The organism is Pseudomonas bananamidigenes (assembly GCF_001679645.1).
Classification (GTDB): domain Bacteria; phylum Pseudomonadota; class Gammaproteobacteria; order Pseudomonadales; family Pseudomonadaceae; genus Aquipseudomonas; species Aquipseudomonas bananamidigenes.
Genome location: NZ_LRUN01000039.1, coordinates 1 through 56,738, shown reverse-complemented (window position 1 = coordinate 56,738; position 56,738 = coordinate 1). Strand labels below are relative to the sequence as shown.

Below are 56,738 nucleotides of genomic sequence, written 5' to 3'. Positions count from 1 at the left end.
GTACAGACCACGATCCGCCGCCGAGATCAGCAACCGGCAATCACTGCCCGCCTCGGGCACCATGGTCGCCAGGCCGATGCTGATGGTCAGGCTGGAACCTTCGGTCGGTGCATTGTGCGGGATCTTCAGTGCGGCGACGGTCTGGCGCAGCTTCTCCGCCACCAGCCGCGCCCCGCCCGGCGAGGTGTTGGGCAGCACCAGCGCAAACTCCTCACCGCCATAACGTGCCGGCAGGTCGGACGGTCGGGCACTGGCCTCGCGGATCGCCGTGGCGACCTTGCGCAAGGCTTCGTCGCCTTCGACATGACCGAAGGTGTCGTTGTAGGACTTGAAGTAATCAACGTCGATCATCAGCAACGACAACTGGCTCTGGTCCCGCAGCGAGCGGCGCCATTCCAGTTCCAGGTATTCATCGAAGTGCCGGCGGTTGGACAGCCCGGTCAGGCCGTCGGAGTTCATCAGACGTTGCAGTACGAGATTGGTGTCGAGCAACTGCTGCTGGCTGACCCGCAAGGCGCGATACGCCGCGTCCCGTTGCAGCAGGGTCATATAGGAGCGCGAGTGGTAACGGATGCGCGCAACCAGTTCGATGTTGTCCGGCAGTTTCACCAGGTAATCGTTGGCCCCGGCGGAGAACGCGGCGCTCTTGATCAGCGGGTCTTCCTTGGTCGACAGGACGATAATCGGGATGTCCTTGGTCGCCGGATGATTGCGGTACTCACGCACCAGCGTAAGGCCGTCGAGACCGGGCATCACCAGATCCTGCAGGATCACCGTCGGTTTGATCCGCACCGCATGGGCAACAGCCTGCTGTGGGTCGGAGCAGAAGTGAAAGTCGATGTTCTCTTCATTCGACAGCCCGCGGCGCACGGCTTCGCCGATCATCGCCTGATCGTCCACCAACAACACCATGGCGGCGTTCTCGTCGGTTTTGATGTCATCGATCTGTAAGTCATTCATGGGCGGTCACCTGAGTGCTGCGGAGGCCCGGATTGCGGATGAATACGTTCATTTTGGGAAAATCTCCAGCAATCGTGGCGCAATCTTTTCCAGTGGACGGATTTCTACGGCTGCATCGATGGCCGCGGCGGCCTTGGGCATGCCGTACACGGCACTGCTTTGCTGATCCTGCGCGATGGTCAGATAGCCCTGCTGACGCATGAGCTTAAGCCCTTGGGCCCCGTCGCGTCCCATCCCGGTCAATAAAACCCCGACAGCGTCACCATTCCAGTAGTGGGCGACGCTTTCGAAAAACACGTCGATCGAGGGGCGATAGATCTCGTTGACCGGCTCGGCGGTATGGGCCAGCGTGCCGTTCTTGAGTAACCGGATGTGATGATTGGTGCCGGCCAGCAGCACCGCACCCGCCTGCGGCGGCTCGCCTTCCCGGGCCAGGCGCACGTCGAGGCCACTGGCGCCGGCCAGCCATTCGGCCATACCGGCGGCGAACACCTGATCGACATGCTGCACCAGCACGATGGCGGCGGAAAAACTGCGCGGCAGGCCTTTGAGCAGAACCTCCAGCGCCGCCGGGCCACCCGCTGACGAACCGATCGCCACCAGTCGCTGGCGCGATGCCGAACTGCGCGGCGTGCTCTGGGCCGGCCGCGAGCGCGCAGTCTTCTCGCCGATCAGCCAGCCAATGTTAAGGATCTTGCGCAGCAGCGGTGCCGCCGCCTGCTGGGCGTCGCCGGCGCCGAGGGCCGGCGTGTCGACTACGTCCAGCGCACCATGGCCCATGGCCTCGAACACCCGGTGCACGTTTTGCTGGCGGTCGACGGTGACGATGACAATCGCGCAGGGGTTCTCGGCCATGATTCGCCGGGTCGCCTCGACACCGTCCATCACCGGCATGATCAGGTCCATCAGGATCAGGTCCGGCGTATTTTCCGCACACAGTCGCACCGCTTCGGCGCCGTTATTGGCGACCCAGAGCACCTGATGCGCCGGCTCGAAGGCCAGCGCCCGGCGCAGGGCCTCCACCGCCAGAGGCATGTCGTTGACGATCGCGATCTTCATGCCCGCGCTCCTCCGATGAGTTCAACCACCGCATCGAGCAAGGCGTCGTCATGAAAACTGGCCTTGGCCAGATAATAATCCGCCCCGGCGTCCAGCCCCCGGCGCCGGTCCTCTTCGCGATCCTTGTAGGACACCACCATCACCGGCAGCGATTGCAGGCGGTTGTCACGACGCAGCAGCGTCACCAGTTCGATGCCGTCCATGCGCGGCATGTCGATATCGGTGATCAACAGATCGAAATCCTCGGAACGCAGGGCGTTCCAGCCGTCCATGCCGTCCACGGCCACCGCCACGTCATAGCCGCGATTGAGCAGCAGCTTGCGTTGCAGTTCACGCACGGTGAGCGAGTCGTCGACCACCAGAATCCGCTTGCGCGCCGCTTCCGCACCCTGACGGCCATGGCGCGCGATACGCTCCAGGCGCCCGGTGTTCAGCAACTTGTCCACCGAGCGCAGCATGTCTTCGACATCGACGATCAGCACCACCGACCCGTCATCGAGCAAGGCCCCGGCGGAAATGTCCTGCACCTTGCCCAGTCGCTCGTCCAGCGGCAGCACTACCAGCGTGCGCTCGCCGATGAAGCGCTCGACCGCCACGCCGTAGATCGCCTCGCGCTCGCGGATCACCACGACCTTCAGCGTTTCGCTGTTGTTCTGACTGGCCGGGCGCTGCAACAACTGACTGGCCGCGACCAGACCGACATGCCGCCCCTCGTGCCAGAAATGCTGACGTCCTTCGATCTGCACGATGTCGTCCGGCGCCAGGTCGCACATGCGTTCGATGTGTGCCAACGGGAAAGCGTAGGCCTCGTCGCCGACCTCCACCACCAGGCTGCGCACCACCGACAGGGTCAGCGGCACTTCGAGATGAAAGCGACTGCCCTCGCCTGCCGTCTGCTCCAGCACCACCGCGCCGCGCAACTGGCGGACCATATGCTGCACCGCATCGAGACCGACACCACGGCCGGAGACTTCAGTGACCTTGTCCCGCAGGCTGAAACCAGGCAGGAACAGGAAGCTCAGCAGTTCCTCTTCGCTCAACTGCGCGGCGGTTTCCGCCGGCGACAACTGACGCTCGACGATACTGCGCCGGACTTTTTCCAGATCCACGCCATTGCCGTCATCACTCAGTTCCAGCACCAGCAGGCCGGCCTGGTGCGAGGCCCGCAGGCGTATCAACCCCTCTTCGGGTTTGCCTCTGAGCAAACGTTCCTGCGGCGTTTCGATGCCGTGGTCCACTGCGTTACGCAGCAGGTGGGTCAACGGCGCTTCGAGCTTTTCCAGCACGTCGCGGTCGACCTGGGTTTTCTCGCCTTCGATTTCCAGGCGCACCTGTTTGCCGAGGCTGCGGCCCAGGTCCCGCACCATGCGCACCTGCCCGGACAGCACATCGGCAAATGGCCGCATGCGGCAGGCCAGTGCCGTGTCATACAGCACTTGCGCACGCTGACTGGCCTGCCAGGCAAACTCGTCGAGTTCGGCGTTTTTCTCCGAGAGCAATTGCTGGGATTCAGCAAGCAGACGTCGCGCATCCTCCAGCGCTTCCTGAGCCTCCAGACTCAGGGCATGTTCCTTGAGATGCACATTGAGACTTTCCAGCGCCCGCAGGCCGTTGTTCTGCATGCGCTTGAGGCGCTGCATGGTGGCCAGGTGCGGCTTGAGGCGCTGGGTCTCCACCAGGGATTTGCTCGACAGATCGAGCAGGCTGTTCAGGCGTTCGGCCGTCACCCGCAGCACCCGCTCACCGCCTTCGGCAGCGCGTTTGCTCTTGCGCGGAGCGGGTGCAGGTTCCGCCGCAGGAGTCTCGACGGGAACCTCAACCGGCACCGGTTCAATCAACGGCGCAGGCTCAAGCTGCAGTTCGGCCATCGCCGGCGTATCCGGTGCGGCAACCTCGAGCACCGGCCCTGCCGGATCGAGCAGTTTGCCCATCAACGCCACATACGCATCGATGTCCGCCGGTAGCGGGCCGTTGGCCGGTGTGGCGATGCGCATCAGCAGATCGGTGCCCTGCAACAGCGCATCGATATGTTCCGGACGCAGGAACAGGCGCCCCTCCTGGGCACTGACCAGACAATCTTCCATGACGTGGGCGACGCTGACGCCACTGTCGATGCCGACAATCCGCGCAGCCCCCTTGAGCGAGTGCGCCGCACGCATGCAGGACTCAAGCTGATCGGCCTGGGTCGGATTGCGCTCCAGCGCCAGCAGCCCGGCACTCAGGACCTGGGTCTGGGCTTCGGCTTCGAGGCTGAACAGTTCCAGCAGGGAGGCGTCGCGCATTTGCTCGGGGGTCATGTGAGGCTCCGGGTCACGGCAGACAGCAACTGTTCTTCATCCAGCCAGCGCAAGCTGCGACCTCTGAAAGGCAGCACACCGCGGGTGTATTTGGCGTTGGCCTGCGCCCCGGAGCGCGAGGCGGCATCAAGAATGCGTTCGTCGATCGCGTGAATGCCATCGACTTCATCCACCGGCACCACCACCGGGCCGCCTTGGGCCGCAATGATCAGCATGCGCGGCATGATCCGCGCCCCCGTTACCGGGGCAGCACTGCTATCGAGATCGAGCAGCTCGACCAGCGACAGGCATGCCACCAGCGCGCCGCGCACGTTCGCCACGCCAAGCAGGGCCCGCGAACGCTGGTGCGGCAAGGAATGAATCACCTGCATCGGCGCGACCTCCACCAGACTGCGGGTGGCCAGGCCGAGCCATTCTTCGCCGAGCCGGAACATCAGCAGCGAACGGGTTTTCAGCTCGGCCTCGACCTGGGTCGCCACCGGATCGCGCTCGTCCTGCTGCAATGCATAGCGGTCGAGCAGGCGCGTGGCCGCGGCGGAGTACACCGAGCAATTGCGGCAGTGAATGTGTTCTGCCAGCAACGGACAGGACTTGTCGCCGTGGATGCCGATGCGGTTCCAGCAATCGTCGATCGCCCGGGCGTCTTCGTGGGTGACGTTCAAGGTGTCGGACGGGATCATCGTTTACGCTCACTGTCGGCGGTGCGACCGCTGCGGGCGGCACGCTCCTGCAATCGTCTGGCACCCGCCGCATCCCCCTGGGCCTGCAGCAGCGCGGCCAGGTGCATCAGGGCTTCGGGGTGTTGCGGTTCAAGGTACAGGGCTTTTCGGTAGTAGCCCTGGGCTTCGAGCGCAGAGCCTGCGACATCGCTGAGCAAACCGAGCCAGTAGAACACCTGGGCCACCGGCTCATGACTGCGCAGGTATTGTTCACACGCGGCACGGGCCTCGGGGCTTTTGCCTTCATTGGCCAGGGCGGCAATGTGGGCCAGCAGGGTCGCGGCGTCGGGATTGGTACTGTTGGCGGTAACGGGCATCGGCGTCACAGCGGCAAACGGACGACTGCGCACCGGCGGCGGTGGCGTACTGCGCACCGGTTGGCGCACGGGCAACGGCGTCGGGACAGCGACCGGCACCGGCAACGGTTCGGGCTGCGGATCGCTGTGGCGACTGAAGGCAAAAGACTGCGGGATGCCGATCGAACGCATGCCCAGCCGCCCGAGCAGACTGCCCTCGGCCGGGCCGATGAACAGCACGCCGTCGACATGGGTCAGGCGCTTGAGCACAGCAAATACCTGCTGCTGGGTCGGCTGATCGAAATAGATCAGCAGGTTACGGCAGAACACAAAATCGAACGGCGCCTCGTTGGCCAGCAACGCCGGATCGAGCACGTTGCCCACTTGCAGGCGTACCTGTTCGCGGACGATTTCATTCACCCGATAACCCTCGTTCTCCGCCAGGAAGTGCCGCTCGCGAAAGTCCAGCTCCTGGCCGCGAAACGAGTTCCTGCCGTAGAGCGCCCGTCGCGCCTTGTCCACGGACAAGGGGCTGACGTCCATGCCGTCGACCTTGAACTGATGGGGTTTGAGGCCTGCATCCAGCAATGCCATGGCAATCGAATAGGGCTCTTCACCGGTGGAGCACGGCAGGCTGAGGATGCGCAGCGCCCGCATGTTGTTCAGCTCGGCCAGGCGTTTGCGCGCCAGTTTGCCCAGGGTGGCGAAGGATTCCGGGTAACGGAAAAACCAGGTCTCGGGGACGATCACCGCTTCGATCAGCGCCTGCTGTTCATCCCGCGAGCCTTGCAGCGTTTGCCAGTACTCGTCGGCCGTGACCGTCTGCGACAGGGTGATGCGCTGGCGTACGGCCCGCTCGATAATCGCCGGCCCCACCGAAGCGACATCGAGACCGATGCGTTCCTTGAGGAAGTCGAAGAAGCGCTGATCGCTGCTCATGGCTGTTCCTCAAGTCGCTTCGGGTCCAGCGGCGGCGTCGGAAACAGCAACGAACGCACTGACTCATCCAGCAAGTCGTTGACCCGCACCCATTGCACCAGCCCGCGAGCATCCTCCCGCACCGGGCCCAGGTACGGTGCCTGACGATTGTCGAGGCCGTACGGCTGGAAATCATCCGGGTTGCAACGCAGGGTGTCGGTGGCCTGTTCGAGAATCAGCCCGAGCCATTGCGACGGCTGCGAATCGTCCGCACGGTAATGCACCAGCACCAGACGTGTGCTGGTGCGTACCTCGGCGGGTTGACCGAAGGTCAGGGCACTCAGATCGATTACTGGCACCACCGAACCGCGATAGGCGAATACCCCCGCCACCCAGTGCGGCGCCCGGGCAATCGGCTTCAACGACAGGCGCGGCAGCACTTCGGCCACTTCGGTGGCGCGCAACGCATAGCGCTCGCTGCCGATACGAAACAGCAAGAACAAGGCCTGCTTCGCCACGGCTGCAGCGTTGCGTCTGGCGGTGATTTCGCTCATCAGACTTTGAATCGCGAAACGCCGCTGCGCAGGCCCACGGCCACCTGGCTCAGTTCGTCGATGGCGAAACTGGCCTGACGCAACGACTCGACCGTCTGGCTGCTGGCATCACCCAGTTGCACCAGCGCATGGTTGATCTGCTCGGCGCCCGTGGCCTGGGCCTGCATACCCTCGTTGACCATCAGCACCCGCGGCGCCAGCGCCTGTACCTGATGGATGATCTGCGACAGCTGCTCGCCGACCTGCTGCACTTCGGCCATGCCGCGACGCACTTCCTCGGAGAACTTGTCCATGCCCATCACCCCGGCGGACACCGCCGACTGGATCTCGCGGACCATCTGTTCGATGTCGTAGGTGGCCACGGCGGTCTGATCCGCCAGCCGCCGCACTTCGGTGGCGACCACGGCAAAACCGCGACCGTATTCACCGGCCTTCTCCGCTTCGATCGCCGCGTTCAGCGACAGCAGGTTGGTCTGGTCGGCGACCTTGACGATGGTCACGACTACCTGATTGATGTTGCCGGCCTTCTCGTTGAGGATCGCCAGTTTGGCGTTGACCAGATCCGCCGCGCCCATCACCGAGTGCATCGTTTCTTCCATGCGCGCCAGGCCTTGCTGCCCGGAACCGGCCAGCACCGAGGCCTGATCGGCGGCAGTGGAAACTTCGGTCATGGTGCGCACCAGATCACGGGAGGTTGCCGCGATCTCGCGGGAGGTGGCGCCGATTTCAGTGGTGGTTGCAGCGGTTTCAGTGGCGGTGGCCTGCTGTTGCTTGGAGGTGGCGGCGATCTCGGTCACCGATGTGGTGACCTGCACTGACGAGCGCTGGGCCTGGGACACCAGCGCGGTGAGCTCGGTCATCATGTCGTTGAAGCCCGTTTCCACGGCGCCGAACTCATCCTTGCGCTCAAGGTTCAAACGGCTGCTCAGGTCGCCCGTGCGCATGGTTTCCAGGATCTGCACGATGCGGTTCATCGGTGCCATGATTGCCCGCATCAGCAGCAAGCCACAGAGGCCCGCCGCGAGCACCGCCACCACCAGCGAAACGAACATGCTGAACTTGGCACCCGCCACGGCATCATTGATAGCGTTCATGGCCTGCTCGGAGACCTTTTTGTTCTCGTCAATGATGTCGTTGAGCTTCATGCGGCCGTTGATCCACGCCGGAGTCAACTTCTCGTTGAACATCTTGATTGCTTCGACTTCCTGATTACGTTTGTGCAGGTCCAGTACGACATCCTGGATCTGCATGTAATCGTCGTGATCCTTCTCGAATGCGGCGAACTCGGTGCGATCCTCGTCGGTGAACAGCGTATTGCGGTAGCTGCCCATGAACATCTGAAGCCTGGCCTCGAACGCCTTGTAATTTGCCGCGTCTTCGGCACTGACGCCCTGGCCTTCCTTGAACCCCAGCAACTCCTGGGTCTTCAAGTAGCTGTCGACCCAGCTGCCGCGGATCATCGAGCTGTAATAGACACCGGGAACCGCGTCATCACGCACGCTGCTCTCGCTGGCTTCGATCTTCAACAACCGTGAATACGAGACAACCACCATCAACAGCATGATGGCGATAATCACCGCAAAGCTCGCCAAAATGCGTTGGCGCAACGTCCAGTTCTTCACAGTCAGTCCTCGGAGCCAGGTCGAAATGCGGGGGAGTATAGCTGAGGGCGGTGTTTCATTTATAAGACGGTTTGCCGCGCCCGGCCCATCCCTTGGAAACGGGATGGGCTCTGGATCGGGACTTTCAAGTAACCGGAGGGGGCGTGCCAGTGACGTAATGGCAAAAAGGGGCGACGGATCGGTCATTCGTTGGTAGATGATCTGCAACCCACTGCCTCGGCATCGCCCCCGTAGAACCTCAGGCGTACGACTCACGTCTTTGCTTGCAGCTTCGCTCGCAACGCCCCTCTGAAAAATCGATATACACTCGACGCAATCTATAAAAACCGCCCACCGGGTAAACCTTCCAATGATGACCTTGCGTCAGATCCGCCATTTCATCGCCGTGGCCGAGACCGGCTCGATCTCCGCCGCTGCGCAAACCGCGTTCATTTCCCAATCGACCCTGACCCTGGCCATCCAGCAACTGGAGGAAGAAATCGGCGTCAGTCTGTTCAACCGCCACGCAAAGGGGATGACCCTGACCCATCAGGGCCATCAGTTCCTGCGCCAGGCGCACCTGATTCTGGCCACCGTGGACAACGCCAAGCGCAGCCTGCAACAGAGCACCGATCAGGTCGCCGGGCAGTTGATCGTTGGCGTGACCAGTCTGGTGGCCGGTTATTACCTGGCGGATTTGCTCACTCGATTCCAGCGCGCTTATCCCAATGTCGAAATCCGGGTGATGGAGGACGAACGGCCGTACATCGAGCATCTGCTGGTCAGCGGCGAGATCGATGTCGGGGTGCTGATCCTCTCCAACCTCGAAGACCGTCACGCCCTGCAGACCGAAGTGCTGACCCACTCGCCGCACCGTTTGTGGCTGCCGGCCCAGCATCCGTTGCTGGAACACGACAGCATCAACCTCGCCGATGTCGCCCGGGAGCCATTGATTCAACTGAACGTCGACGAGATGGATCGCAACGCCCAACGTCTTTGGCGTGGCGCCGGGCTGCAACCGAAAATCACCCTCAGAACGGCGTCTACAGAGGCGGTGCGAAGTCTGGTGGCGGCGGGCCTCGGCGTGTCGATACAACCCGACATGACCTACCGCCCATGGTCGCTGGAAGGCGACATCATCGAGGCACGACCGATTGCCGATCTCAGCCAGACCCTCGACGTCGGCCTGGCCTGGCGTCGTGGCACTGCGCGACCCGCGCTGGTCGATCCGTTCCTGACCGTGGCCCGCGAGCAGCCCCACGGCGGACGCAAGCCATCTATTTAATCGAATGCCACCTTCAATATTTAGAATTTGTCGACCCCGGAGCCGCGCACTAGTCTTGCAGCATCAATAAGACGGTCGGCTCCCGGACAAGGGAGCGATATGCCTTTAAAACAAAAAGAAACGCAAGAAAAGAGAACCCTCAAAATGGCTGGCGCGCAGACCCACATGCATACCGCGTTGCTGATCGACGGCGAACTGGTCGCCGGCCAGGGTTTTGTCGAACCGATCCTCAACCCGGCCACCGGCGAAGTCCTGACCCAGATCGCCGAAGCCAGCACCGAGCAGGTGGAAACCGCCATCCTCGCCGCCCACCGCGCCTTTGCCGAGTGGTCGCGCACCACCCCGCAACAACGCTCGAATTTCCTGCTGGAAATCGCCAACGCCATCGAAAAACACGCCGACCACCTCGCCCGCCTCGAAGCCCTGAACTGCGGCAAGCCGCTGCACCTGGCGCGACAGGATGATTTGACAGCCACCGTCGATGTATTCCGCTTTTTCGCTGGCGCCGTGCGCTGCCAGACCGGCCAGCTCAGCGGCGAATACGTGCCGGGCTACACCAGCATGGTGCGCCGAGATCCGATTGGCGTGGTTGCCTCGATTGCGCCGTGGAACTACCCGATCATGATGGCCGCGTGGAAAATCGCCCCGGCCCTCGCCGCCGGCAATACGCTGGTGTTCAAGCCGTCCGAGCACACGCCGCTGTCGATCCTGGCGCTGGCGCCGGCGCTGGCCGAGATCCTGCCGCGTGGGGTGATCAACATTGTCTGCGGTGGCGGCGAAGGTGTTGGCAGTCATCTGGTCGGGCATCCGAAGGTACGCATGGTGTCGCTCACCGGCGACATCGTCACCGGCCAGAAAATCCTCCAGGCCGCCGCCAAAACCCTCAAACGCACACACCTCGAACTCGGCGGCAAGGCTCCGGTGATCGTGTGCAACGACGCCGACCTGAAAGCCGTGGTCGAAGGCGTACGCACTTATGGTTATTACAACGCCGGGCAGGATTGCACCGCCGCGTGCCGGATCTACGCCCAGGCCGGGATTCACGACAAACTGGTGGCCGAACTCGGCACGGCGGTCAGCAGCCTGCGCTTCGCCGGCAAGCGTGACGCCGACAACGAAATCGGCCCGCTGATCAGCACCCGCCAGCGCGACCGGGTGGCCAGTTTCGTCGAGCGCGCCCTCGGCCAGCCACACATCGAACGGGTGACCGGTGCAGCGGTGCACTCTGGCGCAGGTTTCTTCTATCAACCAACGCTGCTGGCCGGTTGCAAACAGAGCGATGAAATCGTCCAGCGCGAAGTGTTCGGCCCGGTGGTTACCGTGACCCGCTTCGACGAACTGGCGCAAGCGGTGGACTGGGCCAACGACTCGGAATACGGCCTCGCCTCGTCGGTGTGGACCCAGAACCTCGACAAAGCAATGCAGGTCGCCGCGCGCCTGCAATACGGCTGCACCTGGATCAACAGCCATTTCATGCTGGTCAGCGAAATGCCCCACGGCGGCCTGAAACGCTCCGGTTACGGCAAAGACCTGTCCAGCGATTCGCTACAGGACTACAGCGTGGTGAGGCACATCATGGCCCGCCACGGCCAGCATCTCTGACTACGCTAATAACAAGCCGCTGACGGCATGCTCCACCGCGTTCACAACTGCCCCGACCATAATTTAAAGAAGAGGGTTCATCATGTTCGTGCACAAGACCGCACTGCTCAGTGCAATCACCACGGCCCTGCTGGCCAGCGCCGGCGTTCAGGCGGCGGATCCGCTGAAGGCAGTCGGTGCCGGCGAAGGCCAGCTGGATATCGTCGCCTGGCCCGGCTACATCGAACGCGGTGAAAGCGACAAGGCTTACGACTGGGTGACCGGTTTCGAGAAGGAAACCGGCTGCAAGGTCAACGTGAAAACCGCCGCCACCTCTGACGAAATGGTCAGCCTGATGGCCAAGGGCGGTTACGACCTGGTGACCGCGTCGGGCGATGCCTCGCTGCGGTTGATCGTCGGCAAGCGGGTGCAACCGATCAACACCGCGTTGATCCCGAACTGGAAATCCCTCGACCCGCGCCTGAAAGACGCGCCGTGGTACGTGGTCAACAAACAGACCTACGGCACCCCGTACCAGTGGGGCCCGAACGTGTTGATGTACAACACCAACGTGTTCAAGACCGCGCCGACCAGCTGGAGCGTGGTATTCGAAGATCAGAACCTGCCCGACGGCAAGCCGAACAAGGGTCGCGTGCAGGCCTACGATGGCCCGATCTACATTGCCGACGCGGCGCTGTACCTGAAATCCACCAAGCCTGAGCTGGGGATCAAGGATCCGTATCAGCTTACCGAAGAGCAGTACAAGGCCGTTCTGGAGTTGCTGCGCGCCCAGCAGAAATTGATTCACCGCTACTGGCACGACACCACGGTGCAGATGAGCGACTTCAAGAACGAAGGCGTGGTCGCGTCCAGCGCCTGGCCGTATCAGGTCAACGGCCTGATCACCGACAAGCAGCCGATCGCTTCGACCGTGCCGAAAGAAGGCGCCACCGGTTGGGCCGACACCACGATGCTGCACGCCGAAGCCAAACACCCGAACTGCGCGTACAAGTGGATGGACTGGTCGCTGCAACCGAAAGTCCAGGGCGATGTGGCGGCCTGGTTCGGTTCGTTGCCGGCGGTTCCGGCGGCGTGTCAGGGCAGTGAACTGCTCGGGGCTGAAGGCTGCAAGACCAACGGGTTCGATCAGTTCGACAAGATCGCCTTCTGGAAAACCCCGCAGGCCGAGGGCGGGAAGTTTGTGCCCTATAGCCGGTGGACGCAGGACTACATTGCGATCATGGGTGGCAGGTAATCGATCGTTCCTGTGGGAGCGAGCTTGCTCGCGAAGTGGGTATCACATCCAACATTGCAGGTGACTGACCCACCGTCTTCGCGAGCAAGCTCGCTCCCACACCCGGTCACCGCCAATACCGCGATCTCACCTGGCAACAGATAACCGTTGTTCGTTTTTCAGAAGTCCAGGCAGGGCCGCTGCGACGGCCCTCGCCTTTTTGGAGCACCGCACCATGACGCTTGCAGTCCAGTTCACCAACGTTTCCCGGCAGTTCGGCGAGGTGAAAGCCGTTGACCGGGTTTCCATCGATATCCAGGACGGCGAGTTCTTTTCCATGCTCGGCCCTTCCGGCTCGGGCAAGACCACCTGCCTGCGCCTGATCGCCGGGTTCGAGCAACCGAGCGCGGGTTCGATCCGCATTCACGGCGCTGAAGCTGCCGGTCTGCCGCCCTATCAGCGCGACGTCAACACGGTGTTTCAGGATTACGCGCTGTTCCCGCACATGAACGTGCTGGACAACGTCGCCTACGGTTTGAAAGTCAAAGGTGTAAGCAAGACCGAGCGCCACAAGCGCGCCGAAGAAGCGCTGGACATGGTCGCCCTCGGCGGCTACGGCGCCCGCAAACCGGTGCAGTTGTCCGGCGGTCAACGCCAGCGTGTCGCTCTCGCCCGTGCGCTGGTCAATCGCCCTCGGGTGCTGCTGCTCGACGAACCGTTGGGCGCCCTCGATTTGAAGCTGCGCGAACAGATGCAGAGCGAACTGAAGAAGCTGCAGCGCCAGCTCGGCATCACTTTCATCTTCGTCACACACGACCAGACTGAAGCGCTGTCGATGTCCGACCGTGTGGCCGTATTCAACAAGGGCCGCATCGAGCAGGTCGACACCCCGCGCAATCTGTACATGAAACCCGGCACGACGTTTGTCGCCGAATTCGTCGGCACCTCGAACGTGATTCGCGGCGATCTGGCGCGCCAGCTCAGCGGCCATCCGCAGCCGTTTTCGATCCGCCCGGAACACGTGCGCTTCGCCGAAGGCCCGTTGGCCAGCCATGAAATCGAAGTCAGCGGCCTGCTCCACGACATTCAGTACCAAGGCAGCGCCACGCGCTATGAATTGAAACTGGATAACGGCCAGACCCTGAGCGTCAGCCAGGCCAACAATCAGTGGGGCGACAACAGCGCGCAGCACCAGACCGGTCAGCGCATCAGCGTACGCTGGGCGCGGGAAGCGATGATTGCGCTGCACGACACCGCTGCGAGCGGGGTGTGACATGACCGCCCTCGCCCTCCCTCAATCGCCGCCGTTGCGCAGGTTTTCCAACCTGCTCTATCGCAAACCGAATTTGTATCTGTCGATGCTGCTGGTGCCGCCGCTGCTGTGGTTCGGCGCAATCTATCTCGGTTCTCTGCTGGTGCTGCTGTGGCAAGGTTTCTACACCTTCGACGACTTCACCATGGCGGTCACGCCCGACCTGACCCTGGCCAACTTCGCCGCACTGTTCCAGCCATCGAACTTCGACATCATCCTGCGCACGCTGAGCATGGCCGTCGTGGTGTCGATCGCCAGCGCCATCGTCGCGTTCCCGATCGCCTATTACATGGCGCGCTACACCACGGGCAAGACCAAGGCGTTTTTCTATATCGCGGTGATGATGCCGATGTGGGCCAGTTACATCGTCAAGGCCTATGCCTGGACATTGCTGCTGGCCAAGGGCGGTGTGGCGCAGTGGTTCGTGCAGCACCTGGGGCTGGAGCCGGTTCTGCAGTTCATTCTGGGGATTCCCGGGGTCGGCGGCAGTACCTTGTCGACCTCGCACCTGGGGCGGTTCATGGTGTTCGTCTACATCTGGCTGCCGTTCATGATCCTGCCGATCCAGGCCTCGCTGGAACGCCTGCCGCCGTCCTTGCTGCAAGCCTCCGCCGACCTCGGGGCCACACCGCGCCAGACTTTCATGCAGGTGATTCTGCCGCTGTCGGTGCCGGGGATTGCCGCCGGTTCGATCTTCACGTTCTCGCTGACCCTGGGCGACTTCATCGTGCCGCAACTGGTGGGCCCGCCAGGCTACTTCGTCGGCAGCATGGTCTACGCCCAGCAAGGCGCGATCGGCAACATGCCGATGGCTGCGGCGTTCACGCTGGTGCCGATCGTGCTGATCGCCATCTACCTGTCCATCGTCAAACGTCTGGGGGCCTTCGATGCACTCTGACTCTTCATCACAAGGGCATGCCTCTCTAGGCCTGAAAATCGCAGCCTGGGGCGGGTTGGTGTTTCTGCACTTCCCGATCCTGATCATCTTCCTCTACGCCTTCAACACCGAAGACGCCGCGTTCAGCTTTCCACCGAAAGGCTTCACCCTGCACTGGTTCAGCGTGGCGTTTTCCCGGCCGGACGTGCTGGAAGCAATCAAACTGTCGTTGCAGATCGCAGCCATTGCCACGCTGATCGCCATGGTGCTCGGCACACTGGCTTCGGCGGCGTTGTACCGCCGGGACTTCTTCGGCAAACAGGGCATTTCGCTGATGCTGATCCTGCCGATTGCACTGCCGGGGATCATCACCGGGATCGCGCTGCTGGCCACCTTCAAGACACTGGGCATCGAGCCGGGGATGTTCACCATCATCGTCGGCCACGCGACCTTCTGCGTGGTGATCGTCTACAACAATGTCATCGCCCGTTTGCGCCGCACCTCACACAGTTTGATCGAAGCATCGATGGATCTCGGCGCCGACGGCTGGCAGACCTTCCGCTACATCATCCTGCCGAACCTCGGCTCGGCGTTGCTCGCCGGCGGCATGCTGGCGTTCGCGCTGTCGTTCGACGAAATCATCGTCACCACCTTCACCGCCGGCCACGAACGCACCTTGCCGCTGTGGTTGCTCAACCAGTTGAGCCGCCCACGGGATGTGCCGGTGACCAACGTCGTGGCGATGCTCGTGATGCTGGTGACCATGCTGCCGATCCTCGGTGCCTACTACCTGACCCGGGGTGGCGAGAGCGTGGCGGGCAGTGGCGGGAAGTAACCGAATAACCGAAGAAACCGGAACGAAATGTGGGAGCGAGCCTGCTCGCGAAGGAGCCGGCACAGCCAATATTGATGTCGACTGACCTGGCGCTTTCGCGAGCAGGCTCGCTCCCACAATGAAACCCGGTTTCTTCAGAAAAATAACAATTGCTTCAAAGAGGACTACCCCATGCAAACCAAACTCTTGATCAACGGCCAACTGGTCAACGGCGAAGGCCCGGCGCAACCGGTACTCAACCCGGCACGCGGCGAAGTGCTGGTGGAAATCAACGAAGCCACCGAAGCCCAGGTCGATGCCGCCGTGCGCGCCGCCGACAGCGCCTTCGCCGAATGGTCTCAGACCACGCCGAAAGACCGTTCGCTGCTGCTGCTCAAACTCGCCGACGCCATCGAAGCCCATGGCGAAGAACTGGCGAAACTGGAATCGGACAACTGCGGCAAACCCTACAGCGCCGCGCTGAACGACGAGATCCCGGCGATTGCCGACGTGTTCCGCTTCTTCGCCGGCGCCAGCCGTTGCATGAGCGGTTCGGCCGGCGGCGAATACCTGCCCGGCCACACCTCGATGATCCGCCGCGACCCGGTAGGCGTGATCGCTTCCATCGCACCGTGGAACTACCCGCTGATGATGGTCGCCTGGAAAATCGCCCCGGCCCTCGCCGCCGGTAATACCGTGGTGCTCAAACCGTCGGAACAAACGCCGCTGACCGCGTTGCGTCTGGCCGAACTGGCGTCGGATATTTTCCCGGCTGGTGTACTCAATCTGGTGTTCGGACGTGGGCCGAGCGTGGGCAGTCCGCTGGTGACCCATCCGAAAGTGCGCATGGTGTCGCTGACCGGTTCCATCGCCACCGGCTCGAACATCATTTCCGGCACCGCCGACAGCATCAAACGCATGCACATGGAACTGGGCGGCAAGGCCCCGGTGATCATCTTCGACGACGCCGACATCGATGCGGCGGTCGAAGGCATTCGCACTTTCGGCTTCTACAACGCCGGCCAGGATTGCACCGCCGCGTGCCGGATCTACGCCCAGCAAGGCATCTACGACAAGTTCGTCGAGAAGCTTGGCGCGGCGGTCAGCAGCATCAAGTACGGCTTGCAGGATGATCCGTCGACCGAACTGGGGCCGCTGATCACCGCCCAGCATCGCGACCGCGTGGCCGGGTTTGTCGAGCGCGCCGTGGCGCAACCGCACATCCGTTTGATCACCGGCGGCAAGGCTGTCGAAGGCAAAGGTTTCTTCTTCGAACCGACCGTGCTGGCCGACGCGCAACAGGACGACGAAATCGTCCGCCGCGAAGTGTTCGGGCCGGTGGTGTCGGTGACCAGGTTCACCGATGAAGCCCAGGCGCTGGCATGGGCCAACGATTCGGACTACGGCCTGGCGTCCTCGGTGTGGACTTCGGATGTCGGACGCGCCCATCGTCTGTCCGCGCGCTTGCAGTACGGCTGCACCTGGGTGAATACCCACTTCATGCTCGTCAGCGAAATGCCCCACGGCGGTCAGAAACTGTCCGGCTACGGCAAGGACATGTCCATGTACGGGCTGGAGGACTACACCACGGTTCGACATGTGATGTTCAAGCACTGACACACTGACGGCCCTCCCACAGTTCCCGTGGGAGCGAGCCTGCTCGCGAAGGTGTCAACTCCGGCTTCAAGGCAGAAACCGGCCATACGCACCAACAGGATTAAACACCCGACAATAACTACCGATCCGGGCGGCGCTCACCGAGCCCCGCCACGGTTTCGGCCATCCGAAATCTGCCGATTTCACGGAGCAGACACACATGAGTGCATCACCCGATCTCTCAGCCGCCGTTGCCGACAGCGATGCCGAACAACTGCGCCAACTGGGCTACACCTCCAACTTCAACCGCAGCATGAGCCTGTGGGAAAACTTCGCGTTGGGCTTCACTTATCTGTCACCGGTCGTAGGGGTTTATACCCTGTTCGGCCTGTGCCTGGCCGCTGGCGGGCCACCGATGTTCTGGGCCTACTTGCTGGTCGGTTGCGGTCAGCTGCTGGTGTGCCTGGTCTTCGGCGAAGTGGTTTCGCAGTTCCCGATTTCCGGCGGTGTCTACCCTTGGGCGCGGCGTCTGGTGGGCAAGAAATGGGCGTGGATGGTCGGCTGGATCTACTCCATCGCCCTGTGCGTGACCATCGCCGCCGTGGCGGTCGGCGCCGGCCCGTACCTCGCGGCCATGCTGGGTTTTGAACCGAGCAACAACACCAACATCGTCATTGCGCTGGTGCTGACATTGTTCGCTACGCTGGTCAATCTCAGCGGCACCCAAACACTGGCACGCATTGCCATGTTCGGCTTCCTCTGCGAACTGGTGGGCGCGGTGATCGTCGGCGTGTACCTGCTGATTTTCGAGCGTCACCAGCCGATCAGCGTGTTGTTCAACACATTCGACATCCGGGTCGACGGCTCTTACTTGCCGGCGTTCCTCACCGCATCACTGGCGGGGATGTTCCTCTACTACGGCTTCGAGGCCTGCGGCGACGTCGCCGAAGAAACCCCGAACCCGAGCAGGAAAATCCCGGTGGCCATGCGCATGACCATCTACATCGGCGGCATCGCGGCGATGTTCGCCTGCCTGGCGCTGATCCTTGCCGTGCCGGACATGCAAGCGGTGATCAACGGCACCGACAAGGACCCGGTCACCACCATCCTCAACAACGCCTTCGGCCCGTTCGGTTCGAAAGTGGTGATGGGCGTGGTGATGATTTCCTTCATCTCCTGCGTCATCAGCCTGCAAGCGGCGGCGAGTCGTCTGCTGTATTCCTACGCCCGCGATGAAATGGTCATCGGTAGCCGACTGCTGAAAAAGATTTCTCCTGCGACCCAGGTGCCGGTTGCTGCGCTGTTCGTGTCCGGCGTCCTGCCCGGCCTGATCATCGCCCTCGGCTTCTTCCTGCAAGACGCCGTAGCGACCATCGTCAGCTTCGCCGCCGTCGGCATCTACCTCGCATTCCAGATGATCGTCCTCGCCGCCCTGTACGCCCGCAGCAAGGGCTGGAAACCCAGCGGCAAATTCACCCTCGGCGCCTGGGGCTGGCCGGTGAACATCGGCGCGCTGGTGTACGGCGTCGGCGCAATCATCAACATGGCCTGGCCACGCACGCCGGATGCGGCGTGGTACATCAACTACGCGATGGTGCTGAGCACGGTGATCGTGATTGGGCTGGGGCTGGTTTACATGTGGATCGGCAAGCCGTATGACCATGGGAAGGCGCCGGCTGGGGATGCTTGGAAGGTGAGTCGCTAAACACAGTCGCCCCGGAAATTCAGATATTTCCGGGGCGATTTACGAATCCAAGATACTTAAAAACGCGCCTAAAAATCAGGAAGGTGTAATCAACTCGACGGAGGGGAAATAATTGCGGTAACGCTTAGAGTCTCGTGTCAACAACGGTAGTTTTTTTACAGCCGCATGAGCACCAATGAAAAAATCCGCCAACACATTGTGTTTTCCTCCGCCGACCTTTCGATAACGAACGAACGCTTTACCAGCTAAAAGAGCGCAGGTCGAGGGATTTCCTGCATGACTAAGCCGAGCTGATTAACCACCCCATCCAGAGCTTCAAACGTTGAAAACGTCTGGGATAACTCTGCATAGACGATCGGGTTAATGACCAACTCATGAATTAGAGACTGAGCGCGAAGTTGCTGGATAGACCAGTCAGCCCAAGCTGGGTCGTCTTCCAAAACATCAATCAACACATTGGTATCAACCAACACCATTAATCATCACCCCGAAGCAACGCCATCAAATCATCGGTCCGCCATTTGATATCGGCTTTGCCACGAACAGCATCAAATCGATCCGGAATTTTCGCTTTGCCTGCATCGGGCTTCGCACTGTGCAGCACCACCTCTCCCTGCTCATTGACACTGAACTCAATCGCCGAGCCCGGCGTGAGATGCAAGGCATCACGGATTGGCTTGGGAATCGTCACTTGACCCTTACTCGTCATGGTTGTCGTCATGTCATGCTCCTTGAGTATTACTCGCCACACCAACGTAATACTTGGTTTCGGGATCTGCAACCGCCGCTGATCGTAGGACTACTCCGACCGATTTAAAGGACGACAGCGCAGTGCTTTAAAGCGTTTTGCTCTGACGATAAACAGCTGCCACAGGTTGGATCGTCGGGAAGAAAACCTAAGGTTCGTTCCGTGGATTCGAATGAATATAGGAAAAATTGCGGCTCAGGGGCCTCCTCTCTGCAGAACATGCAAAAAAAGGAAATTCCTACAGATGCTACCTTCGAGAAAGATCTTCGATTCCTACAACAAGCGTCGATTAACCGGGCTTGGCACCATAAGCACCTGACCGATACGCTTCTTTTCGGCAGCGAAGTCAGCAGCCCGGTGTCGAAGCCGGAACAAAGTCAAAATGGCGCAACCGCACTCATTCGAGTGGCGGCTCTATTCTCAATATTGGAGTCGACGAATGCCCAATCAAACTCAAAATTCCTCTAAAGATCATCCTTACTTCATCCCGACCGTATTCACCCGCCACAACCGCTTCCTCCACGCCTTCCTGCTCGATCACCAAGCCTGGTTCTGCGCTCAAGATCTGGGCCGCATGATGGGCCATCCCTTGAACCCACGCGTCACGCTCAAACTCGACCCCGACCAACGCCGCATCGTCCGCATGCGCAAGTACGGCAAAGTTGTCGAGATGCCAATGGTCAGCGAATCCGGCATGTATGCGCTGCTGGTTCACCATTTCATCCCGGAAAACCGCAACCTGCGGCAATGGCTGAGCAATGAGGTGATTCCCATCCTGCGGGAAACCAGCTCAGTAACAGCGGAGAACTGCCCGAGCCTGAGCTCGGTGCATTGGGCCGGCGTCACCGTGCCGCTGCTGCACTGGCAACAACAGGCTTGGGTGAAATGGCGGGACATGCCTGAGTTGCTACAGGCGCAGCGTCCCCGGTAAATCTCAAAAATTGGAAAAGGGGCGAACTTTACAGTCCGCCCCTTTGGTTTTTCACTTCAAAACCGCGAAACACTCCTCATCGCATCCACCAGATACCGCATCGCAATCCGGTCGCTCTCCGACAGCTCCCGGTAACGCTCCACCAGCTTCAGTTCATCGGGACTGAGCCGGCGTCTTCGCCGGACGTGGGTGAGGCAGGGAAAGATGCCCAACATTTCGGTGATGCCTTGTCCTTTTGCCATGGACGATGTCCTTTTCCAGTACGTCAGAAATTTCTCGAAAACTCCATCGCCCTGCTCCTTTAGCAGCGATTTGAGCCCTGCCGGTCGGATCGGTCATGACCGGCGATGCCCATAGAATAGAAATTAATTCGGCGCTGAAAAGCGGTTTTTAGAGTAATTAGTCGAAAAAAGCAGAAATGCCCTGTAAATCAGAAAAGGCTGTGGGACAAGTAACCGTAACGTCTTGTTTCATTGAGACGCTATCGCGGTGCTATCAATGATTTTTGCAAAATCAGCGAACGGATTAAGCTAGCGCGCATCTGTTACTAGTCCGTAGCGTTTGGCCGAAGGCTTGTCCGAACCGTAATTTCTGATCCAGTACGTGCCAGGAACGGCGCGGGATTGTCCACGACAGGTTGTATCTATGCACCGCAGGAATTTGCTCAAAGCGTCCATGGCCATTGCGGCCTATACCGGTCTTTCGGCCACCGGCCTGCTGGCCTCTCGGGCCTGGGCCGCCTCTGGCGGTGCCGCCGACGGTGAAGCCCAGGCCTTCGACTTCGAAGCGCTGAAGCGCCAGGCCAAACAACTGGCCGGCAGCGCCTATCAGGACACCAAGCAGGTGCTGCCGCCGACCCTGGCGACCATGACCCCGCAGAATTTCAACGCGATCCGCTACGACGGCGAGCATTCGCTGTGGAAGGAGAACAAGGGTCAGCTCGACGTGCAGTTTTTCCACGTCGGCATGGGTTTCCGCCAACCGGTGCGCATGTACAGCGTCGACCCCAAAAACCGCACGGCCCGCGAGGTGCATTTCCGCCCTCAGCTGTTCAACTATGAAAACACCTCGGTCGACACCCAGCAGCTCAAGGGCGACCTGGGTTTTGCCGGCTTCAAGCTGTTCAAGGCACCGGAGCTGGATCGCCATGACGTGGTGTCGTTCCTCGGCGCCAGCTACTTCCGCGCCGTGGATGCCACTGGCCAATATGGCCTCTCCGCCCGTGGACTGGCCATCGACACCTACGCCAAAAAGCGCGAGGAATTTCCCGACTTCACCAAGTTCTGGTTCGAGACGCCGGATCAGAACGCGACCCGCTTCGTGGTCTACGCCCTACTGGATTCGCCGAGCGCGACCGGCGCCTATCGCTTTGACATCGACTGCCAGGCTGAACGCGTGGTCATGGAGGTCGATGCCCACGTCAACGCCCGCACCGCCATCGAACAACTGGGCATCGCGCCAATGACCAGCATGTTCAGCTGCGGCACCCATGAGCGCCGGATGTGCGACACCATTCACCCGCAAATCCACGACTCGGATCGTCTGGCCATGTGGCGCGGCAACGGCGAGTGGATCTGCCGTCCGCTCAACAACCCGGCGACGCTGCAGTTCAACGCCTTCGCCGACACCGACCCGAAAGGTTTCGGCCTGGTGCAGACCGACCACGAGTTCGCCAACTATCAGGACACCGTCGACTGGTACAGCAAGCGCCCGAGCCTGTGGGTTGAACCTACAACCGCATGGGGCGAAGGCTCCGTCGATCTGCTGGAAATTCCTACGACCGGCGAAACCCTCGACAACATCGTCGCGTTCTGGACGCCGAAGAAACCGGTCGCCGCCGGCGATTCGCTGAACTACGGCTACAAACTCTACTGGAGCGCACTCCCGCCGGTCGGTACACCGCTGGCGCGGGTACATGCGACCCGTTCGGGCATGGGTGGTTTCGTCGAAGGCTGGGCACCGGGCGAGCATTACCCGCCGGTCTGGGCCCGGCGTTTTGCCGTGGACTTCACCGGCGGCGGCCTCGAACGCCTGCCGCAGGGCACCGGGATCGAGCCAGTGGTGACTTGCTCCAACGGCAAGGTGCAGGACTTCAGCGTTCTGGTGCTGGATGACATCAAGGGTTACCGGATCCTGTTCGACTGGTATCCGACCAATGACAGCGTCGATCCGGTGGAACTGCGGCTGTTCATCCGCACCAACGACCGCACATTGAGCGAGACCTGGTTGTACCAGTACTTCCCGCCGGCGCCGGACAAGCGCAAATATCCTTGAAAGATCGCTGGTAACTGAGCGAGCCTCTTCGCGAGCAGGCTCGCTCCCACACTGAATGTCGATTGATTACAGAATTTGTGAACAACCGAAAACCTGTGGGAGCGAGCCTGCTCGCGATGACGTCAGTCCAGGCGACAGTAAAAGTGAATATCGTGGGGTTCGAGTGCAAACAGCCCGGGATCCGGTTGCTCCAGCAAACGGCAACCCTGGCGCTGGTAGAACTCCACGGTGTTGCGCGATTCGGTCGCCGAGACATACAACGCCTGGACCCCCACCTTGCGGCCATATTCGCAGGCGCGGGCAAACAGGCGCCCGCCCCATCCCTGCCCACGGTAAGCGCGGCTGATATGCAGAAACTTCATCTGGCGCATACTCAGGCCCTGATTGTGAATAACCCGGTTATCCACAACCACCGCCGCCACCAGTGTTTCTCCATCGAAAAGTCCGTGTAGCCAGCCGCCACTGCGCCAGCACTTTTCCAATACCCGCGCATTCTCCTCCGCTTCCCCCTCGGGCCATCCGCGCATGTCGAAATGCGCCGGATACAGAATCAGCTCACCGTTTTCCACGCGATAGCACGCTTCGACCCGTTCACTGCGGTCGATCAACGCCAACAGTGACAAGTCCGATTCAGTCAGCGCTCGTTCGATCAACATTGCGGTCCATTCCTTTGCAATTGCAGACGGCAGGCAAGAAAAAACCCGCCCTTTTATCGGCGGGTTTTATAGGCTTTGCGACACGTCGGAATCAATCCCGCAGATCAGACTCGTGAATCGGCTGATCCCGATGAGTCGCCCGCTGATACTGCGCCGGCCACACCGCTTTGCGACCGCCCAGGTCATCGTCGGCATGCAACGGCCAGTAAGGATCACGCAGCAGCTCGCGGGCGAGGAAAATGATATCGGCCTGACAGGTCCTCAGAATGTGTTCGGCCTGAGCCGGCTCGGTAATCATGCCCACGGTGCCGGTGGCAATGCCTGACTCCTTGCGCACCCTTTCGGCGAAGCGTGTCTGATAACCCGGTCCCACCGGAATTTCGGCATTGGCTGCAGTGCCGCCCGAGGAAACGTCGACCAGATCCGCACCGAGCGCTTTCAGGCGTCGTGCCAGCTCCACCGTTTCATCCGGATTCCAGCCGTCCTCGACCCAATCGGTGGCCGACAGACGCACAAACACCGGCAATTCCTTCGGCCAGACGGCGCGCACAGCTTCGGTCACTTGCAGCACCAGACGAATACGGTTTTCGAACGAGCCACCGTACTGGTCGCGGCGCTGGTTACTCAGTGGCGAGAGAAACTGGTGCAGCAGATAACCGTGCGCCGCATGCACCTCGACCACACTGAAACCGGCGGTCAGCGCACGTCTGGCTGCCGCCACGAAATCCTCGATGACCTGGTTGATCTGCCCTTCATCCAGCTGTTTCGGTTGGGTGTGCTGCGGGTCAAAGGCAATCGGCGACGGCCCCACCGGCGTCCAGCCGCCATCCTCGGGTTTGACGCTGCCGTGCTTGCCGATCCACGGCCGATGGGTGCTGGCCTTGCGCCCGGCGTGGGCCAGTTGAATGCCGGCCACTGCGCCCTGTGCGCTGATGAACCGGGTGATGCGTTGCAGCGGCGCGATCTGTTCGTCGTTCCACAGTCCCAGATCTTCGGCAGTGATCCGCCCGTCGGCGGTAACCGCCGTGGCTTCGGTAAATACAAGGCCCGCACCGCCCACCGCACGACTGCCGAGGTGTACCAGATGCCAGTCGTTGGCCAGGCCGTCGACGCTGGAATACTGGCACATGGGCGATACGGCGATGCGGTTGGACAGTGTCAGTTGGCGAAGGGTGAAGGGTTCAAGCAGCAGACTCATGGGGCACCTCTCGAATCAGTGGGCAGGCTCCAGGGTTCTGTTTGAAAAGTCGACGAGTGACAGGAAAAGGTACAGCACCCGCCCCCGCGGGCAAAAAAATCGACAAGACGTCACAAGGCCAATCAAGCAGTGCTTAGAGCCTAGTCGACATCCGAAGATGCAGGAGGGTTCAGAGTGATTCTGTATGTGTGTGCAAGTCCGCCTTCGCGAGCAGGCTCGCTCTTACAAGAACAACAGCGTGCCTGCTCGCGAAAGGCTCAACGCGGTTCGATGTGGGCAATCATCAACTGCACCGTCTCATTGCCCCGGAATTCGTTGACGTCGAGCTTGTAGGCCAGCTCCACCCATTGAATGGTCGGATTCGGCCACACGTCACGATCGATGCCGAACGCGATGCCATCGAGTTTCACCGAACCGCATTCGCTTTTCAGCACCACTTTCAGATGCCGTTCGCCGACCACCCGTTGCTCGACCAGCTGGAATACGCCGTGAAACAGCGGTTCCGGGAAATGCTGGCCCCATGGACCGGCGTGACGCAGGGCGCGGGCCAGTTCCAGATGAAACTCTTCGACTGCCAGGGTGCCGTCCGACAGCAGGCGCCCGGTCAGGTCCTCTTCGCGAAGCTGCCTGCGCACCTCGGCATCGAAGGCCTCGGCGAACAACGGGAAATTTTCCTGCGGCAAGGTCAGACCCGCCGCCATCGCGTGGCCACCGTACTTGCTGATCAGATCAGGATGCTGCGCTGCCACCACGCTCAGCGCATCGCGAATATGAAAGCCCTGCACCGAGCGCCCCGACCCCTTGAGCAAGCCGTCGCCGGCATCGGCAAAGGCGATGGTCGGGCGGAAATACCGCTCTTTCATCCGCGACGCCAGAATACCGATCACACCCTGGTGCCATTCCGGGTCGAACAGACAAAGACCGAACGGCATCGACTCGACCGGCAAATCCTTGAGCTGGGCCAGCGCTTCGCGCTGCATGCCCTGCTCGATGGATTTGCGATCCTGGTTCATGCCGTCCAGTTGCGCGGCCATTTCCCGCGCCAGAGCAAAGTCGTGGGTCAGCAGACACTCGATGCCCAGGCTCATGTCATCCAGTCGCCCCGCCGCGTTGAGGCGCGGGCCGACGATGAAGCCGAGATCGGTGGACGTGATGCGCGACGCGTCACGTTTGGCCACTTCGAGGATCGCCTTGATCCCGGGCCGCGCACGCCCGGCGCGAATCCGTTCCAGCCCCTGATGCACCAGAATCCGGTTGTTGGCATCCAGCGGCACCACGTCGGCAACGCTGCCCAATGCCACCAGATCCAGCAGTTCGCCGATGTTCGGTTGCGGCTTGCTCTCATACCAGCCGAGGCTGCGCAGGCGTGCGCGCAAGGCCATCAACACATAGAAAATCACCCCGACGCCGGCCAGCGCCTTGCTCGGGAACGCGCAGCCAGGCTGGTTGGGATTGACCAGCGCATCGGCCTGCGGCAGCTCATCGCCGGGCAAGTGGTGGTCGGTGATCAAGACCTTCAGTCCCGAGCGTTTCGCGGCGGCCACGCCTTCGACGCTGGAAATGCCGTTGTCCACGGTAATCAACAACTGCGGTTCACGGGTCAGCGCGACTTCAACGATTTCCGGGGTCAGGCCGTACCCGTATTCGAAACGGTTCGGCACCAGATAATCGACATGCGCCGCACCCAGCAAGCGCAAACCGAGTACACCGACGGTACTGGCCGTCGCGCCGTCGGCGTCGAAGTCACCGACGATCAGGATCCGCTGACGCTGCTCCAGCGCCGTCACCAGCAAGTCGACCGCCGCATCGATCCCCTTGAGCTGCTGGAATGGAATCAACCGCGCCAGGCTCTTGTCCAGCTCCGCCTCGGACTGCACGCCCCGCGCCGCGTACAGGCGGGTCAGCAGCGGCGGCAGATCACCGAGAAATGGCAGAGTGGCGGGCAACGGGCGAGGATCGATACGCATGGGGTGACAGCAACTTCTCTTGAATTCGTGGGATTTTTCGGGAGTGGCGCGGACTCAACCGCGCTCGCCCAGCAACCAGGTCAACTGCACTTCGTGCTGGCCACGGTCGTCGGTGACGAAGACCGTGCCTTCGCTGATCATCACGTCCCACTTGATGACGCGGGGCATGTCCTGAGCCAGGGTTTCCAGGACTTCCTGCGGAACGGCGGCGATGTTGACGTTTTTCAGGCCCTTGACCGCCGGCACCACTTTGCCTTCCCAGACGCGCAGGCTGCCGTAGGCCAGCAGGCTGGTGCGCTCGGTGCGACGGGAGCACCAGGTCAGGCGATCGACATCCGGCTGGCCGACTTCGATCCAGTGCAGGACGCGGTCGTCCAGGCTCTTTTCCCACAGCGCAGGTTCATCCACATCCGACAGACCACGACCGAAGGACAGTTGCTCGCTGTACCAGAGCGCGTAGGCCAACAGGCGCACGGTCATGCGTTCTTCGGTTTCCGAAGGGTGACGGGCGATGGTCTGCTTCACGTTCTCGTAGACGTTGCGGTCAAGATCGGTGAGGTTCAGTTCGAATTTGTAGGTAGTGGACGGCTGGGCCATGAACGGGCTTCTTGATACGAGGAAAGTCGGCAAGTCTAACCGATGCCGCAGGCAATCCACGAATTGATGGCGATCAACCTTGCGCGACTGACGGCCGGCTATGTTAAAACGCTGTATCTGCCCAGCCTTGTCCTACAGGATTTCGCATGCCGTTCGCCAACAAACCCCTCAGCGGTCTGAAAGTCATTGAATTGGGTACCTTGATTGCCGGCCCGTTCGCCTCGCGCATCTGCGGCGAGTTCGGCGCCGAAGTGATCAAGATCGAATCGCCGGACGGCGGTGATCCGCTGCGCAAGTGGCGCAAGCTGTATGAGGGAACCTCCCTGTGGTGGTTCGTCCAGGCGCGCAACAAAAAGTCCCTGACGTTGAATTTGAAACACCCCGACGGCCTGGCTGTCCTGAAAAAGCTGCTGGGTGAAGCCGACATCCTGATCGAGAACTTCCGCCCCGGCGTCCTGGAGAAACTCGGCCTGAGCTGGGAAACCCTGCATGCGCTGAATCCCAAACTGGTCATGGTGCGCCTGTCCGGCTTCGGCCAGACCGGCCCGATGAAAGATCAGCCGGGGTTCGGTGCCGTCGGCGAATCCATGGGCGGCCTGCGCTACATCACCGGTTTCGAGGACCGGCCACCGGTGCGCACCGGAATTTCCATCGGCGACTCGATTGCTGCGTTATGGGGGGTGATCGGCGCATTGATGGCTTTGCGTCATCGCGAGGTCAACGGCGGCCTCGGCCAGGTCGTCGACGTGGCGTTGTACGAGGCGATTTTCGCGATGATGGAAAGCATGGTCCCGGAGTTCGACGTGTTCGGTTTCATCCGCGAACGCACCGGTAACATCATGCCGGGTATCACGCCGTCCTCGATCCACACCAGCGCCGATGGCAAACATGTGCAGATCGGTGCCAACGGCGATGCAATCTTCAAACGCTTCATGTTGATCATCGGACGCGACGACCTGGCCAATGACCCGACGCTGGCCAGTAATGACGGACGTGACGCCCGTCGCGACGAGTTGTATGGCGTGATCGACCGCTGGGTCAATTCGCTGCCGCTGCAAACCGTGCTGGATCTGCTGAACCAGGCTGACGTCCCGGCCAGCCGGATCTTCAGCGCCGAAGACATGTTCAACGATCCCCAGTACCTGGCCCGGGAAATGTTCCTGCACGCCAGACTCCCGGACGGCAAACCCTTCAAGATGCCCGGCATCGTGCCGAAACTCTCTGAGACACCCGGTACGTCCGAATGGGTCGGACCGCAGCTCGGTGAACACAATGCGCAGGTACTCCACGATCTTGGCTACGACGAGAAGCAGATCGCCCGGCTGCGCGAAGACGGAGCCATCTGAGCTGAAACACCGACAGGTCCCGGCCTCCAACCGCGCCCACCACTGGTGGACGTGGCGGCTGTTCGGCCTGCTTTTTCTGCTGGTGCTGCCAGCGTGGGCGCAGGCAAGACCGACGCTGATCTGGCTGTTGCGCGATCTGCCGCCTCTGACCATTCTCGAAGGTCCGAAAAAGGGCCAGGGGGTCATCGATCAACTGATGCCGATGCTGATAGCCGGCATGCCGCAATACGAACACACCCTGATGCGGGTCAACCGCGCCCGCGGCATCCAGATGCTGCATGAACACACGTTTGCCTGCGATCCCTCACTGGTCTGGAACAAGGAAAGGGCGCAATGGATCGCGTTCTCCATTCCCGCCTTCCGCGCCGTCAGCAATGGGCTGGTGATTCTTCGCAAGGATCGCGAAAGACTGGAACCGTTTCTGGTCGAAGGCCAGGTCGATCTTTCATCGTACATGGCCACAGGCGAGAAAAAGGTCGGGGTGGTGGCTGAGCGAAGTTATGGTGACTACGTCGACACTCTGCTGCGCCAGGCGCCGAACGACTCGTTGACCCCTCACTACGGCAACGACGCGCTCAGCAGCCTGCTCTCGATGCAGCGGCTGGGTCGCCTGCAAGCGGTACTGGGTTACTGGCCGGAAATCCGCTACCAGGCACGTCAGGTTCAAATCGCTGAAGAGGATCTGGAATTTTTTCCCATTCATGGATCCGACAAGTACATCTCCAGCCATGTCGGCTGCACCGACACCACTGAGGGGCGGCAAGCGATCCGTGAAATCGATCAACTGCTGCGCACCTTGCCCCACGAACAGCTGAGTCAGTTCTACGCCGAATGGCTCGACCCTGAAATGCGCCCGGACTATCTGGAACAGGCACGGATTTACTTCCGGCAACAGGCTGCGCAGTAAATCTCGGGCAAAAAGAAACCCCGAGAAGTGGGGAGACGACTCGGGGTTAAACGTGGTCTTGATCAAAGACCCGTGACAGCAAGTGACAAGCACCGGAGCACAATGCTTGATCCTGCTGCTATCGGGTCTGACTGACAGGGATGCAGGAAGGTTCCCACAAAAGACAAATCTGTTTCAGAGTGCCGGATGCTTGTCCCGGGCGGCGTTGCGCAATGCCGCGATCACACAGGGCTCCAGCCGGCCTTCGGCAATCAGGATGTCGCGGTGCAGACCGTCGACCACATCCGTCAACTGGCGTTTGTCACTCAATTGCGCCTGATTGAATTCTCGTTCCACCACGATGGCGCCACTGCCGTTCTTCAGCGTCACCAGACATTCGCCATGCAGACCGCATGGGGCCAGCGTTACCTGATACGGGCTCAGAGCCTCACCGAGCAATAGACTGATACTTTCCATCCCGATCTCCACTCAATAGTCCGAAAACACAGTGCCTGGGGCGTGTACACAATCAATGACCACCGGCCCGAGAAGAAAGTTCTGTACTTCGGCGACCTCTTGCGCAGCGTCACCGTCGTGTTCGAGCATGCATGGAGAAGATGACAGAAAAATAACCGCCGGCTTCAGGAACCGACCGAACGTCGGGGCTGTGACAGGTAGCTGTCGAGCAGATTACGCATCAGTACTGCAGAAACCGGTGTACACAGCCTGCCCAGAAGTAGCACGCCGCCCTCACTCAGCACGGGATCCAGGTCAGCCAGCAGGCTGGGGGCCACCACTCCCAGCAGGATCAACGCTTGCGCCTCCTGTCGGGCAGCCAGATGCCTGATCAAGGCCAGTCCTTCACCGCTTTTGAGTTGCGGATTGCAGATGGCGATATCGACGGCCCCTCGCCGCTCCAGCGAACGTTTTGCCGCACCCAGCGAAGGCGCGGTCAACACGTCGTAGATTCCCATGGCGTTGAGCATCTGATGCAACGCCATCAACTGAAATGGATCGGGCTCGAGAAGCAGGATTCTGAGCGAGCGCATCGGATGACCTCTTGCAAGACAAACACGGCTTCTTGCCGCAGGGGTCTGTCACTCTAGGTCAGTCGTCCTAGGCCTCCCATCAGAAAAGTAGCCACGTCTTATAGGACGTTTCCTATCTTCAACCAGACATCGCCGTCCGCTTTCAGGCCTGTCTCTGGGTGATGTCCGTCCATCCCCCCAGCAAACCGCGCAACGCGCCGTCGGCACCGTAGAATGGCACGGTCCACTGATAGACCTGCCGTGGGCCGCTCTTGAACATCAGTTGCCGCTTGCTGAACAGTGTCCTGCGAGTGCGCAGTTGCACCATGAATTCATCATGCAGCATCAAGGCAGTGGCTTGCGGAAGTACATCAAGCTGATGCAGCGTCCGCCCCTGCACCTGCTCCAGACGCACCCCCAGCGCCTCTTCATAACTGCGGTTGCACATCACCAGACATCCCTGCAGATCGCGAACGAACACCGGGTCAGGCATGGCATCGATCAGTGCATGCTGAAAGGCCAGTTGATCGCCCAGCTTCTTCTCCACCTCACCTCGTTGCTTTATCTCGGCCGCGAGCCGACGATTCCATAACAGCGAAAGCAGGCCCAATACCCCGAAGGCGCCCATGCCCCAACAGCTCCACTTGAGCACGCGTGCTCCAAGCGACGGCGCCGGTGCAGGCGAAATGCCCTCCAGCCACTTCAGGCGCATGGCACGCAGTTCGGCAACCGAAAAGGCCCCCAGCGCCTTGTTCAGAATGCTCAGCAGTTCCGGCATGCCCTTGCGCACCGCCAGATGATCCGCTTCCCATTTACCTTCCACCAGCCCACCGACCCTGAGCAAGCCAGAGGGATACAGTTGCGCACCGATCTCGTTTTCGATCGTTGCGTAGGCCTCGCCACTCTCGACCAACGCCCGGGCCTCGGCATACGTCTTGACTGAACGTATCTCGATCGCGGGAAAGTCCCGGCGAATGATGTCCTCCAGAGCATGCCTTGCCGGCAGCACCAGAACCCGCTTTTGCAGGTCGTCAAACGATCGAACCGCCGCCCTGCCGGCATGCCCGACGAACACCCATCCCGCCCCGCCGAAGGCATGGCTGAAATCCAGGAATTGCCGGCGCTCCTCGTTCATTGCCAGGGTCGTGCTGATATCGGCAATACCGCTTTCAAGTCGCTCCAGCATATGGTCGGTGGAGAACGACTCCTGATGCACGAACTGCAAACCGGTCATGGCGCTGATGCGCTCGAGCACATCGTTGTTCAAGCCGCTCCACTGACCATGTTCGTCCTGAAACAGATACAGCGGGTACTGAACCGAGGCCACTGTCACCCTGGGGTTATCGCGTATCCATTGGCGCTCACGGGCGTCCAGTTCGATCGGCGGAACATCCAGCGCCGGCGCATGGGGACTCATGGACAGATGAGCCGCCGCGCTCCACTGCATAAAAAAAGAAATGCCCAACAAAACCAACCAGCTCAGTGCCGGCTTCAATCCTGAGTAAAACCGCATTGCCACATCCTTCGTCTTCGACTCGCCCATCCTTCATCGGCGAAACCCGAGCAGTGTGGCATCCAAAACAAGAAAGCCCGTCAGGAGACGGGCTTCAAAATGTGACAGCTTTCAGGGCTTAAAGCGGTTTGCCGCGGTTACCATGCTGACTGACAAAGGCCTGCACGGCTTTCAGTTCGTTTGCCAGAACGGTGCAACGTTCTTCTCTCTCAAACAAATCAGAAAGATGTGCAGGCAGTTCGAGAGCTTTTCCTACACCGGCTTTTTCCACCGCTTCGGGGAACTTGACCGGATGGGCGGTGCCCAGGATCACCATCGGGATGTCCAGGCTGCGACGGCATTCGCGGGCGGCTTTGACACCGATGGCCGTGTGCGGGTCCAGTACCTCACCGGTTTGTTCGAAGACCTGGGCGATGGTTTCGCAGGTTTGCGCATCGTCCACGGCCAGCGAATCGAACAGCTTGCGCGCCTCGGTCCAGCGTTCCTGTTCGACACTGAAACCGCCGCCCTGCCTGAACGAGTCCATCAGACCGGCAATCGCCGCGCCGTTACGACCGTGCAGGTCGAACAGCAAGCGTTCGAAGTTCGACGAGACCATGATGTCCATCGACGGCGACAGCGTGGCGTGCAGGGTTTCCTTGACGTACTGATTGCCGCTCATGAAGCGGTGCAGGATGTCGTTGCGGTTGGTGGCGACGATCAGTTGATTGATCGGCAGGCCCATGTTGCGCGCCAGGTAGCCGGCGAAGATGTCGCCGAAGTTGCCGGTCGGCACCGAGAACGACACCGAACGCGCCGGGCCGCCCAGTTGCAGGGCGGCGTGGAAGTAGTAAACGATCTGGGCCATGATCCGCGCCCAGTTGATCGAGTTCACCGCCACCAGACGTGTGCCCTTGAGGAAGCTCTGGTCGGCGAAGCTGGCCTTGACCATTTCCTGGCAGTCGTCGAAGTTGCCTTCGATGGCGATGTTGTGAATGTTGTCACCGAGGATGGTGGTCATCTGCCGACGCTGCACTTCGGACACACGGTTGTGCGGGTGCAGGATGAAGATATCGACGTTTTCGCAGTGCTTGCAGCCTTCGATGGCGGCCGACCCGGTATCACCGGAAGTGGCACCGACGATCACCACGCGCTCGCCACGCTTTGCCAGCACGTAGTCGAGCAGGCGGCCGAGCAGTTGCAGAGCGAAATCCTTGAACGCCAGGGTCGGGCCGTGGAAAAGCTCCATGACCCATTCGTTGCCGTTGAGCTGGCGCAGCGGTGCCACGGCGTTGTGAGCGAACACGCCGTAGGTTTCTTCAAGGATTTTCTTGAAATCGGCGTCCGGAATGCTGCCGGTGACGAACGGGCGCATCACCCGGAAAGCCAGCTCGTGATACGGCAGGCCGGCCCAGGAAGCGATTTCTTCCTGGGTGAAACGTGGCAGGTTTTCCGGAACGTACAGACCACCGTCGGTGGCGAGACCGGCCAGCAGGACGTCTTCGAAATTCAGGGCCGGTGCCTGGCCGCGGGTACTGATGTAACGCATGACTGACTCCAATGGACAGTGTTCGCAACACCGGGCCCACAGGCGGGCCCGGTGAAGGAGATCGGCTTAGTTCAAGTGCTCGACACGGATCCGCACGACCGGACCGACCACGCCCGCCAGGGCTTCAAGAGCGGCGATCGCATCGTTGATGTGCTGTTCCAGCACGCGGTGGGTCAGCAGGATCATCGGCACCAGGCCGTCGTGTTCCTCGACTTCCTTCTGCATGATCGACTCGATGTTGATGCCGCGCTCCGAGAGGATGCTCGCCACCTGAGCAAGAACGCCCGGATGGTCCTTGGCCTGGATGCGCAGATAGTAGGCGCTTTCGCAGGCTTCGATCGGCAGGATCGGATGGGCCGACAGCGAGTCCGGCTGGAACGCCAGGTGCGGCACACGGTTTTCCGGGTCGGAAGTCATGGCGCGAACCACGTCTACCAGGTCGGCGATCACCGACGATGCCGTCGGTTCCATGCCGCGCGGCGCCGTAGAACAGGGTCGAACCGGCAGCGTCACCGTTGACCATCACCGCGTTCATCACACCGTTGACGTTGGCGATCAGGCGATCGGCCGGGATCAGCGTCGGGTGTACGCGCAGCTCGATGCCGGCGGCGGTGCTGCGTGCCACGCCCAGGTGCTTGATGCGGTAGCCCAGCGCTTCGGCGTAGTTCACGTCGGCGGTGGTCAGTCTGGTGATGCCTTCGGTGTAGGCCTTGTCGAACTGCAGCGGGACACCGAATGCGATGGACGCCAGGATCGTCAGCTTGTGCGCCGCGTCGATGCCTTCAACGTCGAAGGTCGGATCGGCTTCTGCGTAACCCAACGCTTGCGCCTCGGCGAGCACGTCTTCGAAGGTGCGACCCTTTTCGCGCATCTCGGTGAGAATGAAGTTGCCGGTACCGTTGATGATCCCCGCCACCCAGTTGATACGGTTGGCGGACAGGCCTTCACGGATCGCCTTGATCACCGGAATGCCGCCGGCAACCGCCGCCTCGAATGCCACGATCACGCCTTTCTCGCGCGCCTTGGCAAAAATTTCATTACCGTGAACGGCAATCAGAGCCTTGTTCGCGGTGACCACATGCTTGCCATTCTCGATGGCCTTGAGTACCAGCTCGCGGGCAACGGTATAGCCGCCCATCAGCTCTATGACGATGTCGATCTCAGGGTTCGTGGCCACTTCGAAGACATCGTTGGTAATCGCAATACCGGTCGTCTGGAACTGAGGCTTTGGCGTGCGCATGGCAATTTGTGCCACTTCGATTCCACGCCCGGCACGACGAGCGATTTCCTCGGCGTTGCGCTGAAGTACGTTGAAGGTACCGCCACCGACGGTCCCTAACCCACAGATGCCTACTTTGACCGGTTTCACTGTGAACTCCCCATAAAACGGCCGACGCGAGGCCGGCCGTGAAAACAACCGCGCAATCGCGGCTCTCTATTGATGGCCCGGACAAACTGCCGCCGGGCCACGCTCGTCACGTCTTGACGTGACGAAGCGAATTACTTCGCGCCCAGCGCCAGTTTGGCGACTTGTGGCGCAGGCTGGTAGCCCGGAATGACTTGTCCGTCGGCCAATACGATGGCCGGCGTGCCGTTCACACCGATCGACTGACCGAGAGCGAACTGCTTGGAAACCGGGTTATCGCACTTGGCGGCCTTGATTTCCTTGCCATCGACCATTTTGTCCATGGCCGCTTTCTTGTCCTTCGAGCACCACACGGCTTGCAACTGCTCGTCGCCCGGCGAACCCAGGCCCTGACGCGGGAATGCCACGTAACGCACCTCGATGCCGCGCTTGTTCAGCTCAGGCACTTCGGCATGCAACTTGTGGCAGTACGGGCAAGTGGTGTCGGTGAACACGGTGATGTGCGACTTGGTCTCGCCCACGGCCGGATAGACCACGGTCTCGGCGACCGGAATCCCGTTGATCAGTTTGGAAATGCCCAGGCGTTCGGTCTTCTCGGTCAGGTTGACCGGTTTGCCATCCTTGAGCTGGAACATGTAGCCCTGGACGATGTACTGGCCGTCGGCGCTGGCGTAGAGCACACGGCTGCCCTTGAGCTTGACTTCGTACAAGCCCGGCAGCGGACTGGCGGTGATGGTGTCCACCGGGACATCGAGCTGGAGATTTTCCAGGCTCTGGCGGATGGCTTTGTCGGCCGCATCGTCGGCGACGGCAAAGGTGCTGACCAACGCAATGGCTGCGGCGGCGAAAATCTGGGTCAGACGCATGAGAACTCCTGAAGGCGGACAAATGGAGCGATCAGAACGCCCGTGCCGGAACACCGGGTCATAACCGCCCATCGTGCAAACCGGCAAAGCCTACCACATAAGGCCCGCATGGCCGAATGCGCCTGTCGCAATACAGAATGCTCAACCTCGCGGGTGATGTTTCGCATGCAGATCCTGCAGTCGCGCCCGCGCGACATGGGTATAGATCTGCGTGGTGGACAGGTCGCTATGACCCAACAGCATCTGCACCACCCGCAAGTCCGCGCCATGGTTCAGCAGGTGTGTGGCAAAGGCATGACGCAGCGTGTGTGGCGACAGCGATTTGCCGATCCCGGCGACCTTGGCCTGATGCTTGATGCGATGCCAGAAGGTCTGGCGAGTCATCTGTTCGCCGCGCTGGCTGGGGAACAGCACATCGCTGGGACGTCCGCCCAGCAATTCGGCACGTCCATCGCGCAGGTAACGCTCGACCCAGACAATCGCTTCCTCACCCATTGGCACCAGCCGTTCCTTGCTGCCCTTGCCCATCACCCGCAACACGCCTTGACGCAGGTTGACCTGCTCCAGGGTCAGACTGACCAGTTCGGTCACCCGCAACCCGCAGGCGTAAAGCACTTCGAGCATGGCACGATCTCGCTGACCGATGGCTTCACTCAGGTCCGGCGCCTTCAGCAGCGCTTCGACGTCAGCTTCCGACAGGGATTTTGGCAATGGCCGGCCCAGTTGGGGCATGTCGACGCGCAAGGTCGGATCGACCGTGATCAGTTTTTCCCGCAGCAGATAACGATAAAAACCACGTACGCCTGAAAGAAACCTGGCGGTGGAACGCGGTTTGTAATTCTGCTCCAGACGCCAGGCCAGATGATCGAGGATCAACTCGCGACCGGCGTTGATCAGCTCAAGGCCTTTTTCCTGCAACCAGCCGTTGAACAGAGCGAGATCACTGCGATAGGCGTCGCGGGTGTTGTCGGAAAGCCCCTTCTCCAGCCACAGGGCGTCGAGAAACTGGTCAATCAGCGGGTGGTCGATGGCGGGCATAAAAACTCTGGCAAGACAGGGATGGCGGACAGTCTTTCATAGCCCGCTCACTCACGAAACCGCCAGGCAACAAAACCTGGCAACACCGGTACCGGGCGCTTGTCATCATCAATGACTACAAAGCTGAAATGCATCGGATAAATTGCGGACAACAAAAAAGCAGCCCGTAGGCTGCTTTTTTCTGCATCGGAAGCTGGACTTAAGCCAGTTTTTCCTTGATGCGAGCTGCTTTACCCGACAGGTCGCGCAGGTAGTACAGCTTGGCTTTGCGTACATCACCGCGACGCTTGACAGCCATGCTGTCGATCTGCGGGGAGTAGGTCTGGAAAGTACGCTCTACACCAACACCGTTGGAGATTTTACGAACGGTGAACGCACTGTTCACGCCGCGGTTGCGCTTGGCGATTACAACGCCTTCGAACGCTTGCAGACGGGAACGATCGCCTTCCTTCACTTTCACCTGAACGACAATGGTGTCGCCCGGGGCAAAGGCAGGGATTTCTTTGCTCATCTGCTCTGCTTCGAGTGCAAGGATGATTTTGTTGGTCATGCTGTGCTCCTAAGGTAAATCGTCGGGATCTACCATCGATACGTTGTTAACTATCGTCCCGCTCGCGGATGTATTCCTCGAGCAGCTTCTTCTCTTCTCCAGAAAGCGAGCGGCTTTCCAGAAGATCGGCGCGTCGTTCCCAGGTCCGACCAAGGGACTGCTGTAAACGCCAACGCCGGATGTGTGCGTGATTGCCGCTTAGCAATACGTCGGGAACACGCTGATCCGCATACACCTCCGGTCGGGTGTAGTGCGGGCAATCCAGCAAACCATCCGTGAAGGAATCTTCCTCCGCGGAGTCCGCATGCCCTAAAGCTCCGGGCAGCAGTCGTGTAACCGCATCTATCAGGACCATCGCCGGCAGCTCGCCGCCAGACAGGACATAGTCCCCAATCGACCACTCTTCATCGACATGAGCCTCAATAAAGCGCTCGTCAATGCCTTCATAACGACCGGCAATCAGGATCAATGCATCCGATTTCGCCAGTTCGCGTACCGCCGACTGAGTCAGCTGACGGCCCTGGGGTGACAGGTAAATCACCTTCGCCGCCTCCCCGGCTGCTGCCTTGGCCTGAACCAGAGCATCTTCCAGGGGCTTGATCTTCATCACCATGCCCGGACCACCGCCAAACGGGCGATCGTCCACAGTGTGATGCCGATCCGTCGTGTAATCCCGCGGATTCCAACAGGTGAGCTGCAAGAGCCCCTGTTTGGCCGCACGACTGGTAATGCCGTACTCACTGATGGCCGAGAACATCTCGGGGAACAACGTGATGACTTCTACGCGCAGGCTCGCCATTGCTTAGAAATCCGCGTCCCATTCCACCCTCATTTCGCCTGCTTCAAGGTCGATGGCCAGCACGCATTGCTCCGTATAGGGCAACAAACGCTCGCGATCATCCAGGCTGCCTGCGCAGGGTTTGACCACCAGTACATCGTTCGCGCCGGTCTCCAACAGGTGATCAACCTTGCCGAACAGTTGTTCGTCCTGGTTGATGACTTTCAGACCCACCAACTGGTACCAGTAGTACTCGTCGGAAGTCAGGTTGGGCAAAAGGCTTCGCGAGATGCAAATCTCGTAACCGCTCAGAAGACGGGCTTCATCACGATCGTCGAGGCCTTTGAGCTTGGCGACCAGATCCTTTTGAGTGGAACGGCCACTGACCAGCTCTGCCTGCTTGACCACACCTTCGCGCCGAAGCGTCCAGTTACGGTAATTCAGCAGGTTTTCAATCGGATCGGTAAAGGAAAAGACCTTCACCTCGCCGCGAACGCCGTGAACCGAAAAAATCTTGCCGACAACGATAAGGTCGTCCGCTTTTTCTGGCGTCGCGTTCATATAGCTCAGGCTGCAGCCTTGGCTTTTTCCTTCAGCAACTGAGCAACACGCTCAGATGGCTGCGCGCCAACGCTCAACCAGTAGTTCAGACGCTCGTCGTTTACGGACAGACGAACTTCCTGACCACGGGCAACCGGGTTGAAGAAGCCGATCTGCTCTTTGTGGGAACCATCACGCGGGTTGCGCGAGTCGGTTACGGTCAGGTGGTAAAACGGGCGCTTTTTGGAGCCGCCAAGGGCAAGACGGATTGTTAGCATGTGAACATCGTTCCTGTAGTCGGTGCTGCAAATCTAAATGCACAGCGGGCATGGGTGCCCGAAAGGCCGCATATTCTAAGGAATATCCGGACTTTTGCAAATGACTTTTTCCGGCGCCTGTGGCATGCCGTGCAGATTTGCGATAGAGCCGTCGATGAAAACGGCCGGTCAGCTCCCGCCGAATGCGGGTTTACTGTGAATCCCGCTTCCATGCGGGACTGCGCCGGTACGACGACCGGCGAGTTCTTTTACAGTTTCGGCATGCCGCCGCCGGGCAACATTCCACCCATGCCGCGCATCATTTTCGCCATTCCGCCCTTGGCGGAGAATTTCTTCATCATCTTCTGCATCTGCTTGTGTTGCTTGATCAAGCGACCGATATCCTGCACCTGAGTACCGGATCCCATGGCGATCCGACGCTTGCGCGAACCGCTGATCAGTTCAGGGTCGCGGCGCTCGGCCGGGGTCATGGAGTTGATGATGGCTTCCATCTGCTTGAACTGCTTCTCTGCCGCGCTCTGGGCATTGCCCATCTGCGCCAGGTTGACGCCGCCGATGCTCGGCAGCTTGTCCATGAGCCCGCCCAGGCCACCCATGTTTTTCATCTGTTGCAGCTGATCACGGAAGTCTTCGAGATCGAAGCCCTTGCCTTTCTTCAGCTTCTTGGCCAGTTTGTCGGCCTTTTCCTTGTCGAGGGTCGCTTCAGCCTGCTCGATCAGACTGAGCACGTCGCCCATGCCGAGGATCCGCGAGGCGATACGTTCAGGGTGGAACGGATCCAGCGCCTCGGTCTTCTCGCCCATACCGATGAACTTGATCGGCTTGCCGGTGATGGCACGTACGGACAACGCGGCACCGCCACGGGCGTCACCGTCGACCTTGGTCAGGATCACACCGGTCAGCGGCAGCGCGTCGCCAAAAGCCTTGGCCGTGTTGGCGGCGTCCTGACCGGTCATGGCATCGACCACGAACAGGGTTTCGACCGGATTGATCGCCGCGTGCAGCGCCTTGATCTCGCCCATCATCTCATCGTCGATGTGCAGACGACCGGCGGTATCGACGATGACCACGTCGATGAATTTCAGTTTTGCTTCTTTAATGGCCGCGTTGGCGATGTCGACCGGTTTCTGGCTCAGATCGGACGGGAAGAACGTCACGCCGATGTCGTTGGCCAGGGTTTCCAGCTGCTTGATGGCGGCAGGACGATAGATGTCCGCCGACACGACCATGACCGACTTCTTCTTGCGCTCCTTAAGGAAGCGCGCCAGTTTGCCGGCCGTAGTGGTTTTACCCGCGCCCTGCAGACCGGCCATCAGAATGACGGCGGGCGGTACGGCGCTGAGGTTCAAGTCTTCGTTGGCCGCGCCCATCAGGCTTTCGAGTTCGGCCTGGACGATCTTCACGAACGCCTGACCCGGCGTCAGGCTGCGCGACACCTCGGTGCCGACAGCGCGCTCCTTGACCGAATTGACGAAGTCCTTGACCACCGGCAGGGCGACGTCGGCCTCGAGCAGCGCCATGCGCACTTCACGCAGGGTGTCTTTGATGTTGTCTTCGGTCAGTTTCGCCTTGCCGGTGACATGGCGCAGCGTCTGCGAGAGACGGTCGGTTAGGTTTTCAAACATTGCGCGATCCTTTCAGGCCCTGTGTAGACCGGGATAATGGCGGCCCGGACCGGAATCAACATGTACTCGGCGAGCCTGCGGCGTGGGCAGGTCGCGGATTATAGCGAAGACTGCGTCTGGCGGACACCTCGCTGTCAGCTCGTTGAGTCTTTCGTGCGATGGCGGTTCTATGCCAAACTCAGCCCCTTTCGGGCTTGCCTAACAGGATTTATGCTCCCCTTGTCACCGAGTTTGCTGACCACCCTCGCCGCCGCCCTTCTCTATGCCGCTGCGACCCTTTATCAGGGCACCCGCCTGGCCACTGGCGCCAAGGCCGACAAGCGCCTGCTGGTCACGCTTGGCGTGTTCGCCGTGCTGGCTCACGGCGCCAGCCTGCTGACCCACCTGTTGACGCCGATCGGTCTGGGCCTGGACTTCTTCAGTGCTTCGAGCCTGATTGCCGCGGCAGTCATTGCCCTGACGCTGTTGGCCTGCTCGCGAATCCCGGTGGAAAACCTGCTGGTCCTGCTGTTCCCGCTGGGAGCGATCACCGTGTTGCTGGCCCAGTTCGCGCCGACCGGCACCGTGCAGATCATCGACGAAGAACCGGGCATACTTGCGCACATCCTGCTGTCGATCCTCGCCTATGGCATGTTCACCATCGCCGTGTTCCAGGCATTGCTGCTGCTGGTGCAGGATCACCAGCTCAAGAACAAGCACCCGTCCGGGCTGATCAGGAACTTCCCGCCGCTGCAAACCATGGAAAGCCTGCTGTTCGGCTTCCTCTGGGCGGGCTGGACGCTGCTGTCGCTGTCGCTGATTTCCGGCTGGCTGTTCGTCGAGAACCTGTTTGCCCAACATCTGGTGCACAAGACCCTGCTGGCCTGCCTGGCCTGGGTCGTGTTCAGTGTGCTGTTGTGGGGCCGCAACCGCCTCGGCTGGCGCGGCCACAAGGCGATCCGCTGGACCCTCGCCGGTTTCTGCCTGCTGATGTTGGCGTATTTCGGCAGCAAGCTGGTCCGTGAATACATCCTGCATATCTGACGGGCGGCATAAATGGACGGTTTGCCCATAGGGCCGATGCTCGCGGTATTTGTCCTGCTGATTCTCTGGTCGGCGCTGTTCACTGCGATCGAGGTTGCGCAACAGCATCTGCTGGCGCAACGTACGGCCTCGCGCGCCAGCGACAAGCCGCTGGCGAAACTCGGTTTCCCGCTCGACAGCCTGATTCTGTGCAACACCCTGTGCCGCGCACTGGCCGTGGTGCTTGCCACGCTGCTGGCGATTTTCCTCTGTGAAGAAAACGGTCCCTGGGCAGCCGTCCTGGGTGCCGGCGCCGTGTTGCTGGTATTTGCCGACTACTTCCCGCGCAACCTCGCCCAACGCTATCCGGACGCCGTGCTGTCATTCGGCAATTCGTTGCTCGCCGTGCCGCTGAAAATGATCTATCCCCTCGCATGGCTGCTGAGTAGCATCAGTGGCTTGCTGATGCGCCCGCTGGTGCGCAAGGCTCAGGTCGTGCAGCAGAGCGAAGACGACATCCCGCCGGAACGCCTAGACGACACGGAACATCCGTCTCGGCCGCACCCGGTTTCCGGCATCCACGCGCTGGACAACATCACGGTCAACGACATCCTGGTCCCCCGCAGCGACGTCGACGGCATCAATCTCGACGATTCCATCGAAGAGATCACCGAGCAGTTGCGCTACAACAAGCGCACGCGCCTTCCGGTCTTCCACAGTGACATCAATCAGGTCGAGGCCGTCCTCAACACCCGACAGATCCGGCACTTGCTGGACGATCGCAGTCTGACCCGCGAAGCCTTGCTGGCCGCCAGTTACGAGCCGTACTTCGTTCCGGAAAGCACACCGCTGCAACTGCAACTGCTGAACTTCCACAAGCAGCAGCGACGTCTGGGCATGGTCGTGGACGAGTACGGCGAAGTGCTGGGCATCGTCACCCTGGAAGACATTCTCGAAGAAATCGTCGGCGAATTCGAAAGCGAGCACAGCCTCGACAATCCGCACATCCATCCACAGGCCGACGGACGCATGATCATCGACGGCGCCGCCTCGATCCGCGAACTGAACAAATGCCTGGGCTGGCACCTGCCCAGCGACGGCCCCAGGACGCTCAACGGCCTGGTGACCGAAGCACTGGAAACCATCCCGGAAAGCGCGGTGTGCCTGAAGATCGGACGCTATCGCCTGGAGATTCTCGAAACCGAGGAGAATCGTGTGAGCAAAGTACTCATCTGGCACACCAGCTCGGCGCCAGTGCTCGCCGCTGTCCGCTAGTTCGCCCCTTGTTCATTCGTTAGCCACCTTCCTATAATCAGGGCGCTTACCCAAGCCCCGCCGAGCCGTGTGCTTACCCCGCACCCGACAGGTTCCGGCCGGTCCACCGCTGCTTTGCGCATTACACCGACGATTGTTCCTACCTGGAACAGCGCTCGCGCCCTATCCCACATCCCCGGGTAGTCGACCATAATAATTCGCTCCAATGGAGCTCATGACTGTCAGGGATCACCGCATGACGACCAGTACCGCTTACAGCGACACCGCGCCGACCCAACCGGCCAACTCCGCCACTCGGGTGGCCACCGCGAGCTTCATCGGCACCGCCATCGAGTTTTATGACTTCTACGTCTATGCCACCGCCGCTGCGCTGGTGATCGGGCCGGTGTTCTTTCCGCAGACGTCCGGCACGGCTCAGATGCTCTCGGCGTTCCTCACCTTCGGCATCGCCTTCCTCGCCCGCCCGTTGGGTTCGGCATTGTTCGGCCATTTCGGCGATCGCATCGGGCGCAAATCGACGCTCGTGGCGTCACTGCTGCTGATGGGTGTCTGCACCACGTTGATCGGCGTGCTGCCGGGTTACGACAGTATCGGGGCCTGGGCGCCGATCCTTCTGTGCGTGCTGCGCTTCGGCCAGGGCCTGGGATTGGGTGGCGAATGGGGCGGTGCGGCGCTGCTGGCCACCGAAAACGCCCCGAAAGGCAAGCGGGCGTGGTTCGGCATGTTCCCGCAGCTTGGCCCTTCGATCGGTTTTCTGGCGGCCAACGGCCTGTTCCTGACCCTGGCCATGACCCTCAGCGACGAACAGTTCCGCAGCTGGGGCTGGCGGATTCCGTTCCTGCTCAGCGCCGTGCTGGTGATGGTCGGGCTGTACGTGCGTCTCAAGCTGCATGAAACCCCGGTATTCGCCAACGCCATCGCCCGTCAGGAGCGGGTAAAAGTGCCGCTGGTCGAGCTGTTCAGCCAGTACTGGGCTCCGACACTGCTGGGCGCGGCCGCGATGGTGGTCTGCTACGCGCTGTTCTACATTTCGACCGTGTTTTCCCTGAGCCATGGCGTATCAACGCTCGGCTACAGTCGCGAGACATTCCTCGGTCTGCTCTGTTTCGCGGTGCTGTTCATGGCAGCCGCCACGCCGTTATCGGCCTGGGCGAGTGACCGTTACGGGCGCAAACCCGTGCTGATCGTCGGTGGTGTGCTGGCGATTCTTTCCGGCTTTCTGATGGAGCCATTGCTGACTCAGGGTTCGACCTGGGGCGTGGCGCTGTTCCTGTGCATCGAGCTGTTCCTGATGGGCGTGACCTTCGCCCCGATGGGTGCGCTGCTGCCGGAGCTGTTTCCGACACACGTGCGCTATACCGGCGCCTCGGCGGCCTACAACCTCGGCGGGATTGTCGGGGCCTCGGCGGCACCGTTCTTTGCGCAGAAACTGGTGGCGATGGGTGGTTTGAGTTACGTCGGAGGGTATGTATCGGGGGCGGCGGTGCTCAGCCTGATCGCTGTGCTGTGCCTGAAGGAAACGCGCCACAGCGACCTGAATCAGGTGCCATAAGCGCATTGATTGCTCCCGCATGGGCGGGAGCAATCGAACCGCGAGATTACAGTTCTACAACGACCGCCTGGGAAGCACGGGTCGCCTTGGCGCGAGCCGCTTCGATCGACTCGTCACGCGCCAGGGCTACGCCCATGCGACGCTGACCATTGACTTCAGGCTTGCCGAACAGACGCAGCGCGGTATCCGGTTCGCCAAGAGCGGCGCCGAGATTGGCGAATGCGGTCTGGGTCGACTGACCTTCCACCAGAATCACCGCCGAAGCCGATGGGCCGAACTGACGGATCAGCGGCACCGGCAGGCCGAGGATTGCACGGGCGTGCAGGGCGAACTGCGAGAGGTCCTGGGAAATCAGGGTCACCAGACCGGTGTCGTGCGGACGCGGCGATACTTCGCTGAACCACACCTGATCCCCCTTGATGAACAGCTCGACGCCGAACAGGCCACGGCCACCCAGCGCTTCGGTCACGGCTTTGGCAACACGCTCGGACTCTGCCAGCGCAATCGGGCTCATGGCCTGCGGCTGCCAGGACTCCTGATAATCGCCCTTCTCCTGACGGTGACCAACAGGTGCACAGAAGGTCGTGCCACCGACGTGACGAACGGTCAGCAGGGTGATCTCGTAGTCGAAATCGATGAAGCCTTCGATGATTACGCGACCTTTGCCGGCACGGCCGCCTTCTTGCGCGTAGTCCCAGGCTTTCTGCACGTCATCGGCGCTGCGCAGCAGGCTCTGGCCCTTGCCCGACGAACTCATCACCGGTTTGACGACGCACGGGAAACCCAGGTCCTGAACGGCTTTGCTGTAGTCCTCGAAGGTGTCGGCGAAGTGGTACGGCGAAGTTGGCAGATCCAGCTCTTCGGCGGCCAGACGACGAATGCCTTCGCGGTTCATGGTCAGTTGAGCGGCGCGGGCGGTCGGGATCACGGTGAAGCCTTCGGCTTCCAGTTCGACCAAGGTGGCGGTGGCAATGGCTTCGATTTCCGGCACGATGAAGTGCGGTTTCTCGGCTTCGATCACCGCACGCAGCGCAGCGCCGTCGAGCATGTTGATCACATGACTGCGATGGGCGACCTGCATGGCCGGCGCATTGGCGTAACGGTCAACGGCGATCACTTCAACGCCCAGGCGTTGCAGCTCGATCACCACTTCCTTGCCCAACTCACCACAGCCACACAGCAATACGCGGGTCGCGGTCGGCGACAATGGAGTTCCGATACGGGTCATCTCAGGTCCTCAAAGAAGCGGATCATCGAGGGACGCGGCCAAAGGCGCACTTCCCATGGGGAGAAAGCGCGGCATTTTACATGAACCTGAGGGTTTGGCTTCAGCCGGCGACAGCCTGTTTGCGTTCGCGCCAGGCCATGATCAGCCAGACCGCGGTGACACCGGCAAACTTCGAGGCCAGCGCGGTGATAAGCACCGGCGGCGTGAGCAGATCGATCATGCCGAAGAAGATGAACGTATCGAGGGGAATGCTCAGCGCCGAACTTATCCACAAGCGGTCACGCAACGGCCGTTTGGTAATGGTGAACACCAGCCAGTCGATGCACTCGGAGACCGCGAAAGCCGTAGCGCTGGCCAGCGCGATCGAGGGATCGGAAGTGACGTACGACAGCACGAGCGCCGCCAGCATCGCCACAATCGCGCCATGCCCGAAGCGGATCTGCACCATGTCGCGCAGCACGAACACAAGCCCGCCCCACGCCGACCAGATGATGTCCAGGTGCGGCGCGGTGGAGAAGGCGAAGTTGATCAGCACGACACTGCTGATATAAGCGATGAGGAAAATCATGGACGTGACCTGTCAATTTGGCGCACAGGTTACTTCAGCCCTTCGGTGACGCCAATCGAATCGGCTATTGCCCTGGCGTTTTGCCGACCATCCAGACCAGGCCACTGGCCTTCGCCCGCTCATGACACAACCCGAGTACCACCCGTCTCTCGTCATTGGTCATACGGCTCCAACGGGTGATCTCCTCGACGGTGCGCTGGCAGCCGGTACAAATGTCGTCCTCGTCCAGTGCGCAAATACTGACGCAAGGCGAGGCGACAGGTCTTTCGGACGTTGTCATTCTTCTTGCTCGACCAGATCCCGCGCATAGCGCTGCGAGTTATGTACATAGTGCGCGGCACTGGCTTCGAGCATCTTCTTTTGTGGCTCGGTGAGTTCGCGCACCACTTTGCCCGGCGAGCCCATCACCAGCGAACCATCGGGAATTTCCTTGCCTTCACCGATCAGCGAATTGGCGCCGATGATGCAGTTCTTGCCGATCTTCGCGCCGTTGAGGATGACGGCGTTGATGCCGATCAGGCTGTAATCGCCCACCGTGCAGCCGTGGAGCATGGCGTTGTGGCCGATGGTCACGCCGGTGCCGATGGTCAGTGGATAGCCCATGTCGGTGTGCATCACGGTGCCATCCTGCACATTGCTGTTCTTGCCTATCAGGATCAGCTCGTTGTCGCCCCGCAGGACGGCGTTGAACCAGACGTTGGCGCCCTCTTCCAGTTTGACCTTGCCCACCAGCACGGCATTGGGGGCCACCCAGCTCTGCGGATGGGTCTCGACTCGGGCGTCGCCCAGGCGGTATTTCATCGTGTGGTCCTCGGAGCTCGCGATGGCTTCAGGTGTTGATAAAGCTTTTCGGTGGCTGGTGCAGGCTGATTCTGGCGTCATAGAGAAGGTTGATCAACTCGACGATCATGATCGCCGTCAGCCCCCAGATCTTGTATTCGCCGTAACGATAGCTCGGCACGTACCAGCTGCGACCCTGATAATCGATGCGGTGGGTGTGTTCGCGGGGATCCTTGCGGAAAAACTCCAGCGGCACGCTGAATACCGCAGCGATCTCGGCATCATTGGCCCGGTATTCGACGAAATCCGGAATCACTCCGACATAAGGTGTGACCTTGATGCCGTGCAGGGAGATCAGCGGGCTGAGCGGCCCGATCACTTCGACCAGACCGGGCGGCAGACCGATTTCCTCTTCAGCCTCTCGCAGCGCGGTGAAGGTCAGGTCGGGATCTTCCGGATCACGCCGGCCACCGGGAAAGGCGACCTCGCCACCGTGGGTCGAGAGCCCGCTGGCGCGCAAGGTCAGGACAAGCTCCGGTTCGTCACTGCGAGTAATCGGCACCAGAACGGCGGCCTCGGGAAAACGCGTGTCGGTCTCCAGCGTGCGCGGCGTGTGATTGCTTACCCGGTGCAGTAGCTCGTCCAGCATAAGTGTTCTCGATCTGTGCCTTGCCCTGCATCATGCACCAATCATGGCGACCGCCCAAGCCCCGGACAGGCGTCATGTCGCGAAACGACAACTTGCCGACAGCCACCTCTGCGCGCCAAGATAGGCGCAGCATTCAGGAACCCCAGCATGAAATTTTGCAGCCAGTGCGGCAACCCGGTGACCCAGCGCATTCCCGATGGCGATTCGCGGCTGCGATTTGTCTGCGACAGCTGTCAGACCATTCACTATCAGAACCCCAACATTGTGGCCGGGTGTGTGGCGACCTGGGGTAGCAAGGTTCTGCTCTGCCGCCGCGCCATCGAACCGCGCCTCGGTTACTGGACACTGCCCGCCGGCTTCATGGAGAACGGTGAAACCATCGAACAGGCCGCGATCCGCGAAACCGCCGAGGAAGCCTGCGCCCGGGTACGCAACCTGAGCATCTACACCCTGATCGACGTGCCACACATCAGTCAGGTGCATGTATTCTTCCGCGCCGAGCTTGCAGATCTGGACTTTGCCGCCGGCCCCGAGAGCATCGAGGTGCAGCTGTTCGACGAAGCCGACATTCCGTGGGACGAGCTGGCTTTCCGCACCGTGGGACGTACCTTAGAATGCTTCTTCGCTGACCGCCGTGCCGAGCTCTACCCGGTTCGCTCCGAGTCGATTCCACCTCTGGCCCAGCCTGCCATCACCTGAAAACACCTATAAATAAAGTATCTGCGTCACTTCCTGGGGAATTGTTTCAATGCGCTGGTTGCTTGCCCTGTTCTGTCTGTCGTTCGTCACTGTTTCCCAAGCGTCATTCGTGACCACCGTGACGCCTTCGAACACCCCGATGATCGAAAAAATCCTGGTGCTCAAATCCGCTCATCAACTGCAATTGATCGCCAACGGCAAGCCCATCAAGACCTATCGCATTTCTCTGGGCAAAGGCGCGAAGAAGGGCCCCAAGCTGATCGAAGGCGACAAACGCACACCTGAAGGGCTCTATTGGATCGACTGGCGCAAGGTCAGCGAAAAATTCAATCTGGCCATGCACATCTCCTACCCGAACATCAGCGATTCGGCGCGCGCCCGGCGTGAAGGCGTCGAGCCTGGCGGGATGATCATGATTCACGGCACGCCGGACACGGAAGAAACCCCAGAAGACCTGTTCCATACCCTGGACTGGACCGACGGCTGCATTGCCATGCGCAACATGGACATGCGCGAAGTCTGGGGCCTGGTGCCGGACGGTACGATGATCGAGATCCGCCCGTAACGCCCGACCACTGGTCGCCCTCAAAAAATAATTCAAGAGATCGCCGTTTTCGGCAGCACCGGCAGGAGTGATACCACTCTGATTTGCCGGTACTGGCGCAGACCGCGATCTTTTGCTTTTTACAGCCCACCACTAATACCACTTGAAAATACCCTGCCCTGAACCCTCGATTTCATGGGGCTTACGGCCAATCCACTGCGTTGACATGGTATTGAAGTGGTATTAATTTCCGCCCGAGAAGCGAGCCACAACAATCCTATACTCTCGCCGGAAATCGCCTACATGAACGACCTCCATTCCCTACGCCCGGACGACTCTCAGCCTACGCCGCTGTACCTGCAACTGGCACGTAATCTGGAATCGGCGATCCATGCAGGGCAGTGGAAAGCCGAGCAGGCGATGCCGTCCGAACGCCACCTCAGCGAGCAATTGGGCATTTCCCGCGTCACCGCCCGCAAAGCGCTGGAAGTCCTCCTCGACCAGGGTCTGATTCGCCGCCTGCAAGGCTCCGGCACGTTCATCACCCCACGCCTTGAACAACCGCTGTCACGCCTGTCGGGATTCAGTGAAATGCTGCGTCTCAAGGGCTTCGTACCCGGCTCGCAATGGCTCGAGCGGGAAATCACCCTGCCGACCCACGAAGAACTGATCCGCCTGGGCCTGTCGCCGAACGACAAGGTGGCGCGCATGAAACGCCTGCGCAAGGCCGACGACACCGTGATGGCCATCGAAATGAGCACCCTGCCCGCCTCGATCATGCCCAGGCCCCAAGTGGTGGGCGACTCGCTCTACGAACACCTCGACAGCATCGGCAAACCGGTCGTCCGCGCCCTGCAGCACATTCAGGCCATCAATGCGTCGGACGAATTCGCTGCCCTGGTCGGCATCGCTCCCGGCACCGCGATGCTGCTGATGACCCGGGTCGGCTATCTGGAAGACAACACGCCGATCGAAGTCACCGACACCTATTGCCGCAACGACTATTACGACTTTGTTGCAGAGCTGCGCCGCTGACCGGCAGCCAGGCCAAACGAGAGAAGCGAAATGTCCGAAGACAACATCCTCACCGCTGACGGCTGGATTCGCGGCCGGCTGATCCACGAACACGGCAGAGTCGTGTCCATCGAAGGCGTGCCCTGTGATCCGGCGGACAACGACCTGCCTTATCTGCTGCCGGGGTTTATCGACCTGCACGTCCATGGCGGTGGCGGCAAAGACATCATGGAAGGTGCCGGCGCTTTCGAAACCATCACCCGAACCCATGTGCGTTTTGGCACCACCTCGCTGCTGGCCACCACCATGACCGCGCCGAGTGCCGAGATCGCCAGCGTGCTCAAGGATGTCGGCGAATTCTGCGAACAGCGCCCGAAGGGCTGCGCCCGGGTTCTCGGCGTTCACCTCGAAGGCCCGTACATCAATCCCGGAAAACTTGGCGCACAGCCGAATTTCGCCCACACCGCGTTGATGGCTGAAGTCGAAGCGTATCTGGCGCTGGCGCCGATCCGGGTAATCACCATCGCCCCGGAAATCTCCGGCCATGACGACTTGATTCGTGAACTGAGCCGTCGTGGCATTCGCATGCAGATCGGTCACACCCTCGGCAGTTACGAGGAAGGTGTCGCCGCCCTCGAGGCCGGCGCCACCAGTTTCACCCATTTGTACAACGCCATGAGCCCGCTGCATCACCGCGAACCGGGCATCGTCGGCGCGGCGCTGGCCCACGCCAGATTCGCCGAGCTGATTCCGGACTTGCTGCACGTGCATCCCGGCGCGATCCGCGTCGCCCTGCGTTCGATCCCGTGCCTGTACTGCGTCACCGATTCGACCGCCGCTGCCGGCATGCCCGACGGTGAGTACAAGCTTGGCAGCCACACGGTCACCAAATGCCTGGGCGGCGTGCGCCTGCCGGACGGCACGCTGGCCGGCAGCACCCTGACCATGGATCAGGCCCTGCGCAATCTGGTGAAGATCGGTCTGCCGCTCGCCGAGGCCTCGCAACGTCTTTCGCAATTCCCCGCCGACTACCTCGGCATCACCGAACGCGGGCGCCTGCAACCCGGCGCCCGGGCCGACTGCGTGCGGCTGGATCGCTCACTCACACTGACCGCCGTCATGGTCGAAGGAGAAGACATTGACTTCAAAAATGCTTGAGGAGGCGCTGTCCTCGTCCGAGGCCGTGCAAGCCCAACTGCAACAGCTCGATGCTTCGATGATCGAGATCGCCGGTCGCCTGCGCCGCCAGCCGCCACAAGTGGCGATGACCGTCGCCCGTGGCAGTTCCGACCATGCAGCGAGCTACTTCGCCTACCTGACCATGCAGCAACTGGGCATCCCGGTGGCCTCGCTGCCGATGTCGGTGGTGACCATGCAGCAAGCGCCGTTGAAGGTCAGCGGTCAGGTCGCGTTCGCGTTTTCCCAGTCGGGCCAGAGCCCGGATCTGGTCAACAGCCTGCGTCTGCTGCGCAAACGTGGTGCCCTGAGCGTGTCGATGGTCAACGCCTCTGATTCGCCGCTGGAGGCCGCGTGCGAATTCAGCCTGCCGCTGCTGGCCGGCACCGAAAGCAGTGTCGCCGCGACCAAAAGCTTCATCGCCACCCTCAGCGCCAGCGCCCGCCTGATCGCGCACTGGAAGGAAGACAGCGAACTGCTCGAGGCACATGACGCTCTCCCGGAAGGCTTGCGCGAAGCAGCGCAACAGGACTGGAACGCGGCCATCGACGCCCTGCGCGGTTGCGAACGCTTGATGGTGATCGGCCGTGGCGCCGGTTTCGCCATCGCTCAGGAAGCCGCGCTGAAATTCAAGGAAACCTCGGCGATCCAGGCCGAAGCCTTCAGCAGTGCCGAAGTGCGTCACGGCCCGATGGCGCTGATCGACGAAAACTACCCTTTGCTGGTCTTCGCCCCGCGCGGCGCCGAGCAGGCCGGCCTGCTGAGCCTGGCGGCGGAAATGCGCCAGCGCGGTGCCCGCGTGCTGCTGGCCGCACCGGATGACGTGCTCGAACGCGACCTGACCCTGAGCCGTGCCGAACACCCGGCGCTCGATCCGATCCTGGCGATCCAGAGTTTCTACGTGATGGCCGCCCACCTGGCCGTGGCCCGCGGCATGGACCCGGATCAGCCGCGCCACCTGAGCAAAGTCACTCGTACGCACTGAGTCCGAACCGAACGTTTTCCTGATGAGACCGAGCCATGCACAACAACAATAAAGAGCTGACTTTAAGCGCCCCGCTCAGCGGCCCGGTGCTCACGCTCGCCAAAGTTCCGGATGCCGTGTTCGCCAGTGGCGCAATGGGCGACGGCATTGCCATCGATCCGTTGAACGACACCTTGTATTCACCTTGCGCCGGCGTGGTGATTCACGTCGCCCGCACCGGTCACGCGCTGACCGTGCGTGCCGACAACGGCGCGGAAATCCTCCTGCATCTGGGGCTCGACACCGTCGAGTTGCAGGGCGAAGGCTTCTCGATGCTGGTCAAGGAAGGCACGCGGGTCAGCAGTGGCCAGCCGCTGGTGCGCTATGACCTGGACAAGGTCGGTCGCCGATGCAAAAGTCTGATCAGTCTGCTGATCCTGACCAACAGCCAGGATTTCCAGGCGCGGCCCATCACCCTGAAAACGGTAAAAACCGGTGAGCCGCTGCTGCACATCGTCGCCCGTCACAGCACCGCGGCGAATGCGGAAGAATCCGGCGGCCCGGAAGTTCACGGTCACGTGCGGGTCGCCCACCGTGGCGGTCTGCATGCGCGTCCGGCGGCGTTGATTCGCCAGACGGCGCAAGGTTTCAAGAGTCAGTCGCAGCTGCATTTCGCCGGCAAATCGGCGCCGTGCAACAGCCTCATCGGTTTGATGGGCCTGGCGATTGGCGAACAGGACGAAGTGCAAGTCAGTTGCCAGGGTTCCGACGCGCAAGCGGCGTTGCAAGCCTTGCTCACTGCACTGGCCACAGCCCTGCCGGAGGATCATCACGCCGCTGCACCGGTTGCTGCCGCGCCGTGCAATCGCCCGGCCGAGGCCGGCGTGTTGCATGGTGTTTGCGCCGCACCGGGTCTGGTGGGCGGGCCGCTGTTTCGCTTGAATGCCATCAGCCTGCCGGCGGACTCCGGCAATCATCAGCCCGAGCAACAATTGCAGATTCTCGACAGGGCGCTGAATCACGTTCGCAGTGAAATCGACGGCACCCTCGCCCAGGCGAAAAAGCAGCGTAACGCTGACGAGGAAGCGATCTTTGCCGCGCATCTGGCATTGCTGGAAGACCCGGCCCTGCTCGACGCCGCGCAACAATCGATTGCCACCGGCACCGCGGCGACCCACGCCTGGAGCCTGTCCATCGATACGCAATGCGAAGTGCTGCAAAGCACTGGCAGCCCGCTGCTGGCCGAACGTGCCAATGACCTGCGCGACTTGAAACAACGAGTGCTGCGCGCGCTGCTCGGCGAAGCCTGGCATTACGAAGTGCCGCCCGGTGCCATCGTCGCCGCCCACGAACTGACGCCTTCGGACCTGCTGCAACTGAGTGCGCAAGGTGTCGCCGGCTTGTGCATGGCCGAAGGGGGCGCGACGTCCCACGTGGCGATCCTGGCCCGGGGCAAAGGCCTGCCGTGCCTGGTCGCCCTGGGCTCGGCGTTGCTCGATCAGGCCCAAGGCCAGTCCGTGGTTCTCGATGCTGACGGCGGTCACCTCGAACTGACACCGAACGCCGAGCGTCTGGCCGACGTCCGACAAGCGCAACTGGACCGTCAGCAACGACGTGAAGCCCAGCAACTCCAGGCCCATCTCCCGGCCGAAACCCGCAACGGCGTGGCCGTCGAAGTGGTTGCCAATGTGGCGTCCAGCCATGAAGCGACGGATGCGTTCGCCAACGGCGCCGATGGCGTTGGCCTGTTGCGTACCGAGTTTCTGTTCGTCGATCGCCACACCGCGCCGGACGTCGAAGAGCAACGCAGCGCTTACCAGGCCGTGATCGATGCCATGGGCGACAAATCGGTGATCATCCGCACCATCGACGTCGGCGGCGACAAACAACTCGATTACCTGCCACTGCCGGTGGAAGCCAACCCGGTGCTGGGTCTGCGCGGTATCCGCCTGGCCCAGGCCCGCCCGGAAATCCTCGATCAGCAACTGCGCGCCCTGCTGCACGTCAGCCCGCTGCAGCGTTGCCGGATCCTGCTGCCGATGGTCACCGAAGTCGACGAACTGTTGCACATCCGCCAGCGGGTCGATGCGCTGTGCCTGGAACTGGGTGTCAGCCAGCGTCCGGAAATCGGTGTGATGATCGAAGTCCCGGCCGCCGCGCTTCAGGCCGAACAACTGGCCGAACACGCCGACTTCCTGTCCATCGGCACCAATGACCTGTCGCAATACACCCTGGCCATGGACCGCGACCATGCCGGCCTTGCCGCTCGGGTCGATGCCTTGCACCCGGCGCTGCTGCGCCTGATCGCCATGACCTGCGAAGGTGCGGCGGTGCATAAACGCTGGGTCGGCGTATGCGGCGCCCTCGCCTCTGATCCGCTGGCAACGCCGGTGTTGATCGGCCTGGGCGTGACCGAACTGTCGGTGAGCCCGGTACAAATTGGTGAAATCAAGGATCGCGTGCGCCAGTTGCACGAAGCCGAATGCCAACGCCTCGCCCGTGACCTGCTCAAGCTGAGCAGCGCCGCCGCGGTGCGCCACGCCTGTCATCAACATTGGCCTCTGCGCTGACAAAAACAACAAGGACAATCGCCATGTACCAACTCTTCATCGAAGGTCTGCAACGTCTTGGCCGGGCGCTGATGCTGCCCATCGCGATCCTGCCGATTGCCGGTCTGCTGCTGCGTCTGGGTGACACCGACCTCTTGAACATCGCGATCATCCACGATGCCGGCCAGGTGATCTTCGCCAACCTGGCGATGATCTTCGCCATCGGCATTGCGGTGGGGTTCGCCAGGGACAACAACGGCACCGCAGGCCTGGCCGGGGTGATCGGTTACCTGGTGATGATCTCCACGCTCAAGGTGCTCGACGCCAGCATCAACATGGGCATGCTCGCCGGGATCGTCAGCGGCCTGATGGCCGGCGCGCTGTACAACCGCTTCAAGGACATCAAGCTGCCGGAATACCTCGCCTTCTTCGGCGGACGACGCTTCGTGCCGATCGTCACCGGTTTTGCGGCGGTGGGCCTGGGCGTACTGTTCGGTTATATCTGGCCGCCGATCCAGCACGGCATCAACATCTTCGGCAGCCTGATGATGGAAAGCGGCAGCTTCGGCGCCTTCGTCTTCGGCGTGTTCAACCGCCTGCTGATCGTCACCGGCCTGCACCATATCCTCAACAACATGGCGTGGTTCGTGTTCGGCAACTTCACCGACCCGACCACCGGCGCGCTGGTCACCGGCGACCTGTCGCGGTACTTCGCCGGTGACCCGAAGGGCGGCCAGTTCATGACCGGCATGTTCCCGATGATGATCTTCGGCCTGCCCGCCGCGTGCCTGGCAATGTACCGCAACGCCCTGCCGGAACGGCGCAAGGTGATGGGCGGGATCTTCCTGTCGATGGCCCTGACTTCATTCCTGACCGGCGTTACCGAACCCATCGAATTCGCCTTCATGTTCCTGGCTCCGCTGCTGTATCTGGTGCATGCGCTGCTGACGGGCCTGTCGATGGCGATCACCAACGCGCTGAACATTCATCTGGGCTTCACGTTCTCCGGCGGCTTCATCGACATGGTGCTCGGCTGGGGCAGGTCCACCAATGGCTGGCTGGTGATTCCGGTGGGCCTGGCCTATGCGGTCATCTATTACGCGGTGTTCGACTTCTGTATCCGTCGCTTCAACCTGAAGACACCGGGGCGCGAGGACGTCGCCACCGCCGACAAAGCGGTGCTGACCGAAAACGAACGCGCCGGCGCGTACATCAAGGCCCTCGGTGGTGCAGAGAATCTGGTGACGGTTGGCGCGTGTACCACGCGGCTGCGACTGGAAATGGTGGATCGCAACAAAGCGTCGGATGCCGATCTGAAAGCACTGGGTGCCATGGCCGTTGTGCGTCCGGGCAAGGGCGGCAGTCTGCAAGTGGTCGTCGGGCCGATGGCCGACAGCATTGCCGATGAGATTCGACTGGCGATGCCCGCATTGGGCCGAGCTGCAGCGACTGCTCCTGTCGCCGTCATCGAAACCAGCGAACCGGTTGCAGTCGCTGCGCCGCTTGCTCAGCAATGGCTGACCGCTTTGGGTGGCAGCGACAATGTGCTGCAACTGGACTGCATCGCCATGAGCCGGATTCGCCTGCAACTGGCCGATGGCAAGGCACTCTCGGAAAGCCGATTGAAAGAGCTTGGATGTTTGGGCGTGAGCGCGCTGGAGGGTGGCGTGTGGCACTTGCTGGTGGGTGAGCGGGCGCAGAGTTTGAGTGCGGCGCTGGAGGGGTTGGTCAATCGGAGTGAGGTGAGTGCGAAGGTTTAGGGCTACCACTCAATCGATGGGTGAGAGGTGATTTGACGCGTCTTTGTACGGACTCAGCCCCCCCCTCACCCTAACCCTCTCCCAAAGGGAGAGGGGACTGACCGAGTTGTTTTGGGGAGGTACGCCGACGTGAAATACCGAGGTGAACTCGGGTTTTAAAACGTATGCAACTCCTCTCCGGCTTTGATCTTTTAGCTTTGGCTTTGGCTTTGGCTTCCACCACTCAACACGATGAGCGTTAGCTCGAGTACCGCTTTTGACTTGCCGGCCCCATCGGAAGGCTGAGTGGAGGGATTTATCCGGGGGTGGGAGCGCAGCGACCGTGCGGCGCAGCCGCATGCATCGAGAGGAGGTGCAGCGAAGCAAACCGTAGGCGATGCCCCCGGATGAATCCCGGAACGAAGGAACACCGAGCCAAAGCGAGGTGCCGAACGCAGGGGCCCAGCGTTTTTGGTTA

53 protein-coding genes and 1 pseudogene (1 of these 54 running past the window's edge) are annotated in these 56,738 nt (G+C 61.1%); 23 read left to right on the top strand and 31 right to left on the bottom strand.

Annotated elements, in window-relative coordinates; all coding sequences use genetic code 11:
• The 7 genes in view from BBF94_RS14490 to BBF94_RS14460 are tightly spaced (at most 48 nt apart) and all read right to left on the bottom strand, a layout consistent with a single transcriptional unit that may run on beyond the window.
• On the bottom strand, positions 1-960 hold the 5' portion of the coding sequence (locus BBF94_RS14490; protein ID WP_065259679.1) for a response regulator. Its footprint begins 42 nt before the window's first position; 960 of the gene's 1,002 nt are visible here — the first part of the coding sequence; the start codon lies at positions 958-960; its stop codon lies beyond the left edge, outside the window.
• 48 nt (positions 961-1,008) lie between these two features.
• A complete protein-coding gene (cheB, locus tag BBF94_RS14485; protein WP_065259678.1) occupies positions 1,009-2,019 on the bottom strand; it encodes a chemotaxis response regulator protein-glutamate methylesterase in 1,011 nt (336 codons plus the stop codon).
• The gene (locus BBF94_RS14480; RefSeq protein ID WP_065259677.1) at positions 2,016-4,316 is read right to left on the bottom strand and encodes a hybrid sensor histidine kinase/response regulator; all 2,301 of its coding nucleotides are present in this window, start codon (positions 4,314-4,316) and stop codon (positions 2,016-2,018) included. Before BBF94_RS14480 ends, cheB begins: the two co-directional genes overlap by 4 nt.
• On the bottom strand, positions 4,313-4,996 hold the full coding sequence (locus BBF94_RS14475; protein WP_065259676.1) for a chemotaxis protein CheW: 684 nt from the start codon (positions 4,994-4,996) through the stop codon (positions 4,313-4,315). Before BBF94_RS14475 ends, BBF94_RS14480 begins: the two co-directional genes overlap by 4 nt.
• The gene (locus tag BBF94_RS14470; protein WP_065259675.1) at positions 4,993-6,270 is read right to left on the bottom strand and encodes a CheR family methyltransferase; all 1,278 of its coding nucleotides are present in this window, start codon (positions 6,268-6,270) and stop codon (positions 4,993-4,995) included. The genes BBF94_RS14475 and BBF94_RS14470 overlap by 4 nt, the downstream gene beginning before the upstream one ends.
• A complete protein-coding gene (locus BBF94_RS14465) occupies positions 6,267-6,803 on the bottom strand; it encodes a chemotaxis protein CheW (protein WP_065259674.1) in 537 nt (178 codons plus the stop codon). The genes BBF94_RS14470 and BBF94_RS14465 overlap by 4 nt, the downstream gene beginning before the upstream one ends.
• Positions 6,803-8,425 carry a methyl-accepting chemotaxis protein gene (locus BBF94_RS14460; protein WP_065259673.1) on the bottom strand — a complete coding sequence of 541 codons (1,623 nt, stop codon included), beginning with the start codon at positions 8,423-8,425 and terminating at the stop codon, positions 6,803-6,805. Before BBF94_RS14460 ends, BBF94_RS14465 begins: the two co-directional genes overlap by 1 nt.
• Positions 8,426-8,774: 349 nt before the next feature.
• On the opposite strand from BBF94_RS14460, the gene BBF94_RS14455 reads away from it, so the two are divergent.
• The 8 genes from BBF94_RS14455 (at position 8,775) to BBF94_RS14420 (ending at position 18,808) form a co-directional block, all read left to right on the top strand.
• Complete coding sequence (locus BBF94_RS14455; RefSeq protein ID WP_065259672.1) at positions 8,775-9,689, top strand: LysR family transcriptional regulator; 915 nt, start codon at positions 8,775-8,777, stop codon at positions 9,687-9,689.
• A gap of 144 nt (positions 9,690-9,833) precedes the next feature.
• Entirely contained in the window at positions 9,834-11,291 is a 1,458-nt protein-coding gene (locus BBF94_RS14450; RefSeq protein WP_065259671.1) for a gamma-aminobutyraldehyde dehydrogenase, read from the top strand.
• Positions 11,292-11,373: 82 nt separating this feature from the next.
• Positions 11,374-12,525 carry a putative ABC transporter substrate-binding protein YdcS gene (gene ydcS / locus BBF94_RS14445; RefSeq protein WP_065259670.1) on the top strand — a complete coding sequence of 384 codons (1,152 nt, stop codon included), beginning with the start codon at positions 11,374-11,376 and terminating at the stop codon, positions 12,523-12,525.
• A gap of 214 nt (positions 12,526-12,739) precedes the next feature.
• The gene (locus tag BBF94_RS14440; protein WP_065259669.1) at positions 12,740-13,777 is read left to right on the top strand and encodes an ABC transporter ATP-binding protein; all 1,038 of its coding nucleotides are present in this window, start codon (positions 12,740-12,742) and stop codon (positions 13,775-13,777) included.
• A gap of 1 nt (position 13,778) precedes the next feature.
• Positions 13,779-14,714, top strand: a complete 936-nt coding sequence (locus tag BBF94_RS14435) for an ABC transporter permease (protein ID WP_065259668.1) — start codon at positions 13,779-13,781, stop codon at positions 14,712-14,714.
• Entirely contained in the window at positions 14,704-15,528 is an 825-nt protein-coding gene (locus BBF94_RS14430; RefSeq protein WP_065259667.1) for an ABC transporter permease, read from the top strand. The genes BBF94_RS14435 and BBF94_RS14430 overlap by 11 nt, the downstream gene beginning before the upstream one ends.
• A gap of 171 nt (positions 15,529-15,699) precedes the next feature.
• Positions 15,700-17,124, top strand: coding sequence for a gamma-aminobutyraldehyde dehydrogenase (locus tag BBF94_RS14425; protein WP_065259666.1), 1,425 nt, complete (start codon positions 15,700-15,702; stop codon positions 17,122-17,124).
• Between the two features lie 199 nt (positions 17,125-17,323).
• Positions 17,324-18,808 carry an APC family permease gene (locus tag BBF94_RS14420; protein WP_065259665.1) on the top strand — a complete coding sequence of 495 codons (1,485 nt, stop codon included), beginning with the start codon at positions 17,324-17,326 and terminating at the stop codon, positions 18,806-18,808.
• Between the two features lie 245 nt (positions 18,809-19,053).
• On the opposite strand, the gene BBF94_RS28075 is transcribed toward BBF94_RS14420, so the two are convergent.
• On the bottom strand, positions 19,054-19,284 hold the full coding sequence (locus BBF94_RS28075; RefSeq protein ID WP_218060139.1) for a type II toxin-antitoxin system VapC family toxin: 231 nt from the start codon (positions 19,282-19,284) through the stop codon (positions 19,054-19,056).
• Positions 19,284-19,529 carry an AbrB/MazE/SpoVT family DNA-binding domain-containing protein gene (locus BBF94_RS14410; protein WP_065259664.1) on the bottom strand — a complete coding sequence of 82 codons (246 nt, stop codon included), beginning with the start codon at positions 19,527-19,529 and terminating at the stop codon, positions 19,284-19,286. The genes BBF94_RS28075 and BBF94_RS14410 overlap by 1 nt, the downstream gene beginning before the upstream one ends.
• Positions 19,530-19,718: 189 nt before the next feature.
• On the opposite strand from BBF94_RS14410, the gene BBF94_RS27980 reads away from it, so the two are divergent.
• Together BBF94_RS27980 and BBF94_RS14405 are read left to right on the top strand one after the other, a co-directional pair.
• Entirely contained in the window at positions 19,719-20,024 is a 306-nt protein-coding gene (locus tag BBF94_RS27980; protein WP_176704462.1) for a hypothetical protein, read from the top strand.
• A complete protein-coding gene (locus BBF94_RS14405) occupies positions 19,996-20,487 on the top strand; it encodes a BRO-N domain-containing protein (protein ID WP_065259663.1) in 492 nt (163 codons plus the stop codon). The genes BBF94_RS27980 and BBF94_RS14405 overlap by 29 nt, the downstream gene beginning before the upstream one ends.
• 56 nt (positions 20,488-20,543) lie before the next feature.
• On the opposite strand, the gene BBF94_RS14400 is transcribed toward BBF94_RS14405, so the two are convergent.
• Complete coding sequence (locus BBF94_RS14400) at positions 20,544-20,729, bottom strand: hypothetical protein (RefSeq protein ID WP_065259662.1); 186 nt, start codon at positions 20,727-20,729, stop codon at positions 20,544-20,546.
• A gap of 403 nt (positions 20,730-21,132) precedes the next feature.
• Here BBF94_RS14400 and BBF94_RS14395 point away from each other — a divergent pair, with 403 nt between their 5' ends.
• Positions 21,133-22,761, top strand: a complete 1,629-nt coding sequence (locus tag BBF94_RS14395; RefSeq protein ID WP_065259661.1) for a glucan biosynthesis protein D — start codon at positions 21,133-21,135, stop codon at positions 22,759-22,761.
• Positions 22,762-22,883: 122 nt separating this feature from the next.
• On the opposite strand, the gene BBF94_RS14390 is transcribed toward BBF94_RS14395, so the two are convergent.
• The 4 genes from BBF94_RS14390 to BBF94_RS14375 all read right to left on the bottom strand — a co-directional run bounded on the left by BBF94_RS14390 (position 22,884) and on the right by BBF94_RS14375 (position 27,179).
• A complete protein-coding gene (locus tag BBF94_RS14390) occupies positions 22,884-23,417 on the bottom strand; it encodes a GNAT family N-acetyltransferase (RefSeq protein WP_065259660.1) in 534 nt (177 codons plus the stop codon).
• Positions 23,418-23,508: 91 nt separating this feature from the next.
• The gene (locus BBF94_RS14385) at positions 23,509-24,615 is read right to left on the bottom strand and encodes an NADH:flavin oxidoreductase/NADH oxidase (protein WP_065259659.1); all 1,107 of its coding nucleotides are present in this window, start codon (positions 24,613-24,615) and stop codon (positions 23,509-23,511) included.
• A gap of 257 nt (positions 24,616-24,872) precedes the next feature.
• On the bottom strand, positions 24,873-26,582 hold the full coding sequence (gene recJ / locus BBF94_RS14380; RefSeq protein ID WP_065259658.1) for a single-stranded-DNA-specific exonuclease RecJ: 1,710 nt from the start codon (positions 26,580-26,582) through the stop codon (positions 24,873-24,875).
• Between the two features lie 54 nt (positions 26,583-26,636).
• Entirely contained in the window at positions 26,637-27,179 is a 543-nt protein-coding gene (locus tag BBF94_RS14375; RefSeq protein WP_065259657.1) for a YaeQ family protein, read from the bottom strand.
• A gap of 146 nt (positions 27,180-27,325) precedes the next feature.
• Between BBF94_RS14375 and BBF94_RS14370 the strand changes: the two genes are divergently transcribed.
• Both BBF94_RS14370 and BBF94_RS14365 read left to right on the top strand, forming a co-directional pair.
• Positions 27,326-28,525 (top strand): CaiB/BaiF CoA transferase family protein, encoded by a 1,200-nt coding sequence (locus BBF94_RS14370; RefSeq protein WP_065259656.1) that lies wholly within the window; start codon positions 27,326-27,328, stop codon positions 28,523-28,525.
• Positions 28,473-29,432, top strand: a complete 960-nt coding sequence (locus BBF94_RS14365) for a TIGR02285 family protein (RefSeq protein WP_225875056.1) — start codon at positions 28,473-28,475, stop codon at positions 29,430-29,432. The genes BBF94_RS14370 and BBF94_RS14365 overlap by 53 nt, the downstream gene beginning before the upstream one ends.
• A 174-nt stretch (positions 29,433-29,606) precedes the next feature.
• Here BBF94_RS14365 and BBF94_RS14360 read toward each other — a convergent pair whose 3' ends face one another.
• From BBF94_RS14360 to ffh, 12 genes and pseudogenes are all read right to left on the bottom strand, one after another.
• Positions 29,607-29,888, bottom strand: a complete 282-nt coding sequence (locus BBF94_RS14360; protein WP_065259654.1) for a DUF3509 domain-containing protein — start codon at positions 29,886-29,888, stop codon at positions 29,607-29,609.
• Positions 29,889-30,052: 164 nt separating this feature from the next.
• On the bottom strand, positions 30,053-30,460 hold the full coding sequence (locus tag BBF94_RS14355) for a response regulator (protein ID WP_065259653.1): 408 nt from the start codon (positions 30,458-30,460) through the stop codon (positions 30,053-30,055).
• Positions 30,461-30,602: 142 nt separating this feature from the next.
• Positions 30,603-31,952 carry a transporter substrate-binding domain-containing protein gene (locus BBF94_RS14350; protein WP_065259652.1) on the bottom strand — a complete coding sequence of 450 codons (1,350 nt, stop codon included), beginning with the start codon at positions 31,950-31,952 and terminating at the stop codon, positions 30,603-30,605.
• Positions 31,953-32,070: 118 nt separating this feature from the next.
• A complete protein-coding gene (thrC, locus tag BBF94_RS14345; RefSeq protein ID WP_065259651.1) occupies positions 32,071-33,480 on the bottom strand; it encodes a threonine synthase in 1,410 nt (469 codons plus the stop codon).
• A gap of 66 nt (positions 33,481-33,546) precedes the next feature.
• A pseudogene (locus tag BBF94_RS14340) lies at positions 33,547-34,849 on the bottom strand (homoserine dehydrogenase).
• A gap of 131 nt (positions 34,850-34,980) precedes the next feature.
• Positions 34,981-35,712: a bifunctional protein-disulfide isomerase/oxidoreductase DsbC gene (dsbC, locus tag BBF94_RS14335; RefSeq protein WP_065259650.1), complete on the bottom strand. Its 732-nt coding sequence runs from the start codon at positions 35,710-35,712 to the stop codon at positions 34,981-34,983.
• Positions 35,713-35,853: 141 nt separating this feature from the next.
• Positions 35,854-36,750 carry a site-specific tyrosine recombinase XerD gene (gene xerD / locus BBF94_RS14330; protein ID WP_065259649.1) on the bottom strand — a complete coding sequence of 299 codons (897 nt, stop codon included), beginning with the start codon at positions 36,748-36,750 and terminating at the stop codon, positions 35,854-35,856.
• Positions 36,751-36,949: 199 nt separating this feature from the next.
• Entirely contained in the window at positions 36,950-37,300 is a 351-nt protein-coding gene (gene rplS, locus BBF94_RS14325) for a 50S ribosomal protein L19 (RefSeq protein ID WP_065259648.1), read from the bottom strand.
• Between the two features lie 46 nt (positions 37,301-37,346).
• Complete coding sequence (trmD, locus tag BBF94_RS14320; RefSeq protein WP_065259647.1) at positions 37,347-38,099, bottom strand: tRNA (guanosine(37)-N1)-methyltransferase TrmD; 753 nt, start codon at positions 38,097-38,099, stop codon at positions 37,347-37,349.
• A 3-nt stretch (positions 38,100-38,102) separates the two neighbouring features.
• The gene (gene rimM / locus BBF94_RS14315) at positions 38,103-38,639 is read right to left on the bottom strand and encodes a ribosome maturation factor RimM (RefSeq protein WP_065259646.1); all 537 of its coding nucleotides are present in this window, start codon (positions 38,637-38,639) and stop codon (positions 38,103-38,105) included.
• A 5-nt stretch (positions 38,640-38,644) separates the two neighbouring features.
• Positions 38,645-38,896, bottom strand: coding sequence for a 30S ribosomal protein S16 (gene rpsP, locus BBF94_RS14310; RefSeq protein ID WP_065259645.1), 252 nt, complete (start codon positions 38,894-38,896; stop codon positions 38,645-38,647).
• Positions 38,897-39,144: 248 nt separating this feature from the next.
• Positions 39,145-40,521: a signal recognition particle protein gene (ffh, locus tag BBF94_RS14305; RefSeq protein WP_065259644.1), complete on the bottom strand. Its 1,377-nt coding sequence runs from the start codon at positions 40,519-40,521 to the stop codon at positions 39,145-39,147.
• Between the two features lie 210 nt (positions 40,522-40,731).
• Here ffh and BBF94_RS14300 point away from each other — a divergent pair, with 210 nt between their 5' ends.
• The 3 genes from BBF94_RS14300 (at position 40,732) to BBF94_RS14290 (ending at position 44,350) form a co-directional block, all read left to right on the top strand.
• The gene (locus BBF94_RS14300) at positions 40,732-41,544 is read left to right on the top strand and encodes a cytochrome C assembly family protein (protein ID WP_065259643.1); all 813 of its coding nucleotides are present in this window, start codon (positions 40,732-40,734) and stop codon (positions 41,542-41,544) included.
• A 12-nt stretch (positions 41,545-41,556) separates the two neighbouring features.
• Positions 41,557-42,798, top strand: a complete 1,242-nt coding sequence (locus tag BBF94_RS14295) for a transporter associated domain-containing protein (RefSeq protein WP_065259642.1) — start codon at positions 41,557-41,559, stop codon at positions 42,796-42,798.
• A 235-nt stretch (positions 42,799-43,033) separates the two neighbouring features.
• Positions 43,034-44,350 (top strand): MFS transporter, encoded by a 1,317-nt coding sequence (locus BBF94_RS14290; protein ID WP_065259641.1) that lies wholly within the window; start codon positions 43,034-43,036, stop codon positions 44,348-44,350.
• Positions 44,351-44,396: 46 nt separating this feature from the next.
• Here the strand turns inward: BBF94_RS14290 and purT are convergent, their stop codons facing one another.
• The 5 genes from purT to BBF94_RS14270 all read right to left on the bottom strand — a co-directional run bounded on the left by purT (position 44,397) and on the right by BBF94_RS14270 (position 47,575).
• Positions 44,397-45,578, bottom strand: a complete 1,182-nt coding sequence (gene purT, locus BBF94_RS14285) for a formate-dependent phosphoribosylglycinamide formyltransferase (RefSeq protein ID WP_065259640.1) — start codon at positions 45,576-45,578, stop codon at positions 44,397-44,399.
• A 100-nt stretch (positions 45,579-45,678) separates the two neighbouring features.
• Positions 45,679-46,146, bottom strand: a complete 468-nt coding sequence (locus BBF94_RS14280; RefSeq protein WP_007954619.1) for a preQ0 transporter — start codon at positions 46,144-46,146, stop codon at positions 45,679-45,681.
• A gap of 64 nt (positions 46,147-46,210) precedes the next feature.
• Positions 46,211-46,426: a DUF1289 domain-containing protein gene (locus BBF94_RS27170; RefSeq protein ID WP_082302406.1), complete on the bottom strand. Its 216-nt coding sequence runs from the start codon at positions 46,424-46,426 to the stop codon at positions 46,211-46,213.
• Positions 46,423-46,947 carry a gamma carbonic anhydrase family protein gene (locus BBF94_RS14275; protein WP_007954617.1) on the bottom strand — a complete coding sequence of 175 codons (525 nt, stop codon included), beginning with the start codon at positions 46,945-46,947 and terminating at the stop codon, positions 46,423-46,425. The genes BBF94_RS27170 and BBF94_RS14275 overlap by 4 nt, the downstream gene beginning before the upstream one ends.
• 28 nt (positions 46,948-46,975) lie before the next feature.
• Positions 46,976-47,575: a CoA pyrophosphatase gene (locus BBF94_RS14270; protein ID WP_065259639.1), complete on the bottom strand. Its 600-nt coding sequence runs from the start codon at positions 47,573-47,575 to the stop codon at positions 46,976-46,978.
• A 147-nt stretch (positions 47,576-47,722) separates the two neighbouring features.
• On the opposite strand from BBF94_RS14270, the gene BBF94_RS14265 reads away from it, so the two are divergent.
• The 7 genes from BBF94_RS14265 (at position 47,723) to nagE (ending at position 56,281) form a co-directional block, all read left to right on the top strand.
• A complete protein-coding gene (locus tag BBF94_RS14265; protein WP_065259638.1) occupies positions 47,723-48,274 on the top strand; it encodes an NUDIX hydrolase in 552 nt (183 codons plus the stop codon).
• 49 nt (positions 48,275-48,323) lie between these two features.
• Positions 48,324-48,839, top strand: coding sequence for a L,D-transpeptidase family protein (locus BBF94_RS14260; protein WP_065259637.1), 516 nt, complete (start codon positions 48,324-48,326; stop codon positions 48,837-48,839).
• Between the two features lie 282 nt (positions 48,840-49,121).
• On the top strand, positions 49,122-49,853 hold the full coding sequence (locus BBF94_RS14255) for a GntR family transcriptional regulator (protein WP_065259636.1): 732 nt from the start codon (positions 49,122-49,124) through the stop codon (positions 49,851-49,853).
• A 30-nt stretch (positions 49,854-49,883) separates the two neighbouring features.
• The gene (nagA, locus tag BBF94_RS14250) at positions 49,884-50,990 is read left to right on the top strand and encodes an N-acetylglucosamine-6-phosphate deacetylase (RefSeq protein ID WP_065259635.1); all 1,107 of its coding nucleotides are present in this window, start codon (positions 49,884-49,886) and stop codon (positions 50,988-50,990) included.
• Complete coding sequence (locus BBF94_RS14245) at positions 50,983-51,993, top strand: SIS domain-containing protein (RefSeq protein WP_065259634.1); 1,011 nt, start codon at positions 50,983-50,985, stop codon at positions 51,991-51,993. The genes nagA and BBF94_RS14245 overlap by 8 nt, the downstream gene beginning before the upstream one ends.
• A 35-nt stretch (positions 51,994-52,028) precedes the next feature.
• Positions 52,029-54,542, top strand: coding sequence for a phosphoenolpyruvate--protein phosphotransferase (gene ptsP / locus BBF94_RS14240; protein WP_065259633.1), 2,514 nt, complete (start codon positions 52,029-52,031; stop codon positions 54,540-54,542).
• Between the two features lie 23 nt (positions 54,543-54,565).
• On the top strand, positions 54,566-56,281 hold the full coding sequence (gene nagE, locus BBF94_RS14235; RefSeq protein WP_065259632.1) for an N-acetylglucosamine-specific PTS transporter subunit IIBC: 1,716 nt from the start codon (positions 54,566-54,568) through the stop codon (positions 56,279-56,281).
• Positions 56,282-56,738 lie beyond the last annotated feature (457 nt).

What these genes read in the sequence shown, in the direction of transcription:
- cheB (WP_065259678.1), bottom strand. Translation starts at nt 2,019, where the DNA reads ATGAAGATCGCGATCGTCAACGACATGCCTCTGGCGGTGGAGGCCCTG.
- BBF94_RS14480 (WP_065259677.1), bottom strand. Translation starts at nt 4,316, where the DNA reads ATGACCCCCGAGCAAATGCGCGACGCCTCCCTGCTGGAACTGTTCAGC.
- BBF94_RS14475 (WP_065259676.1), bottom strand. Translation starts at nt 4,996, where the DNA reads ATGATCCCGTCCGACACCTTGAACGTCACCCACGAAGACGCCCGGGCG.
- BBF94_RS14470 (WP_065259675.1), bottom strand. Translation starts at nt 6,270, where the DNA reads ATGAGCAGCGATCAGCGCTTCTTCGACTTCCTCAAGGAACGCATCGGT.
- BBF94_RS14465 (WP_065259674.1), bottom strand. Translation starts at nt 6,803, where the DNA reads ATGAGCGAAATCACCGCCAGACGCAACGCTGCAGCCGTGGCGAAGCAG.
- BBF94_RS14455 (WP_065259672.1), top strand. Translation starts at nt 8,775, where the DNA reads ATGATGACCTTGCGTCAGATCCGCCATTTCATCGCCGTGGCCGAGACC.
- BBF94_RS14450 (WP_065259671.1), top strand. Translation starts at nt 9,834, where the DNA reads ATGGCTGGCGCGCAGACCCACATGCATACCGCGTTGCTGATCGACGGC.
- ydcS (WP_065259670.1), top strand. Translation starts at nt 11,374, where the DNA reads ATGTTCGTGCACAAGACCGCACTGCTCAGTGCAATCACCACGGCCCTG.
- BBF94_RS14440 (WP_065259669.1), top strand. Translation starts at nt 12,740, where the DNA reads ATGACGCTTGCAGTCCAGTTCACCAACGTTTCCCGGCAGTTCGGCGAG.
- BBF94_RS14435 (WP_065259668.1), top strand. Translation starts at nt 13,779, where the DNA reads ATGACCGCCCTCGCCCTCCCTCAATCGCCGCCGTTGCGCAGGTTTTCC.
- BBF94_RS14430 (WP_065259667.1), top strand. Translation starts at nt 14,704, where the DNA reads ATGCACTCTGACTCTTCATCACAAGGGCATGCCTCTCTAGGCCTGAAA.
- BBF94_RS14425 (WP_065259666.1), top strand. Translation starts at nt 15,700, where the DNA reads ATGCAAACCAAACTCTTGATCAACGGCCAACTGGTCAACGGCGAAGGC.
- BBF94_RS14420 (WP_065259665.1), top strand. Translation starts at nt 17,324, where the DNA reads ATGAGTGCATCACCCGATCTCTCAGCCGCCGTTGCCGACAGCGATGCC.
- BBF94_RS28075 (WP_218060139.1), bottom strand. Translation starts at nt 19,284, where the DNA reads ATGGTGTTGGTTGATACCAATGTGTTGATTGATGTTTTGGAAGACGAC.
- BBF94_RS14410 (WP_065259664.1), bottom strand. Translation starts at nt 19,529, where the DNA reads ATGACGACAACCATGACGAGTAAGGGTCAAGTGACGATTCCCAAGCCA.
- BBF94_RS14405 (WP_065259663.1), top strand. Translation starts at nt 19,996, where the DNA reads ATGCCCAATCAAACTCAAAATTCCTCTAAAGATCATCCTTACTTCATC.
- BBF94_RS14400 (WP_065259662.1), bottom strand. Translation starts at nt 20,729, where the DNA reads ATGGCAAAAGGACAAGGCATCACCGAAATGTTGGGCATCTTTCCCTGC.
- BBF94_RS14395 (WP_065259661.1), top strand. Translation starts at nt 21,133, where the DNA reads ATGCACCGCAGGAATTTGCTCAAAGCGTCCATGGCCATTGCGGCCTAT.
- BBF94_RS14390 (WP_065259660.1), bottom strand. Translation starts at nt 23,417, where the DNA reads ATGTTGATCGAACGAGCGCTGACTGAATCGGACTTGTCACTGTTGGCG.
- BBF94_RS14385 (WP_065259659.1), bottom strand. Translation starts at nt 24,615, where the DNA reads ATGAGTCTGCTGCTTGAACCCTTCACCCTTCGCCAACTGACACTGTCC.
- recJ (WP_065259658.1), bottom strand. Translation starts at nt 26,582, where the DNA reads ATGCGTATCGATCCTCGCCCGTTGCCCGCCACTCTGCCATTTCTCGGT.
- BBF94_RS14375 (WP_065259657.1), bottom strand. Translation starts at nt 27,179, where the DNA reads ATGGCCCAGCCGTCCACTACCTACAAATTCGAACTGAACCTCACCGAT.
- BBF94_RS14370 (WP_065259656.1), top strand. Translation starts at nt 27,326, where the DNA reads ATGCCGTTCGCCAACAAACCCCTCAGCGGTCTGAAAGTCATTGAATTG.
- BBF94_RS14360 (WP_065259654.1), bottom strand. Translation starts at nt 29,888, where the DNA reads ATGGAAAGTATCAGTCTATTGCTCGGTGAGGCTCTGAGCCCGTATCAG.
- BBF94_RS14355 (WP_065259653.1), bottom strand. Translation starts at nt 30,460, where the DNA reads ATGCGCTCGCTCAGAATCCTGCTTCTCGAGCCCGATCCATTTCAGTTG.
- BBF94_RS14350 (WP_065259652.1), bottom strand. Translation starts at nt 31,952, where the DNA reads ATGCGGTTTTACTCAGGATTGAAGCCGGCACTGAGCTGGTTGGTTTTG.
- thrC (WP_065259651.1), bottom strand. Translation starts at nt 33,480, where the DNA reads ATGCGTTACATCAGTACCCGCGGCCAGGCACCGGCCCTGAATTTCGAA.
- dsbC (WP_065259650.1), bottom strand. Translation starts at nt 35,712, where the DNA reads ATGCGTCTGACCCAGATTTTCGCCGCCGCAGCCATTGCGTTGGTCAGC.
- xerD (WP_065259649.1), bottom strand. Translation starts at nt 36,750, where the DNA reads ATGCCCGCCATCGACCACCCGCTGATTGACCAGTTTCTCGACGCCCTG.
- rplS (WP_065259648.1), bottom strand. Translation starts at nt 37,300, where the DNA reads ATGACCAACAAAATCATCCTTGCACTCGAAGCAGAGCAGATGAGCAAA.
- trmD (WP_065259647.1), bottom strand. Translation starts at nt 38,099, where the DNA reads ATGGCGAGCCTGCGCGTAGAAGTCATCACGTTGTTCCCCGAGATGTTC.
- rimM (WP_065259646.1), bottom strand. Translation starts at nt 38,639, where the DNA reads ATGAACGCGACGCCAGAAAAAGCGGACGACCTTATCGTTGTCGGCAAG.
- rpsP (WP_065259645.1), bottom strand. Translation starts at nt 38,896, where the DNA reads ATGCTAACAATCCGTCTTGCCCTTGGCGGCTCCAAAAAGCGCCCGTTT.
- ffh (WP_065259644.1), bottom strand. Translation starts at nt 40,521, where the DNA reads ATGTTTGAAAACCTAACCGACCGTCTCTCGCAGACGCTGCGCCATGTC.
- BBF94_RS14300 (WP_065259643.1), top strand. Translation starts at nt 40,732, where the DNA reads ATGCTCCCCTTGTCACCGAGTTTGCTGACCACCCTCGCCGCCGCCCTT.
- BBF94_RS14295 (WP_065259642.1), top strand. Translation starts at nt 41,557, where the DNA reads ATGGACGGTTTGCCCATAGGGCCGATGCTCGCGGTATTTGTCCTGCTG.
- BBF94_RS14290 (WP_065259641.1), top strand. Translation starts at nt 43,034, where the DNA reads ATGACGACCAGTACCGCTTACAGCGACACCGCGCCGACCCAACCGGCC.
- purT (WP_065259640.1), bottom strand. Translation starts at nt 45,578, where the DNA reads ATGACCCGTATCGGAACTCCATTGTCGCCGACCGCGACCCGCGTATTG.
- BBF94_RS14280 (WP_007954619.1), bottom strand. Translation starts at nt 46,146, where the DNA reads ATGATTTTCCTCATCGCTTATATCAGCAGTGTCGTGCTGATCAACTTC.
- BBF94_RS27170 (WP_082302406.1), bottom strand. Translation starts at nt 46,426, where the DNA reads ATGACAACGTCCGAAAGACCTGTCGCCTCGCCTTGCGTCAGTATTTGC.
- BBF94_RS14275 (WP_007954617.1), bottom strand. Translation starts at nt 46,947, where the DNA reads ATGAAATACCGCCTGGGCGACGCCCGAGTCGAGACCCATCCGCAGAGC.
- BBF94_RS14270 (WP_065259639.1), bottom strand. Translation starts at nt 47,575, where the DNA reads ATGCTGGACGAGCTACTGCACCGGGTAAGCAATCACACGCCGCGCACG.
- BBF94_RS14265 (WP_065259638.1), top strand. Translation starts at nt 47,723, where the DNA reads ATGAAATTTTGCAGCCAGTGCGGCAACCCGGTGACCCAGCGCATTCCC.
- BBF94_RS14260 (WP_065259637.1), top strand. Translation starts at nt 48,324, where the DNA reads ATGCGCTGGTTGCTTGCCCTGTTCTGTCTGTCGTTCGTCACTGTTTCC.
- BBF94_RS14255 (WP_065259636.1), top strand. Translation starts at nt 49,122, where the DNA reads ATGAACGACCTCCATTCCCTACGCCCGGACGACTCTCAGCCTACGCCG.
- nagA (WP_065259635.1), top strand. Translation starts at nt 49,884, where the DNA reads ATGTCCGAAGACAACATCCTCACCGCTGACGGCTGGATTCGCGGCCGG.
- BBF94_RS14245 (WP_065259634.1), top strand. Translation starts at nt 50,983, where the DNA reads ATGCTTGAGGAGGCGCTGTCCTCGTCCGAGGCCGTGCAAGCCCAACTG.
- ptsP (WP_065259633.1), top strand. Translation starts at nt 52,029, where the DNA reads ATGCACAACAACAATAAAGAGCTGACTTTAAGCGCCCCGCTCAGCGGC.
- nagE (WP_065259632.1), top strand. Translation starts at nt 54,566, where the DNA reads ATGTACCAACTCTTCATCGAAGGTCTGCAACGTCTTGGCCGGGCGCTG.